This window comes from Rhodobacter flavimaris (assembly GCF_021378075.1).
Classification (GTDB): Bacteria; Pseudomonadota; Alphaproteobacteria; order Rhodobacterales; family Rhodobacteraceae; genus Rhodobacter; species Rhodobacter flavimaris.
Map to the genome: position 1 here is coordinate 1 of NZ_JAJUOS010000010.1, position 54,729 is coordinate 54,729.

The 54,729-nt window shown below is 65.2% G+C and carries 59 protein-coding genes, 4 tRNA genes, 1 other RNA gene and 1 pseudogene (1 of these 65 only partly in view); 17 read left to right on the plus strand and 48 right to left on the minus strand.

Annotated elements, in window-relative coordinates; translation table 11 throughout:
• From LZA78_RS12745 to LZA78_RS12770, 6 genes and pseudogenes are all read right to left on the minus strand, one after another.
• Window positions 1-471: pseudogene (locus tag LZA78_RS12745) on the minus strand (IS5 family transposase); the annotation flags it as partial.
• A gap of 677 nt (window positions 472-1,148) precedes the next feature.
• Entirely contained in the window at window positions 1,149-2,789 is a 1,641-nt protein-coding gene (locus LZA78_RS12750) for a BCCT family transporter (RefSeq protein ID WP_233677323.1), read from the minus strand.
• 51 nt (window positions 2,790-2,840) lie between these two features.
• The gene (locus LZA78_RS12755; RefSeq protein WP_233677324.1) at window positions 2,841-3,257 is read right to left on the minus strand and encodes a universal stress protein; all 417 of its coding nucleotides are present in this window, start codon (window positions 3,255-3,257) and stop codon (window positions 2,841-2,843) included.
• A gap of 59 nt (window positions 3,258-3,316) precedes the next feature.
• A complete protein-coding gene (locus tag LZA78_RS12760) occupies window positions 3,317-3,463 on the minus strand; it encodes a hypothetical protein (protein WP_233677325.1) in 147 nt (48 codons plus the stop codon).
• A gap of 788 nt (window positions 3,464-4,251) precedes the next feature.
• Entirely contained in the window at window positions 4,252-4,653 is a 402-nt protein-coding gene (locus LZA78_RS12765) for a c-type cytochrome (protein ID WP_233677326.1), read from the minus strand.
• Window positions 4,654-4,994: 341 nt separating this feature from the next.
• A tRNA-Gln gene (locus LZA78_RS12770) sits at window positions 4,995-5,069 on the minus strand.
• 98 nt (window positions 5,070-5,167) lie between these two features.
• Between LZA78_RS12770 and LZA78_RS12775 the strand changes: the two genes are divergently transcribed.
• Window positions 5,168-6,358, plus strand: coding sequence for a BaiN/RdsA family NAD(P)/FAD-dependent oxidoreductase (locus tag LZA78_RS12775; protein ID WP_233677327.1), 1,191 nt, complete (start codon window positions 5,168-5,170; stop codon window positions 6,356-6,358).
• A gap of 12 nt (window positions 6,359-6,370) precedes the next feature.
• Here LZA78_RS12775 and LZA78_RS12780 read toward each other — a convergent pair whose 3' ends face one another.
• The gene (locus tag LZA78_RS12780) at window positions 6,371-8,041 is read right to left on the minus strand and encodes a KpsE/RkpR family capsule polysaccharide export protein (RefSeq protein ID WP_233677328.1); all 1,671 of its coding nucleotides are present in this window, start codon (window positions 8,039-8,041) and stop codon (window positions 6,371-6,373) included.
• Window positions 8,025-8,678, minus strand: a complete 654-nt coding sequence (locus LZA78_RS12785) for an ABC transporter ATP-binding protein (protein ID WP_233677329.1) — start codon at window positions 8,676-8,678, stop codon at window positions 8,025-8,027. Before LZA78_RS12785 ends, LZA78_RS12780 begins: the two co-directional genes overlap by 17 nt.
• 158 nt (window positions 8,679-8,836) lie before the next feature.
• Here LZA78_RS12785 and LZA78_RS12790 point away from each other — a divergent pair, with 158 nt between their 5' ends.
• Window positions 8,837-9,412, plus strand: a complete 576-nt coding sequence (locus LZA78_RS12790; protein WP_438811078.1) for a uracil-DNA glycosylase family protein — start codon at window positions 8,837-8,839, stop codon at window positions 9,410-9,412.
• On the plus strand, window positions 9,409-10,206 hold the full coding sequence (locus tag LZA78_RS12795; RefSeq protein WP_233677331.1) for an SseB family protein: 798 nt from the start codon (window positions 9,409-9,411) through the stop codon (window positions 10,204-10,206). Before LZA78_RS12790 ends, LZA78_RS12795 begins: the two co-directional genes overlap by 4 nt.
• A 161-nt stretch (window positions 10,207-10,367) precedes the next feature.
• Here LZA78_RS12795 and LZA78_RS12800 read toward each other — a convergent pair whose 3' ends face one another.
• Window positions 10,368-10,790 (minus strand): DUF1489 family protein, encoded by a 423-nt coding sequence (locus LZA78_RS12800; protein ID WP_233677332.1) that lies wholly within the window; start codon window positions 10,788-10,790, stop codon window positions 10,368-10,370.
• 124 nt (window positions 10,791-10,914) lie between these two features.
• Between LZA78_RS12800 and LZA78_RS12805 the strand changes: the two genes are divergently transcribed.
• Window positions 10,915-13,179: an adenosylcobalamin-dependent ribonucleoside-diphosphate reductase gene (locus tag LZA78_RS12805; RefSeq protein ID WP_233677333.1), complete on the plus strand. Its 2,265-nt coding sequence runs from the start codon at window positions 10,915-10,917 to the stop codon at window positions 13,177-13,179.
• 208 nt (window positions 13,180-13,387) lie between these two features.
• On the opposite strand, the gene LZA78_RS12810 is transcribed toward LZA78_RS12805, so the two are convergent.
• From LZA78_RS12810 to LZA78_RS12880, 15 genes are all read right to left on the minus strand, one after another.
• A tRNA-Phe gene (locus tag LZA78_RS12810) sits at window positions 13,388-13,463 on the minus strand.
• Between the two features lie 172 nt (window positions 13,464-13,635).
• The gene (yacG, locus tag LZA78_RS12815) at window positions 13,636-13,821 is read right to left on the minus strand and encodes a DNA gyrase inhibitor YacG (RefSeq protein WP_233677334.1); all 186 of its coding nucleotides are present in this window, start codon (window positions 13,819-13,821) and stop codon (window positions 13,636-13,638) included.
• Window positions 13,818-14,858 (minus strand): ribonuclease E/G, encoded by a 1,041-nt coding sequence (locus LZA78_RS12820; protein WP_233677335.1) that lies wholly within the window; start codon window positions 14,856-14,858, stop codon window positions 13,818-13,820. Before LZA78_RS12820 ends, yacG begins: the two co-directional genes overlap by 4 nt.
• The gene (locus tag LZA78_RS12825) at window positions 14,858-15,430 is read right to left on the minus strand and encodes a Maf family protein (protein ID WP_233677336.1); all 573 of its coding nucleotides are present in this window, start codon (window positions 15,428-15,430) and stop codon (window positions 14,858-14,860) included. Before LZA78_RS12825 ends, LZA78_RS12820 begins: the two co-directional genes overlap by 1 nt.
• Window positions 15,427-15,645 (minus strand): translation initiation factor IF-1, encoded by a 219-nt coding sequence (gene infA, locus LZA78_RS12830; RefSeq protein WP_036636451.1) that lies wholly within the window; start codon window positions 15,643-15,645, stop codon window positions 15,427-15,429. Before infA ends, LZA78_RS12825 begins: the two co-directional genes overlap by 4 nt.
• Window positions 15,646-15,727: 82 nt before the next feature.
• A complete protein-coding gene (locus LZA78_RS12835; protein ID WP_233677484.1) occupies window positions 15,728-16,621 on the minus strand; it encodes a carbon-nitrogen hydrolase family protein in 894 nt (297 codons plus the stop codon).
• 5 nt (window positions 16,622-16,626) lie between these two features.
• The gene (locus tag LZA78_RS12840; RefSeq protein ID WP_233677337.1) at window positions 16,627-17,208 is read right to left on the minus strand and encodes a GNAT family N-acetyltransferase; all 582 of its coding nucleotides are present in this window, start codon (window positions 17,206-17,208) and stop codon (window positions 16,627-16,629) included.
• Window positions 17,208-17,615 (minus strand): ketosteroid isomerase-related protein, encoded by a 408-nt coding sequence (locus LZA78_RS12845; RefSeq protein ID WP_233677338.1) that lies wholly within the window; start codon window positions 17,613-17,615, stop codon window positions 17,208-17,210. The genes LZA78_RS12840 and LZA78_RS12845 overlap by 1 nt, the downstream gene beginning before the upstream one ends.
• Before the next feature lie 16 nt (window positions 17,616-17,631).
• Entirely contained in the window at window positions 17,632-18,087 is a 456-nt protein-coding gene (locus LZA78_RS12850) for an arsenate-mycothiol transferase ArsC (protein ID WP_233677339.1), read from the minus strand.
• Complete coding sequence (locus tag LZA78_RS12855; protein ID WP_233677340.1) at window positions 18,084-18,563, minus strand: UPF0262 family protein; 480 nt, start codon at window positions 18,561-18,563, stop codon at window positions 18,084-18,086. The genes LZA78_RS12850 and LZA78_RS12855 overlap by 4 nt, the downstream gene beginning before the upstream one ends.
• Window positions 18,563-19,873: a histidinol dehydrogenase gene (gene hisD / locus LZA78_RS12860; RefSeq protein ID WP_233677341.1), complete on the minus strand. Its 1,311-nt coding sequence runs from the start codon at window positions 19,871-19,873 to the stop codon at window positions 18,563-18,565. Before hisD ends, LZA78_RS12855 begins: the two co-directional genes overlap by 1 nt.
• Before the next feature lie 76 nt (window positions 19,874-19,949).
• Window positions 19,950-20,426 (minus strand): GNAT family N-acetyltransferase, encoded by a 477-nt coding sequence (locus tag LZA78_RS12865; protein WP_233677342.1) that lies wholly within the window; start codon window positions 20,424-20,426, stop codon window positions 19,950-19,952.
• A complete protein-coding gene (locus LZA78_RS12870) occupies window positions 20,423-20,899 on the minus strand; it encodes a DUF2948 family protein (RefSeq protein WP_233677343.1) in 477 nt (158 codons plus the stop codon). Before LZA78_RS12870 ends, LZA78_RS12865 begins: the two co-directional genes overlap by 4 nt.
• Complete coding sequence (murA, locus tag LZA78_RS12875; protein WP_233677344.1) at window positions 20,899-22,167, minus strand: UDP-N-acetylglucosamine 1-carboxyvinyltransferase; 1,269 nt, start codon at window positions 22,165-22,167, stop codon at window positions 20,899-20,901. The genes LZA78_RS12870 and murA overlap by 1 nt, the downstream gene beginning before the upstream one ends.
• Window positions 22,168-22,341, minus strand: coding sequence for a hypothetical protein (locus LZA78_RS12880; protein WP_233677345.1), 174 nt, complete (start codon window positions 22,339-22,341; stop codon window positions 22,168-22,170).
• A 115-nt stretch (window positions 22,342-22,456) separates the two neighbouring features.
• Here LZA78_RS12880 and LZA78_RS12885 point away from each other — a divergent pair.
• Window positions 22,457-22,531: transfer RNA gene (locus tag LZA78_RS12885), tRNA-Thr, on the plus strand.
• Between the two features lie 100 nt (window positions 22,532-22,631).
• On the opposite strand, the gene LZA78_RS12890 is transcribed toward LZA78_RS12885, so the two are convergent.
• The 11 genes from LZA78_RS12890 to gatC all read right to left on the minus strand — a co-directional run bounded on the left by LZA78_RS12890 (window position 22,632) and on the right by gatC (window position 32,361).
• Window positions 22,632-23,702, minus strand: a complete 1,071-nt coding sequence (locus LZA78_RS12890) for a DUF1513 domain-containing protein (RefSeq protein WP_233677346.1) — start codon at window positions 23,700-23,702, stop codon at window positions 22,632-22,634.
• 18 nt (window positions 23,703-23,720) lie between these two features.
• Window positions 23,721-24,710, minus strand: a complete 990-nt coding sequence (locus LZA78_RS12895; RefSeq protein WP_233677347.1) for an imelysin family protein — start codon at window positions 24,708-24,710, stop codon at window positions 23,721-23,723.
• Complete coding sequence (locus tag LZA78_RS12900) at window positions 24,710-26,194, minus strand: di-heme oxidoreductase family protein (protein WP_233677348.1); 1,485 nt, start codon at window positions 26,192-26,194, stop codon at window positions 24,710-24,712. The genes LZA78_RS12895 and LZA78_RS12900 overlap by 1 nt, the downstream gene beginning before the upstream one ends.
• 55 nt (window positions 26,195-26,249) lie before the next feature.
• On the minus strand, window positions 26,250-27,512 hold the full coding sequence (locus tag LZA78_RS12905) for an imelysin family protein (RefSeq protein WP_233677349.1): 1,263 nt from the start codon (window positions 27,510-27,512) through the stop codon (window positions 26,250-26,252).
• 175 nt (window positions 27,513-27,687) lie between these two features.
• The gene (gene rpmG, locus LZA78_RS12910; protein WP_011750518.1) at window positions 27,688-27,855 is read right to left on the minus strand and encodes a 50S ribosomal protein L33; all 168 of its coding nucleotides are present in this window, start codon (window positions 27,853-27,855) and stop codon (window positions 27,688-27,690) included.
• Window positions 27,856-27,972: 117 nt separating this feature from the next.
• Window positions 27,973-28,683, minus strand: coding sequence for a DUF533 domain-containing protein (locus tag LZA78_RS12915; protein WP_233677350.1), 711 nt, complete (start codon window positions 28,681-28,683; stop codon window positions 27,973-27,975).
• Window positions 28,684-28,792: 109 nt separating this feature from the next.
• An RNA gene (gene rnpB / locus LZA78_RS12920) (RNase P RNA component class A) lies at window positions 28,793-29,188 on the minus strand.
• 40 nt (window positions 29,189-29,228) lie between these two features.
• On the minus strand, window positions 29,229-29,942 hold the full coding sequence (locus LZA78_RS12925) for an N-acetylmuramoyl-L-alanine amidase (protein ID WP_233677351.1): 714 nt from the start codon (window positions 29,940-29,942) through the stop codon (window positions 29,229-29,231).
• On the minus strand, window positions 29,906-30,586 hold the full coding sequence (locus LZA78_RS12930; protein ID WP_233677352.1) for a hypothetical protein: 681 nt from the start codon (window positions 30,584-30,586) through the stop codon (window positions 29,906-29,908). The genes LZA78_RS12925 and LZA78_RS12930 overlap by 37 nt, the downstream gene beginning before the upstream one ends.
• A 12-nt stretch (window positions 30,587-30,598) precedes the next feature.
• On the minus strand, window positions 30,599-32,077 hold the full coding sequence (gene gatA / locus LZA78_RS12935) for an Asp-tRNA(Asn)/Glu-tRNA(Gln) amidotransferase subunit GatA (protein WP_233677353.1): 1,479 nt from the start codon (window positions 32,075-32,077) through the stop codon (window positions 30,599-30,601).
• Window positions 32,074-32,361 carry an Asp-tRNA(Asn)/Glu-tRNA(Gln) amidotransferase subunit GatC gene (gene gatC, locus LZA78_RS12940; protein WP_218628552.1) on the minus strand — a complete coding sequence of 96 codons (288 nt, stop codon included), beginning with the start codon at window positions 32,359-32,361 and terminating at the stop codon, window positions 32,074-32,076. Before gatC ends, gatA begins: the two co-directional genes overlap by 4 nt.
• A gap of 111 nt (window positions 32,362-32,472) precedes the next feature.
• Between gatC and LZA78_RS12945 the strand changes: the two genes are divergently transcribed.
• Window positions 32,473-33,165: a metal-dependent hydrolase gene (locus LZA78_RS12945; protein ID WP_233677354.1), complete on the plus strand. Its 693-nt coding sequence runs from the start codon at window positions 32,473-32,475 to the stop codon at window positions 33,163-33,165.
• Between the two features lie 29 nt (window positions 33,166-33,194).
• Here the strand turns inward: LZA78_RS12945 and LZA78_RS12950 are convergent, their stop codons facing one another.
• Together LZA78_RS12950 and LZA78_RS12955 are read right to left on the minus strand one after the other, a co-directional pair.
• The gene (locus LZA78_RS12950; protein ID WP_233677355.1) at window positions 33,195-33,635 is read right to left on the minus strand and encodes a DsrE family protein; all 441 of its coding nucleotides are present in this window, start codon (window positions 33,633-33,635) and stop codon (window positions 33,195-33,197) included.
• 77 nt (window positions 33,636-33,712) lie between these two features.
• Window positions 33,713-34,162 carry a nucleoside deaminase gene (locus LZA78_RS12955; RefSeq protein WP_233677356.1) on the minus strand — a complete coding sequence of 150 codons (450 nt, stop codon included), beginning with the start codon at window positions 34,160-34,162 and terminating at the stop codon, window positions 33,713-33,715.
• A 123-nt stretch (window positions 34,163-34,285) separates the two neighbouring features.
• Here LZA78_RS12955 and LZA78_RS12960 point away from each other — a divergent pair, with 123 nt between their 5' ends.
• From LZA78_RS12960 to LZA78_RS13005, 10 genes are all read left to right on the plus strand, one after another.
• A complete protein-coding gene (locus LZA78_RS12960) occupies window positions 34,286-36,043 on the plus strand; it encodes a pseudouridine synthase (RefSeq protein ID WP_233677357.1) in 1,758 nt (585 codons plus the stop codon).
• A gap of 202 nt (window positions 36,044-36,245) precedes the next feature.
• Entirely contained in the window at window positions 36,246-37,139 is an 894-nt protein-coding gene (locus LZA78_RS12965; protein ID WP_233677358.1) for a 5-bromo-4-chloroindolyl phosphate hydrolysis family protein, read from the plus strand.
• A gap of 84 nt (window positions 37,140-37,223) precedes the next feature.
• Window positions 37,224-37,544: a hypothetical protein gene (locus tag LZA78_RS12970; RefSeq protein ID WP_233677359.1), complete on the plus strand. Its 321-nt coding sequence runs from the start codon at window positions 37,224-37,226 to the stop codon at window positions 37,542-37,544.
• Window positions 37,541-38,461, plus strand: a complete 921-nt coding sequence (locus LZA78_RS12975) for a hypothetical protein (RefSeq protein ID WP_233677360.1) — start codon at window positions 37,541-37,543, stop codon at window positions 38,459-38,461. The genes LZA78_RS12970 and LZA78_RS12975 overlap by 4 nt, the downstream gene beginning before the upstream one ends.
• Window positions 38,462-38,488: 27 nt before the next feature.
• Window positions 38,489-39,649: a toxic anion resistance protein gene (locus LZA78_RS12980; RefSeq protein WP_233677361.1), complete on the plus strand. Its 1,161-nt coding sequence runs from the start codon at window positions 38,489-38,491 to the stop codon at window positions 39,647-39,649.
• Between the two features lie 2 nt (window positions 39,650-39,651).
• Window positions 39,652-40,638 (plus strand): DUF2927 domain-containing protein, encoded by a 987-nt coding sequence (locus LZA78_RS12985; RefSeq protein WP_233677362.1) that lies wholly within the window; start codon window positions 39,652-39,654, stop codon window positions 40,636-40,638.
• A gap of 9 nt (window positions 40,639-40,647) precedes the next feature.
• Window positions 40,648-41,802, plus strand: coding sequence for an SPFH domain-containing protein (locus LZA78_RS12990; RefSeq protein WP_233677363.1), 1,155 nt, complete (start codon window positions 40,648-40,650; stop codon window positions 41,800-41,802).
• A 3-nt stretch (window positions 41,803-41,805) separates the two neighbouring features.
• Window positions 41,806-42,927, plus strand: coding sequence for a TFIIB-type zinc ribbon-containing protein (locus LZA78_RS12995; protein WP_233677364.1), 1,122 nt, complete (start codon window positions 41,806-41,808; stop codon window positions 42,925-42,927).
• 27 nt (window positions 42,928-42,954) lie between these two features.
• Window positions 42,955-43,404, plus strand: coding sequence for a D-aminoacyl-tRNA deacylase (gene dtd / locus LZA78_RS13000; protein WP_233677365.1), 450 nt, complete (start codon window positions 42,955-42,957; stop codon window positions 43,402-43,404).
• Window positions 43,405-43,645: 241 nt separating this feature from the next.
• Entirely contained in the window at window positions 43,646-44,950 is a 1,305-nt protein-coding gene (locus LZA78_RS13005; RefSeq protein ID WP_498054424.1) for a DEAD/DEAH box helicase, read from the plus strand.
• Here the strand turns inward: LZA78_RS13005 and LZA78_RS13010 are convergent.
• Complete coding sequence (locus LZA78_RS13010) at window positions 44,947-45,408, minus strand: phage regulatory CII family protein (protein WP_233677367.1); 462 nt, start codon at window positions 45,406-45,408, stop codon at window positions 44,947-44,949. The two genes, LZA78_RS13005 and LZA78_RS13010, sit on opposite strands and share 4 nt — an antisense overlap.
• 255 nt (window positions 45,409-45,663) lie before the next feature.
• On the opposite strand from LZA78_RS13010, the gene LZA78_RS13015 reads away from it, so the two are divergent.
• Window positions 45,664-46,284, plus strand: a complete 621-nt coding sequence (locus LZA78_RS13015) for a thymidine kinase (RefSeq protein WP_233677368.1) — start codon at window positions 45,664-45,666, stop codon at window positions 46,282-46,284.
• On the opposite strand, the gene LZA78_RS13020 is transcribed toward LZA78_RS13015, so the two are convergent.
• The 10 genes from LZA78_RS13020 to gcvP form a co-directional block, all read right to left on the minus strand.
• Window positions 46,248-47,366, minus strand: coding sequence for a beta-ketoacyl-ACP synthase III (locus LZA78_RS13020; protein WP_233677369.1), 1,119 nt, complete (start codon window positions 47,364-47,366; stop codon window positions 46,248-46,250). The genes LZA78_RS13015 and LZA78_RS13020 overlap by 37 nt on opposite strands.
• A 56-nt stretch (window positions 47,367-47,422) precedes the next feature.
• The gene (locus tag LZA78_RS13025) at window positions 47,423-48,367 is read right to left on the minus strand and encodes a 2-hydroxyacid dehydrogenase (protein WP_233677370.1); all 945 of its coding nucleotides are present in this window, start codon (window positions 48,365-48,367) and stop codon (window positions 47,423-47,425) included.
• Window positions 48,367-48,702, minus strand: coding sequence for a tRNA-binding protein (locus tag LZA78_RS13030; RefSeq protein WP_233677371.1), 336 nt, complete (start codon window positions 48,700-48,702; stop codon window positions 48,367-48,369). Before LZA78_RS13030 ends, LZA78_RS13025 begins: the two co-directional genes overlap by 1 nt.
• Window positions 48,699-49,511, minus strand: a complete 813-nt coding sequence (gene proC / locus LZA78_RS13035; RefSeq protein WP_233677372.1) for a pyrroline-5-carboxylate reductase — start codon at window positions 49,509-49,511, stop codon at window positions 48,699-48,701. Before proC ends, LZA78_RS13030 begins: the two co-directional genes overlap by 4 nt.
• Window positions 49,512-49,539: 28 nt before the next feature.
• Window positions 49,540-50,043: a type III secretion system chaperone family protein gene (locus LZA78_RS13040; RefSeq protein WP_218628571.1), complete on the minus strand. Its 504-nt coding sequence runs from the start codon at window positions 50,041-50,043 to the stop codon at window positions 49,540-49,542.
• A 256-nt stretch (window positions 50,044-50,299) separates the two neighbouring features.
• Window positions 50,300-51,064: an enoyl-ACP reductase FabI gene (gene fabI, locus LZA78_RS13045; RefSeq protein WP_233677373.1), complete on the minus strand. Its 765-nt coding sequence runs from the start codon at window positions 51,062-51,064 to the stop codon at window positions 50,300-50,302.
• Between the two features lie 166 nt (window positions 51,065-51,230).
• Entirely contained in the window at window positions 51,231-51,926 is a 696-nt protein-coding gene (locus LZA78_RS13050) for a Crp/Fnr family transcriptional regulator (RefSeq protein WP_233677374.1), read from the minus strand.
• Window positions 51,927-52,192: 266 nt separating this feature from the next.
• A tRNA-Ala gene (locus LZA78_RS13055) sits at window positions 52,193-52,268 on the minus strand.
• Between the two features lie 84 nt (window positions 52,269-52,352).
• On the minus strand, window positions 52,353-52,796 hold the full coding sequence (trxC, locus tag LZA78_RS13060) for a thioredoxin TrxC (protein WP_233677375.1): 444 nt from the start codon (window positions 52,794-52,796) through the stop codon (window positions 52,353-52,355).
• Window positions 52,797-52,925: 129 nt separating this feature from the next.
• Window positions 52,926-54,729: the 3' portion of an aminomethyl-transferring glycine dehydrogenase gene (gene gcvP, locus LZA78_RS13065; protein WP_233677485.1), read on the minus strand. It continues 1,031 nt past the right edge of the window; only the last 1,804 of its 2,835 coding nucleotides appear in the window; its start codon lies off the right edge, out of view; the stop codon is at window positions 52,926-52,928.

Genomic DNA, 54,729 nt, shown 5'->3' on the forward strand with positions numbered 1-54,729 from the left:
GAAGGGCCGCCGCGCCGGTGTAGTCACTGACCTGGCCCGCAGACATGAAGAACCTGATCGGACGACCAAGTGTGTCGGTCACCGCGTGCAGCTTGGTGTTCATTCCGCCCTTGGTTCGACCTATCAGCCGCCCGCATCCCCCTTTTTCGCCCGCAGGCTCGAGGCCGTGCGGTGGGCTTTGAGATAGGTCGTGTCGATCATGATCGTTGCCGGTTCCGCCGCTTCGGCTGTCAGCCCCTCGAAGATCCGCGCGAACACGCCCATCTCGCTCCAGCGCACTCAGCGGTTGTAGAGTGTCTTGGCAGGGCCATATTCTTTCGGCGCATCACACCAGCGCAACCCATTGCGATTGATGAAGATTATTCCGCTCAGAACGCGCCGATCATCGACACGAGGCCGGCCATGGCTCTTCGGAAAGTATGTCTGGAGGCGCGCCATTTGCGCGTCAGTCAGCCAGAAAAGATTGCTCATCATGCCCCCATAGTTGGAGAGCGTGAGTCACGCCGCCATCGGCGGCGCAAGCCGATTAATGGGTCCTGAGCCTAGGTGGCGACGCTCGAACCGTATCCAAGGACTGCCAGAAGTTCGTAGCTCGGCTCTAATTATTTTCATTGGTCGCGGTTACTGCGGCAAGAGGGATGGCCTAAAGCGTTGCGATCTGAGCGAACACCCTCGCGGCGAACAGTGTCGACTACGATTGGCTCTAAGCCTAGGGCTACTGGCCCTTCACGACCTGGATTTTGATCACCCGCCCCCCGCAACCCATTGATTACAGGAGGGATTGGCGAGGACGTGTCAACCACTGTCCCGACATCCAAGCATGGGTAGAGCCAATCTATCTGGCCTGCCTTGCACTTAATAGTCGTCCGATCGGGCCGAAGGATCAAAGACCCGCTGAGGCACGGTCTTCCACATCATGGGCGAACGACTTTCTGATTGAACGGCGAAGCGCTCCGTCCGGGCCAATATTTCCGCCCCTATTGGACGCGCATCACCGAAACGACCCGACCTGTGTCGCCTATGCGGAATACATCTGGCGCAACGGGATGTTTCGCTCCCTGAACAGGGCGCGAAGGTGAGGCTCGTCGCCGCCGCACCGAACTGATGCCGGTACGGCGGCCGATTATACCTCTGGAACCAAAGCCCGTTTATCGCGCCTCGGTCTGTAGGCCGCGAAACACCGCCCAGCACATGAGCAGCAGCACCAGGGTGAATGGCAGGCCCGTCGAGATCACCATAGCCTGCAATGCACTGAGGCCGCCGCCGACCAGAAGCACAATCGCGACCGCACCTTCGAACGTACACCAGAAGACACGCTGAGGCACCGGTGCGTCGACCTTGCCGCCCGCCGTGATCGTGTCGATCACGAGAGAACCGGAATCCGACGAGGTGACGAAGAACACGATCACCAGGACGATCCCGATCACCGAAGTGATGGAGGCCAGCGGCAGCCCCTCGAGCATCGCAAAGAGCGACAGCGGCGGGTTATAGCTGTCAATGACCTGCGCTTTCACGGCACTCGCGCCTGGGTCAGTAATGACCTGGTCGATTGCCACGCCACCGAAGACCGCCATCCAGAGGACACAGACGATCGATGGAATGATGAGCACGCAGGTGATGAACTCCCGCACCGAGCGGCCACGGCTCACGCGGGCGATGAACATCCCCACGAACGGTGACCAACTGATCCACCACGCCCAGTAGAAGGCCGTCCAGCCCTGCATGTATCCCGTATCGTCTCGCCCGATCGGGTTGGAAAGCGGGATGATTTCCACGGCATAGGCAAGCAAGCCACTGCCGAAATCGGACATGATCACCGCAGTCGGCCCGGCCAGAAGGACGAAGAGCAAAAGCAGCGCGGCAATGCCCATATTGATCTCGGATAGCAGCTTCACGCCGCCGTCCAGGCCGCGCAGGACCGAGAAGAGGGCAACGGCGGTAATCACGGTGATCAGGATGACTTGCACGCTGGTGTTGGACGGTATCCCGAACACATGCTCAAGCCCCGCATTGGCCTGCTGAGCACCGAAGCCGAGCGACGTGGCCAAGCCGAACAGCGTCGCAAACACGGCAAGAATATCAATGATGTGGCCGACCCAACCCCAGATCTTTTCGCCGAAGATCGGGTAGAATGCCGAACGGATCGTCAGCGGCAGCCCCTTGTTGAAAGAGAAAAGCGCCAGCGAAAGGGCGACAACCGCGTAGATTGCCCAGGGATGCAGCGCCCAGTGGTAGATCGTGGCGGCAAGCCCCATCCGTTTGGCCGCGTCCACGTTGGCGGCGATGATCGAACCATCTTCCGCGATGGGCGACGGCACACCGAGCGGCTCTGAGATCGCCATGTGGTAGACCGGCTCTAGGACACCGAAGAACATCAGCCCGATGCCCATCCCGGCAGCGAACAGCATCGAGAACCAGCCTAGATATGTGTAGTCGGGTGTCGCATCCTTTCCGCCGAGACGCACCGAACCCCATGGGCTCACGATCAAGAACAGACAAAAGATGACAAAGATGTTCGCCGCGCCAAGGAAGAACCAGTCGAACGTCGAGGTCAGCCAAGGTCGAAGCCAGCCGAAGAACGCACTGGCCTGCTCGGGCAACGCGAGCGCATAAAACACGAAGGCCATGATCGTCAGGGCCGAAACCATGAAGACCGGATTATGGATATCAAATCCGATCGGACCAAGACTGCCTTCCACATTGTCCTGACCAATCGTGTAATCGGTGTCGATGATATCTGCCTCGCCTTCGGGCAGCGGTATTCCTTGCGTCTTGTCGGCATCCGTCATTAGGCAGCCTCCTTTCGCGTAACTGATGTTTTCTAGAACTCTTGTCGTCCGTTACCCACGAACCAGCATCACCGAGGCGTCGGCGCGCTTGGCGATCGTTCCGCCATGCGAAGCCCAGATGTAATCCGTGACATTTGGGATGTGACTGGCCATCACCACGAGGTCCGCCTGAGCATCGTCGATAGCCGCGAGCAGCTTCTTGTCGAGATCAATCGCGGGATCGTTGCTGACGATCAGATGCGTGGTGGTCTTGTGACCGCTGAGACGAGCCATATCCGCCCCGAACGCTTTCAGGCGCTGTTCTACTTCGCTTGGTGTGTGGCCAAGTTCGCTTGGTTCCGGGCTGGTTACCGCTACATAGCAAACTTCAACGCCGTAGTGATTTGCCAGGTCCGCCGCGACGTCAAGCGCATGTCGAATCCGTTCGACGTGACGCAAGTCGACCGGAACCATGATCTTCTTAAACACGTTGTCTCCTCCGTTCTCCGGCACGGCCGTCCGCGCGTGGTCGCGTTCAACCGCCAGCTTCAGTGAGCGTGTCCGCCGATCTTAAAGGACGACATCCGTTCGACCGTCAGATGACCGAACAACAAATGCCTGTTTACGACATTGCATGCCGCATTTGAACCATTTTCGTATTCAAAGCCCCCGTCGCCGCGCGCGAACTCGGCCATCGCCCGCCATCCGCACCGCCCTGCGACCTCGGCGCCAGCCTGGAAAAATCGTCGCTCCCCACTCGTCCGCCCATAAGATCCACCCACAACCGATCCCGATGGCGCTTCGCGCAAAATCGGAAACTCGGACAGGTTCATGCCTTGTTGAGAAGAGCCCGCAGGCCAACCCCGCTCAACCGGCGGGAACAGAACCGCGAATGCGCCTCGCAGGGGCAAAAGGGCTAATCACGCTCAAACGCCAAAAAGCCAGAACAATCCCGATACGGCGCGCCGACGGCCGTCGGGGGGACACTTTGCTTTTCTCATCGTGTAGGGGGGCTACCAGGATTTTCCCTGAACCTGGGCTACTGACCCTTCTCGACCTGGATTTTGTTCACCCGGGCCTCACGCAACTCATAGATTGCATTGTGGCGCTGCAGACCAACCAAACCGCGACTGCCCCGAAGAGCATGTACGAGCAGATCCAACCTTTCTCGATGCTATGGGGCAGCCAGCCGGCACTCGCGTCGCCCCAACGTTGAGGTCTCAATTGGGGACGGGGCCTGCCTCTAAGCAGAATAGATTATTGAGGTTCCCGAGCGAGACGGTGTCGGTGCAGCTTTGAGTGCGCGCACCCAAGATGAAGCTGCCCTGCAAGCGGATCTCATCGGAGCAAACCGAGTAGATCTCACCCCAGTTCACGTCGCCGAGGGCATCGGCACATTCCAGTTTATGGCCCCGCTGTCGGCGCAGGCGAGCTACAGGCGCATGCATCTTTTGGTATCCTGCACGGGCCGGATACCCCCGGGCTACTTCTGGATTGATTGGAGATAGTAGACTAGCGACAGTATCCGCCCTCGCGCCACCATGTCCGCCGTTTCCCCGCGCTCGCTCGTCGCAGAGGACTTGAAGCGCTCTCCCCAAATCGGCATCGCACTTCCATGTGCCCGGACACCGTCCCGGCCGTCGATCGTGGCCAAGATCGCATCGAACGGAAAACTCCCGCCATTTGCTTGAGAAAGTTCTAAGAGGCTTGGCGTGGAGATGTTCAGCAGACCCGCGAAGGGCCCGTCGCCCATCGCACTTTCTCCGTGGCAACCCGCGCAAGCGACCAAGTACTCTTGCTCGCCCGCGGTCTCTGCAAGAGCCGGTGCCGAAAGAACTGCGAGTGCAGTTAATGCTGTCTTCATGGTTTCGAAATATGTGCGCATTTGACTCCTCCCCAAAGAGTAATTCGCGCGCGTCCTTATCAATAACACAGATGCCCATCGGTTCATAGAATGCTGAAGGTTAGGGGACCTACCGCGTCCATCATCGCGTGTGCACAATGTTTGGCAAAGGGGGGCAATTACGATGCGATTTGACTTGGCGCCTCCGGCCACCTGCCCTGCTTGACCGCGAGTGGTTGCACCGTTGGCTCCGATCTGGGGCACCAGTTGGGGCACTTGCTTTTCCGACGGTCGCGCGTTCGGCGGCTACAGCAACAAATGCTGCCAGAACGGCTTCGAAATCGCGCCGAGGAGACGACCAGCGAGAATGAGAAGGGAGGCGATGGCTGGGGCGGTAGGATTCGAACCTACGGTGCGCGGTACCAAAAACCGGTGCCTTACCACTTGGCTACGCCCCAACGTGGGGCGGTGTTTAGCCAAGGCCGTCGGAGGCCGCAAGAGGAAAAATCGACAAATCCGATTGCAGCGGGGAACCGTGCAGAGATATGGGCAGGACATGGAAAACTGGGATGTCATCATATTGGGCGCGGGCGCTGCGGGTTTGTTCTGCGCAGGCGAGGCGGTGCGGCGTGGCCGGCGGGTTCTGGTGCTCGATCATGCGGCCAATCCGGGCGAAAAGATTCGGATCTCGGGCGGCGGGCGGTGCAACTTCACCAACCGCGAGCTGACCCGCCAGAGCGCGCCCGAACGCTTCCTGTCCGAGAATCAACGCTTTGCGCTGTCCGCGCTGAGCCGCTTCACCGCTGCCGATTTCATCGCCCGGATCGACCGCGCCGGAATCGCCTGGCACGAAAAGCACCGCGGCCAGCTGTTTTGCGACGGCAAGGCCACGCAGGTTATCCGGATGTTGCTGTCCGACCTTGGCGCCGGAGCGGGCGAACTGCGCCTGGATTGCGCCGTCGAAGCCGTTCGGCGCGAGGGCGATGGCTTCGAGGTTGCGACCTCGCTCGGCCATGTGCGGGCGCCGCATGTCGTGGTGGCAACGGGCGGCAAATCCATCCCGAAGATGGGGGCCACGGGCATCGGCTACCGCATTGCGGAAAGCTTCGGCCTGCGCCTGACCGAGACGCGCCCGGCCCTTGTGCCGCTCACCTTCGCCGAGCAGGACCTCGCGCGCACCGCGCCCATGGCCGGCATCGCCCTGCCCGCCCGCGTCCGCCACGGGCGCACCAGCTTTGACGAGGATCTGCTTTTCACCCATCGCGGCCTCTCCGGCCCCGCGATCCTGCAAATCTCCAGCTACTGGCGTGAAGGCGATATGCTGAACCTCGATCTGTTCCCGGGTCGCAACCTTGCGCAGGAACTGGCGGAGATACGCTCCACCGCAGGTCGCGTGGCGCTGCACAACGCGCTGGCGCGGCTGATCCCGGAAAAGCTTGCGGCCTATGCCGTTGCCGAAACGGGCCTGTCCGGGCGGCTCGCGGATCAGAACAACCGCGCGCTCGAACGTCTTGCCGACCAACTGCACAAATGGGAGGTGCGGCCCGTCGGTTCGGAAGGCTACCGCACCGCCGAGGTCACCCTGGGCGGGGTTTCCACCGCCGATCTGGACGCGAAGACCATGGAGGCCCGCGCGGTGCCGGGGCTCTACTTCATTGGCGAGGTCGTGGACGTGACCGGCTGGCTTGGCGGCTACAACTTCCAGTGGGCCTGGTCGTCGGGTTGGGCGGCCGGACAGGTTGTCTGACCGCCCGGCGCATCAGCTCGACACCTGCTCGCGCAGCACGGCCACCGTCAGCGACAGCATCAGGTAGATGCCCGAGAAGATCAGGAAGGCCACGAGCGTATTCTCGAAGGCGCGCGGATAGGTGGGTTCATCGGGCGCGACGGGGCGCACGCCCATCTCGAGGTAGCGCACCTGCTTGTTGGCCGCGGTCCGTGCGCTTTCCATCTGCTGCGCAGCCGTCGAGAGCATGAGCTGGCGCGTCTGCAACTCGGCCTCGGCGATGCGCAGCTGCCCGGTCACAACGGCAAGCGACTCGACCCCTCCGGTGGTTTCGGTCAACTGGGCGCGCAACTCGATGATTCGCCGCTCAAGCCGGTCTATATCGCCTTTCACACCCTCGACGCGGGCCTGGTTCGGGCTGGGGTTGTCCTGTAGCTGATCCAGTTCCAGCCGCTTGGCCTGCAACTGCCCCTCGAAGGTCGCCACCTGCCCCATGACACGACCGGCCTCGGAGACCGGGTCCAGAATGCCGACCCGCTCCTGCAGGGTCAGCACCTTTTCCTGCGCGGCCAGAACCTTGGCCTCGGCATCGGCATAGCCGTCCAGCGCGCCCTTCATCTGGTCGTCGCGCAGGCGCGAGGTCAGCGCGTCCACCTGCTCTTCGGCGAAGGAAATCAGCGCCTCCGAGAACTGCCGCGACACTTCGGGATCGGCGGCGATGACCTCGAGGTTCACGATCCCCTCGGTCGGGTCGTAGCCGATCTTCACGTTGCGCTTGTAGGCCTTGTAGGCCTGTTCATTCGTCGCATCAGGGTCAAGTCGTTGCAGCGCATCGATCGAAGGCTGCGAGAAATGCTGCTTGAAGCCGAACTCTTCATCAAGCCGCAACATCGCGTCGCGCGATTGCAGATAGGCCTGCACCGTCACCGAGTCCTGGCTGGAGCCGATCGACATCCCCGACAACAGCCCGCCAAAGCCCGATCCACCCGCAACCCCATCGGCCTTCTGGATGATGAAGGCGCTTTTCGTGGCATAGAGCGGGGTCGCGACACGGAAGTAATACCAGCCCGCCAGCAGGGTCGGCAGCAGCACGAAGAAGGCCAGCCGGACCGCCAGCAGCACAAGACGGCGCTGACGGCGGCGGGCGATATCGCGCTGAAGCCGCATGATCGCACGGGCGCGCTGCGCCTCGCCCAGAACCTCGTTCGAGGGGGGCGGCGGCGGTTTTGGCGCCACGCTTGGCACCGACATGCGGCCCAGAACCATTTTCGCCAGGCTCCGCCCGCCGCCCGAAGGCACGTCATCCCCCTTGGCCTCGGCAGGCTTGCCGGGCAACATCCGCTCCATCAGGCCCGAGCGATCGAACGGGTCGATGCCACGGCGGCGCAACTGGCGCACCGCATCGAAATCCGAGCCCGCCGCGACACCGTGCTTTTGCGCCGTGCGGCGCGCAAGGCGTAGCTGGCGCCCGGTCAGCCCCTCGGCCTCGATGGCGGCGATCTCATCGGCGGGCGAGATATCGGAGGGCGCCGCAGCGACGGGTTTGGCCGGGGCAACACCCATGTCACCAAAACCGTCATCCTGCGGCTCGAACAGTTTGGCCGGGTCGGCACCGGGTTGCAGCCCTGGCGGCGGGGCCGCCTCGGCCTGCGGCTGTGGTTTGCGGCGAATGCGGTATTTCTCGGCCTTAGGATTGGTAGTCATACATCCGCTTCGCTTCTTCCAGGGTATCGAACATGTAAAGCTGCCCGTCGCGCAGCACCGCCGCCGAGCGGCAGAATTTCTCAAGCGTCGCAGGCTGGTGCGAGACGATGATCACCGTCGCCTCTTTCAGCCGGTCCTTCAGGATCGAGCCCGCCTTGCGATTGAACTCGACATCGGTGGTGCCGGGCATCCCCTCGTCGATAAGGTAAATGTCGAACTCAAGCGCCAGAAGCAGCGCGAAGGTAAAGCGCGAGCGCATCCCCGCGCTGTAGGTGTTCATCGGCCGGTCGAAATATTCCTCAAGCCCGCAGACCCAGCGACAGAAGGCCTCGACGTAATCGGGATCAAGGCCATAGAGCCGCGCGATGAACCGCGCGTTCTCGCGCGCGGAATGCTTGGCGTTCACGCCCCCCATGAACCCCAGCGGGAACGAGACCCGGCAGGTCTTGCGGATCGTGCCCTCGTCGGGCTTTTCCAGCCCCGCCATCATGTTGATGATCGTCGTCTTGCCAGTCCCGTTGGGGGCAAGGATGCCAAGGCTGTTGCCCAGCTCCACGCGAAAGCTGGCGCGATCAAGGATCACCTTGCGCTGTTTGCCCGTCCAGAAGGACTTGCTGACGCTGTCGAACTCGATCATCGCTTCCAGTCTCGTGCCGCCATCGGCCACTCTGCACGGTCATAGCGCAAGGCCTTTAACTAATTCACCACCTGACACGACCGGCGTCGCCATGTCGGCTGGCGAAAGCTATATACATCGGACGATCCTGTTTTGCCTCACGAAACGAAGAGGTCAACCTGAGCCTTACGGAAGACATCCGCGCCTGCCGCCTCTGTGCCACAGATTTCGCGGCAACAGCCACCGCGCATATGCCGCGCCCGGTCGTGTGGTTTCGCCCCGGCGCGCGCATCCTGATCGCGGGGCAAGCCCCCGGCGCGCGGGTCCATGCCTCGGGGCGGCCCTTCACCGATCCCTCGGGCGACCGGCTGCGCGACTGGATGGGCGTGGATGCGGCGACGTTTTACGATCTCGACCGTATCGCCATCGTGCCGATGGCCTTCTGCTTTCCCGGCTATGACGCGAAAGGCGCCGACCTGCCGCCACCGCCACGCTGCGCCCGGACCTGGCGCGAGCAGATCATCGCCCAGCTTGGCACCCCCGCGCTGACGCTTCTGGTCGGCGGAGCGGCACAACGCTGGCACCTGGGCGCGCGCAATGTCACCCAGACCGTCGCGGACTGGCAAAACCACGCGCCGCGCGTCTTTCCCTTGCCTCATCCGTCCTGGCGCAATACGGCATGGCTCAAACGCAATCCCTGGTTCGAGGCCGAGCTTGTCCCGGCCCTGCGCGACCGGGTGAAGGAGGCCCTATGACACCCTATGATCGCGCCCATGCCGCCATGGAAGCCGACCCCGAGAACGAGGCTCTGCGCCTTGCCGTCTATGACCGTCTGGCCGATGCCGAGCTCTTCCTGCTGCTCGAATCCGAACCCGAGGACGAAGACATCACCCCCCAGGTCTTCGAGACCGAGGATGGCGATTTCGTGCTGGCCTTCGACCTCGAGGAACGTCTGGCCGAGTTCACCGGCGAGCCCGTGCCCTATGCCGCGCTCCCGGGCCGCGTGATTGCGCAACACCTTGTCGGCGAGGGGATCGGCCTCGGCATCAACCTTGGCGTCGCGGAATCGGCCATGCTGCTGCCCCCCGAGGCGCTCGAGTGGCTGACCGATACGCTGACCCACACCCCCGTGCAGACCGACGCGCATCCGGCTTCCTTCGAGGCCCCCGCCCTGCCCCCTGCAATCCTCGGCCTGCTTCTGCCGGCCTTCGAGGCCAAGTTCGCGCAACTCGCTGGCCTTGCCTCGCACGCACTTCTGGGGGGCGTGCAATATGATGACGGCCGCCGCGGGCATGTGCTGGCCTTCCTCGGCGCGCCCGAGCCTGCACGGCCCGGGATCGCGAAGGCAATGGCCGAAGCGCTTGCCTTCTCGGGCCTCGATGCAGGCGAGCTGGACGTGACCTTCCTCGACGAAGCCGATCCCGCAGCCCAAGTCCTGCTTGAAAAGGCGCTTGTCCTGCATCTTCCCGAACCCGCGCAGGAAGAGGTTCAGGAGCTCAAACCCGTCGCACCAGGCATGGACCCGAACAAGCCGCCCATCCTGCGCTGATCCCGTTCAACGTGGCGGAAATATCCCACGGGGGTCTGGGGGTGTGAAACCCCCAGCCTGACCGCAACGCGTCAGCCGGGTAATGGGGGCGCTGCCCCCGCCGAGGCCTTGCCTCGGCTCCCCCGGGATATTTATTGCCACATTGAAAAGGCTGTGAGCGATTAGCGTAGGCCGATTTCGGCCAGCGCAGCCTGCAACTCGCGCGGCAGGACATCTTCGCGCGCTCGGCCCTTGGCCAGATCGCGCGGCGCATCCTCGGCCTTCAGGTAGCGCCAGCCCTGGAAGGGACGCCGGGGCAAGGCTTCGGTTCGGACAATCTCGCGGTCAAGGATGATCGCGCAACGCGTGATACCGTCGTCACCGAGCCGTTCGTCGAGCCCGATGATGCGCTGACGGGCAAGAACTACACCCTTGAAAACCCAGTAGAGCGAGCCACCACTCAGGATCTCATTGGCGCGTTTGGGCCACATGCGCGTGACATGGCAGGCGGGGCCGTCGCCATAGCGGCTTTGCTGCCACTCGATCAGGTCCTCGACCTTCTCGGCGCCAACGCAAAGTTTGATCAGATGTACAAGATCGGCCATGCGAACCCCCAACCTGTCCCAATATAGAGGGCATCGAGGTGTCGTCAAAGCGTTGACCCGCAGAAATGCTCACCGTATGGTGAACGCCCTTTTTCCTGCCATGACCGACCCAGAGGACCTCCGGATGAGCCGTTTTGCCGCCCCTATCGCCGAACAGATCTGGGATATGAAATACCGCCTGAAAGATGCAGACGGTGCACCCGTGGATCAGACGGTGGAGGACACCTGGCGGCGGATCGCCCGCGCCCTGGCCGAGGTCGAGAAAGACCCCGCCCTTTGGGAAGAGCGGTTCTACGGCGCGCTTGAGGACTTCAAATACCTGCCCGCCGGGCGGATCACTGCGGGCGCTGGCACGGGCCGCGCGGTGACGCTGTTCAACTGCTTCGTCATGGGCACGATCCCGGATTCGATGGCTGGCATCTTTGACATGCTCAAGGAAGCCGCGCTGACGATGCAGCAAGGCGGCGGCATCGGCTATGACTTCTCGACGATCCGTCCGCGCGGTGCTGCGGTCAAGGGCGTGGCAGCGGATGCTTCGGGGCCGCTCTCGTTCATGGACGTGTGGGACGCGATGTGCCGCACCATCATGTCGGCCGGCTCGCGCCGTGGCGCGATGATGGCCACGATGCGCTGCGACCACCCTGACATCGAGCAGTTCATCACCGCCAAGCAGGATTCGGCCAGGCTGCGGATGTTCAACCTCTCGGTTCTAGTGACCGATGCCTTCATGGAGGCCGTGAAGGCCGATGGCTCGTGGGATCTGACCTTCGACGGCCGCGTCTATCACACGGTGAAGGCGCGCGACCTGTGGAACAAGATCATGCGCGCGACCTATGATTTCGCCGAACCGGGCGTGATCTTCATCGACCGCATCAACCAGATGAACAACCTCAACTACGTCGAGGCGATCGCGGCCACCAACCCCTGTGGCGAGCAGCCGCTGCCGCCCTATGGCGCCTGCCTGCTCGGCTCGATCAACCTTGCCACGCTGGTCACCAACCCCTTCGAGGCCAACGCCGAGATGGACCCGGCCAAGCTCGACAACCTCGTGCGCCTTGCCGTGCGGATGATGGACAACGTGGTGGATGCCTCGCGCTTCCCGCTGCCGCAGCAGGCCGAAGAGGCGGCAAACAAACGCCGCATCGGCCTTGGCGTCACCGGCTTGGCCGATGCGCTGCTGATGCTCGGGCTGCGCTATGGTTCGGACGAGGCCGCCGCGCAGACCGAAGCATGGATGAAGCTGATCGCGCGGGCGTCGTATCTGGCCTCGGTCGATCTGGCCAAGGAAAAGGGCCCCTTCCCGCTCTTCGATGCCGAGAAATACCTGGCCTCGGGCAACATGATGCAGATGGATGACGATGTGCGCGCGGCGATCCGCAAGCATGGCATCCGTAACGCGCTGCTCACCTCGATCGCGCCGACCGGGACGATCTCGCTTTACGCCGGCAACGTGTCGTCGGGGATCGAACCGGTCTTCGCCTATGCCTACAAGCGCAAGGTTCTGCAAAAGGACGGCTCGCGCACCGAGGAAGAGGTGGTCGATTACGCCGTGCAGATGTGGCGCGACAAGTTCGGCGACAAGCCGCTGCCCGAGTATTTCGTGAACGCGCAGACGCTGGCTCCGCTGGCCCATGTCAAGATGCAGGCCGCCGCGCAGAAATGGATCGACTCGTCGATCTCGAAGACGATCAACTGCCCCGAGGATATCTCGTTCGACGCCTTCAAGGACGTCTACATGGCGGCCTGGGATCAGGGCTGCAAGGGCTGCACCACCTACCGCCCGAACGATGTCACCGGCTCGGTGCTGAGCGTGTCGGAAAGCTCGGAGAAGGCACCCGAGGCCGACAAGGGCGCCGAGGTCGTCTACCTGACCGAGCCGCTCGACCGCCCCGCAGCGCTTGAGGGGGCCACCTACAAGCTCAAGTGGCCGGGGTCCGAGCACGCGATCTACATCACCGTCAACGACATCATCCAAGCTGGCCACCGCCGCCCGTTCGAAGTGTTCATCAACTCCAAGAACATGGAGCACTACGCCTGGACCGTGGCGCTGACCCGCATGGTCTCGGCCGTGTTCCGCCGTGGTGGTGATGTGAGCTTCGTGGTCGAAGAGCTGAAGGCCGTGTTCGATCCGCGCGGCGGCGCCTGGATCCAGGGGCAGTACATCCCCTCGATCCTCGCCGCCATCGGCGGCGTGATCGAGCGCCACCTGATCTCGATCGGATTCATCGAAGGCGAGGGCATGGGTCTCAAAGCGGACCCCAAGGCCGAGGCGATGGTGGTGGGCGAGGCCCCGCGCGGCGCCGCCTGCCCCAGCTGCGGCTCCTACGCGATGCGCAAGGTCGAAGGCTGCATGACCTGCGCCGACTGCGGCCATTCCAAGTGCGGCTGATCGGCGATCTTGCTGACCAGTGACACAGCATGAAACCACCGGGGCTCCCCTCGGTGGTTTTTCATTGCGAAGGTTGCCGCGACGAGATTCGAGTTAATCGTAGGGCTGCGCGCCAAGAACGAGCCATCACATTCAGCGGCCAAAGTTCGAGCGATCGGAAATATCTACCAGACTAAACTGGTATGACACCTATCTTCAGGAAGAAAAATGGTGCCCGGAGGCGGATTCGAACCACCGACACGCGGATTTTCAATCCGCTGCTCTACCAACTGAGCTATCCGGGCACCGGGCCATCGGCTAGGCCGATCCGGCGTTGGTGGAGGGTTACTAGACGCTGGCGCGGGGGCTGTCCAGAGGGTTTTTCGGTTTTTTTGCGGATACTTGCGCCGCGAATACCAGAACCACAACACACACAGGAAAATCGCTGCGCAATCAAGGCAATAGGCACGAATATGATCAGTGCAGCGCGCCTTCCGGGCCGCCCGGAGCGCCGTCTTGCGGGCGTTCCTCTTCCTCGGCCAGATCGCCGGGAATCACGTAGGAACCGTTCAGCCAGCGCGCCAGATCGACATCGGCGCAGCGCTTCGAACAGAAGGGGCGATACTTGTCGTCCGCAGGTTTGCCGCAGATCGGGCAGCTCATTTCGCGGGCTCCAAAAGCTGCGTCAGGGCTACCCGGTCGCGTTTGCGCTGAAGCTCGAAATTTCCCAGTGGCGTCCACCCGGCAAGGCTGGTTTCGGCGGCTTCGCCCTTGAAGGCCACGCGCAACTGCTGCTCCAGCGTGGCACGATCCTTCTTGGGCATCGGCGCGAAATCGACCGTCACCTGCCCGCCCAGCCCCCGCAGGCGCAGCTGACGCGGCAGGTCGCGCGCGGCCGCGATATTGGCCTTGAGGCTTGCGGCGGGCGAGGTATCCGCGCCCGTATTCACATCGACTGCGATCAGCGCACGGGTCGGCTCGATCATCATGTGGCCGCCGCCGGTCAGGGCGACGCGCGGGCGGAGAACCGCGTCGATCGCCTCCAGCACGCCATGTTCCTCGAAGCCCTCGACGATCTCATCGGGCGCGGGCTCGGCCCATTCGCGCCACGCCTCTTCATGCGGAGCGGGGGCATCGACCAGCAGCTCGGGCTCACCCTCGGTATCGGCGGTCACGGCCTCGGCCAGCTCGCGCATCGCAGCGATGTCCTCGACGATCTCGCCATCCTCGGCGCCTTCACAGGCCGAGCGCAGGATCAGCCCCATCTCGGACCCTTCCATGACCACCTTCGCCAGCGCGCCCAGATCCTCGCGCAGGTCCTCGTCGCGGATGCGGCGCGAGACATTCAGCCCTGGCGCGCCCGGCGTGACGATGGCGTAGCGCGACTTGAACAGCAGACGCAGCGACACCGGCAGGGCCTTGCCCGCCTCGGTCCCGCCGGTCACCTGGCAAATCACGGTCTGGCCCGGCGCCAAGCCCTTGGCATCGCGCAAAAACCCCTTCTCGCCACCCGGAAGGCGCACGAAAACGCCGCCCTGGCCCTTCATCTGGCGCTCGATCAGACCACGACAGATCGCGCCCGGCACCAGCGCCACGGCGTCCGAGCTATCGACCAGCAGATCCTCAAGCTGTCCGTCAACCATGAGCGCTGCGGCCTCAAGCCCGCGCAACTGACCCAGAACGACGACGCGTCCCTTCATCATGCCCCCTTGGCAGCGATCCCGGCTGCCCGCAACAGAACCGCGGCTTCGGCCAGCGGCAGCCCGACCACGCCAGTGAACGAGCCCTGAATCCACGGAATGAACGCCCCGGCCAAACCTTGGATGGCATAGCCGCCCGCCTTGCCGCGCCACTCGCCCGAGACGAGATAGCCGTTCACGTCCTCGTTCGACAGCGGGCGAAACCGCACGACCGTATCTACAAGACGCTCATGCATGCCGGTTGCCGTGCGCACCGCGACGGCGGTCAGCACGTGGTGGCGCCGCCCGGACAGAAGCCACAGGAACTCGGCCGCCTCTTTCTCGTCTTCCGGTTTTCCAAGAATACGCCGCCCGCAGGTCACCGTCGTATCGGCGCACAGGACAACCTCGTCCGCGCCGCACTCGACCGCAGCGGCCTTTTCCCGCGCCATGCGCGCCACGTAATCGCGCGCGCGCTCGGCCTTCAGCGGGGTTTCGTCGATATCGGCGGGGCGCACCGCATCGGGGGACAGACCAAGCTGCCCCAGAAGTTCGAGCCTGCGCGGGCTCGCCGATCCGAGAACAAGCTTCACTTGAAGCGGTAGTTGATACGACCCTTCGAGAGGTCGTAGGTGTTCATTTCCACCTGAACCTTGTCGCCGGCCAGAACGCGGATGCGGTTCTTACGCATCTTTCCTGCCATATGCGCGATGATCTCATGGCCGTTTTCCAGCTCGACCCTGAACGTCGCATTCGGCAGGAGTTCCTTCACGACGCCGGGGAATTCGAGCATTTCTTCCTTGGCCATGGTCACTCCTGATAAGATTACCCACGCGATTTCGCGGGCGCGCGATACATGCGCCCGGTAGCGGCAAAATTCAAGGCCAATGTCAAGTTTCGGCGGGGGTTTCGCGGGTAATCGTGACGTCTTTGACCTGCGAAAGCTGCTCGGGCCAATGCGCGAAAGGCAAAACGCGGCCATCGGCGCGGCTTTGCGCGACCAGATCGAGATCAACGCAACCGATCACCCAGCCGGGTGTATCAAGCTCGCCCTGCGCGATCACGCCGGTCTCGGGCCAGCCGGCGTCGGGCGGGCCGAAGATCGCGGCGGCGCCCCGGTTTTCATCGATGGCGGGGCACCAATGGGCATCACCAACCGTGGGCGCCTGCACCACGACGCACTGGTTTTCGAGCGCCCGCGCCATGGACCCCACGCGTACCCGCGACCAGCCCGCGACGGCGTCGGTGCAAGACGGCACCAGAAGGGTCTCGGCGCCCGCTTCACACAGCGCGCGTGCAAGCAGCGGGAATTCGCTGTCATAGCAGATCACGACGCCGATCTTGCCAAGCGCAGTGTCGAACAGTTGCAAGCCCTGCCCGGCCGAGACGTCCCAGACCTCGCGCTCGAAGCGCGTCATCATCACCTTGTCCTGATGCCCGATCCGACCCGCGGGGCCAAAGAAGGCCGCGCGGTTGAGGCGTTTGTCACCCTCAATCACGGGGCCGGAGGGCGCTAGGATATAGACCTCGTATTGTTGCGCGAAGCCCGCGAACATCTGCTCCATGGCCGGGCGGTGCCGCGCGACCTCGTGCAGCGCGGTCTCGATATCGCCCGCAACCACTGGCCCGCCAAGCGAGGCCAGTTCCATCGCCGCGTATTCGGGGAACACCAGGATGACCGCACCCTGCCCCACCGCATGTTCGACCCAGGCGCGCGCCTTGGCCTCATAGGCCGACCAATCCTCGAGCCAGTCGAGCGGATAGGCCGCCGCCGCGATCGTCACTTGCCTCATAGCTCTCGTCCCCAGAATTGCAGCGGTTTTTCGGTGCTGCCAGCCTCGCCCAGATCCCGCCACTTGAAGCGCGCGACGACGCCAGGCAGAGGCGCATAGCCGCGCTTGCGCCAGAACGCATCGAGCGGGCGGTAATCGGCGGGCCGTAGCGGGTGATCGAGCGACCGCATCACCGAGCAGAACACCGAATGGCTGCGCCCTAGGCCGCGCGCATGGGCCTCGCGCGCATCGAAAAACGCGTGCCCCAGCCCCTGCCCGCGATAGTCCGGCAGCAGGACCGACTCGGCGCAGTAAAAGACCTGATTCAGCGCCAGACCGGTCTGCGCGAAGGGGGCGGCGAAATCCTCGGCATGGTCTTCCAGCGGCGTGCCTGTTGCGGCACCGACCAGCCGCGCGCCATCAAACGCGCCGACCACCGCCGCCGCCGCCGAGGCGCGGTAGCTTTCCAGATAGCCGCGCTCATAGTCGAGCGATCCGTCATAGAGATAGGGCCAGTCCCGAAAGACCGCGATCCGCAGCCGCGCCACGTCGTCAAGCGCGGCGTCCAGCGCCGCGCCGGTCAGGACGCGGACTTCCATCAGCTGACCTGCCGGATCCAGTCGGCGAGGTTGTAATAGGTCGTCACGCGCTGAATGCGCCCGTCGCGCAGGGTGAAGAAGGTGCCAGCAGGCAGGATGTATTTCTGCCCCTTGGCCTCGGGCAGACCATCGTCGCTTTCCAGATAGACGCCGTTCACCACGAATTCCGCAGCAGCGCGGGTACCCGAGTCATTGGCCATAACCACGACATCGCTCAGATGCTCGCGGTAGCAGCGCGTCATATGGGCGTTGAAGGCGCGGAACGCCTCGATACCGTGGCGGATCTGGCCTTCGTTGACGTGATGCTCGAAATCATCGCTCAGCAGGGCTTCCATCCCCGCCGTGTCGCCTGCGTTGAACGCGTCGTAATAGGCCGAAATCGTGGCAAGGGCGGTTGCGCGGGGCATGGCAGTCTCCGTGTGTTTATTCTTTGGGCGGGCCGAAGCGCGCGATCATGTTGCGGCTGATCTGCTCGCGGGTTGAGCGGTAGGCGGCCAGTCGCGCCTCGCGGTTCTCGCCGGCGCCGGTCGGGTCGGTGATCGGCCAGAACTCGAGCGGTACGTGGTGCAGGCGCGACATTTCCTCGACCAGCGCGCGCGAGGCAGGCGTCAGGGCAATGACCAGATCAAAGGACTCGATACTATCGCCGAAATCCGACAACTCGTTGAAATCGCGCGAGCGATGGCGGGTCAGATCGACGCCGATCTCGTTGCACACGGCGATTGTGAAGCCGTCGATCTCCAGGTCCGACTTCACGCCCGCAGACTGCACATAGACCTCGCGGCCGTAGTATTTCTTCATCATCCCCTCAGCCATCGGCGAGCGCGTGGCATTGTGGTCGCAGCAAAAAAGGACCGAGTGGGGAAGACTGGGCATCATTTCACCGGGGTCAAGGCACAGACGAGGGTGAACAGTCGGCGCGCCGTGTCAATGTCGATCTCGGCCTTGCCTTCGAGACGCTCCTGCAAAATCCGCGCACCCTCGTTGTGGATGCCCCGCCGCGCCATGTCGATCGCCTCGATCTGGCTGGGGGGCAGCCGCTTGACTGCTTCGAAATAGCTCTCACAGATCTGGAAATAGTCCTTCACCGCCTGCCGGAACGGGCCGAAGGACAGGTGGAACTCAGCCACCTTGTCGCCCCCCTCGGTCGAGGTGTCAAAGACCAGACGCCCGTCGCGCACTGCCAGCGTCAGCGCGAAGGGGCCTTCGGGCGCGGCCTCGCCCTCACGGCCGGGAATGGCGAAAGAGTTGTCTTCCAGCAGATCGAAGACGGCAACGCGGCGCTCCTGCTCGATCTCGGGGGTCGGCGCGGGCAGGCCCGAGTCGTCGATTTCCAGCTTGGCAATACGCGCCATCACTCGTCTCCTTCATTCAGCGCCGCAAGGCGCGCACGCACCGAAAGGCCATGCGCCTCAAGGCTTTCCGATTTCGCCAGCGTCTCGGCCGAGGGGCCGATTGCCTTGAGCGACTCGGGGGTCATCTTGGCCAAAGTCGTGCGTTTGACAAAGTCGAGGACCGACAGCCCCGAGGAAAAACGCGCCGAGCGTGCGGTGGGCAACACATGGTTGGGGCCGCCGACATAGTCGCCGATGGCCTCGGGCGTATAGGCCCCCAGGAAGATCGCGCCCGCATGGGTGATTTCTTCGGCCAACCCGTCGGGGTCGGCCACGCACAACTCAAGATGCTCGGGCGCCACGCGGTTCGACAGCGCCGCAGCCTCGGACAGATCCTTTGCCACGATCACTGCACCGAAATCGCGCCAGCTGGCACCGGCAATGGCGCGGCGCTCTAGCGTTTCAAGCCGCTTTTCGACCGCGCGTGTGACCGCATCGGCAAAGCCCTGATCGGTGGTGATCAGGATCGACTGGGCGGATTCGTCATGTTCGGCCTGGCTCAGCAGATCCAGCGCGATCCAGTCGGGGTTGTTGTCGCCATCCGCAATCACGAGGATCTCGGACGGGCCCGCGATCATGTCGATGCCGACCTTGCCGAAAACCCGCCGCTTTGCCGCCGCCACGAAGGCGTTGCCCGGGCCGGTGATCTTGTCCACCGGCACGATGGTTTCGGTGCCATAGGCCAGCGCCGCGATCGCCTGTGCGCCGCCGATGCGATAGACCGTATCGACACCTGCCAGTCTGGCCGCCAGCAGCACCAGCGGGTTGACCACGCCGCCCGGCGTCGGGCAGGCGATGACCAGCCGCTGCACCCCGGCGACCTTGGCCGGGATCGCGTTCATCAGAACCGAGGACGGGTAGCTTGCCAGCCCGCCCGGCACATAAAGCCCTGCCGCCGAGACCGGCGTGAAGCGCCAGCCCAGCATCGCGCCCGACATATCGCGCCACATCGCGTCATGCGGCATCTGGCGCAAATGGTAGGCACGGATGCGATCGGCCGCCAGTTCCAGCGCCGCGCGCTCTTCGGCACTGACCTTGGCGATCTCGGCCTCGATCTCGGCCTCGGAAAAGGCCAGCGTCGCGGGCGTCAGGTCGAGACGGTCGAATTTCGAGGTCAGTTCGATCACCGCCGCATCGCCGCGCGCGCGCACATCCGCGATGATCCCCGCCACCGCCGCATCGACATCGGGGCTGTCCTCGCGCTTCATCCCCAGAAGCGCGGTGAAACGGGCCTCGAAATCGGCATCGCGGGTGTTGAGGAAATGCGGCATGACGGTCTCCTTATCCGTTCAACGGGATAGAGAGTTGCGCGCCCCTCGGCAAGCGCGCGCGTTCAAAAACAAGGCCTCAGGACAGATCCTTGCGCATCGGGCGGCCCAGAATCCAGCGCCCCTCGCGCGCAGGGCCATCGGCATGCCACCCGTGATGACGGTAGAAGGCAAAAGCCGTTGCGGTCGAGGTCAATAGCCCCCGGCTGCGGCCCATGCCCACCAGCTCGGCCTCCATCGCCGCGAGTAGCGCCGAGGAGTAACCTTGACGTCGCGCCTCGGGGTGGACGTATAAGAGCGTGATCTTGCCGGTGTCGTCCGGCTGGCCCGCCCATTCGATGGCGCCCACCGCCTCGATCCGCTCATGCCCGGCGACGTAAAGCCGCCCGCCGGGTGCCGCGATCATTGCGGCCACGCTTTCGGGTGTCTTGTTGGCCAGCCAGTTTGCAATCTTCGGCGGATCGTCCTGATGATCGGCGCTGCACAGATCGCGGATCGACGCGCAGAGCACTTCCGAGATGCGCACAGCATCCTCGGGGCGCGCCGCGCGGATCATTCCGGATGCACCGGCGCCGCGCCCGACACCGCGCGGTAAGGCCGCGTGACATCGCGCAGATCGACCGAAAGACATTCGGCCGATGCCGCAATGGCGCCATCGCCCGCCAGCGTCAGCACGAGTTGCCCTGCCCCGTCCACACCCGCGTCCCACGCGATGTCGAGAATCGACAAAACCAGATCGCGATCGGCCCGGTCGATCCCGCTCGAGGCCACGCGGGTCACGTCCGAGATCACCAGCAAAGACTGAACCCGTTCGTAATCCCGCCCCTCGGCCTCGGCCCGTGCCTTGTCTTCCCAGCGAAAGCGATTGACGAGCAAGGCCAGACGGCGGGCCTTGGCCTCCCACACGATTTCGGTGATCGGCAGAACGGCATCCTGCACCAGCGTGGCAATCACGCCCAGATCCTCGGGCGTCTCTGCCCGCAGGCTCAGCGCCCCTTCCGCCGCGTCCTCGAATCGTGCGTCCGCCATCAGTCCCCCTTCACCCGCTCGATCTTGGCGCCGACGGCGCTGAGCTTTTCCTCGACCCGTTCGTAGCCGCGATCGAGGTGATAGACGCGGCTGACCATGGTTTCGCCCTCGGCCGCAAGCGCCGCCAGAATCAGCGACACCGAGGCCCGCAGGTCGGTCGCCATGACGCGCGCGCCTTTCAGCTTGTCCACACCATGCACGGTTGCATGACCGCCGTGAACCTCGATCTTGGCGCCCATGCGCACCAGTTCGGGCGCGTGCATGAAGCGGTTCTCGAAGATCTTCTCTTCCAGCACCGAGGTTCCCTCGGCCGTGCACAACAGCGCCATCATCTGCGCCTGAAGGTCGGTGGGGAAGCCCGGGAAAGGCTCGGTCACCACATCAACCGCGCGCACGCGGCCATTCTTGCGGCTGACCTTGATGCCGGTGTGGGTCTGTTCGACCGAAATCCCCGCCGCGTCGAGCTTTTCGCAGAAGCTCTCGATCAGGTCGATGCGGCCGCCCAGGCACTCGACCTCGCCGCCGCAAATCGCGGGGGCCAGCATATAGGTGCCCAGCTCGATACGGTCGGTGACAACGGGGTGAGTCGCGCCGTGCAGCCGGTCAACGCCCTGAATGGTGATGTCCGAGGTGCCCTCGCCCTCGATCTGCGCCCCCATGGCGCGCAGGCATTTCGCCAGATCGACGATTTCAGGCTCGCGCGCGGCGTTCTTGAGAACCGAGGTTCCCTTCGCCAGTACCGCCGCCATCAGGAAGTTCTCGGTCGCGCCGACCGAGGCAAAGCGCATCTCATGTACCGCGCCCTTGAGGCCGCCGCGCGCATTGGCGTGCAGATAGCCGTCCTTCAGCTCGATCTCGGCACCAAGCGCGGCCAGCGCGTCGATGTGAATATCCATCGGGCGCGCGCCGATTGCACAGCCGCCGGGCAGCGACACGACCGCATGGCCCAGACGCGCCAACAGCGGCCCCAGCACCAGATTCGACGCGCGCATCTTGCGCACGATGTCATAATCCGCGACCGGCTTGATCTCGCCATGGCACGAGGTCGCCAGAACCTTGCCATCTTGCAACGCCGTCACCTCGGCCCCAAGCGAGGCCAGAAGCTGCGTCATGGTGCGAATGTCCGACAGGCGCGGCGCATTGGTCAGCGTCAGCGGCTCTTCGCTCAGCAGCGTTGCCGGCATCAGCGCAAGACACGCGTTCTTGGCCCCGGCAATCGGGATCTGGCCCTTCAGCGGCCCGTTGCCGCGCACGATGATCGAATCCATCTACTCGTTCCCTTCCGCCTCATCCCCGGTCTCGGCCGCCCGCGCGCGCGTCTGCGCCTTGCGGCGCTGAAGATTGGCACGCAACGCCGCCGCCAGCCGCTCGTCGCGGCTCAGCTCGGCGGACGGTTTGTCCTTGCCCTGCTGGCTTTTCGATCCGGGGGGTTTGTCATTCATGGCCCCTCTGTAGCCTGCCCGGAAAAATGTGTCGAGAGAGGGTGCGACTTTGCGCTTGCGCACCTCGGCGAATACGTCTAAATCCCCGCCCACGGTCGAAACACACCGGTTCGGCGCTGTGGTAGCTCAGTGGTAGAGCACTCCCTTGGTAAGGGAGAGGTCGAGAGTTCAATCCTCTCTCACAGCACCATCTCCCCCTAGTTTGAGGAACTTGCCCCCCCGGCTGGCGATTCCGTTTGGCTTTTCCCTGCGCCCATTCGGCCAAGAAAAAAGGGGCCAAAGCCCCTTTGTCAGCCCAATGCGACCAAGTGATTGTCCCAGGACACACTTGCACTCGACAGCGGCTCTAGGCGCCCGTCGATAACCCGCGCAACAAGGCCCTGCCCGTCGGTCGCGACGAATCCCCCCTCAGCGCAAGGGCCAAGCCCGCAGACATCGGCCCGCGCCAGCGACCAGAGCGGCACTCCCATGGCCGAGAATGCCTGAATGCGCCCGCCCTTGGGCGAGGTGATCGCCACCTGCTGGCCATCCTGCGTATAGGCAACTGACCCCGCATAGCCCTTCATCGCGAACATCTCCGCATCGAACGGCTCGGCCAGAATCACGTCCTCGCCCCGGCGGTGGAGCCCCAGCAGCGGCACTGGCTCGGCCAGATCGCCCTGCCATTGCATCGCGAAGGCCACCTGCCCGTCCGAGCGCAGCGCGAGATGGCGGATCGAGTTCTGCCAAAGCTCGGGCAGTTCCACGACCTCAAGCACCGCGCCCTCCGGGCTCAGGTAGCTCAGGTTCGGGCGCATCGTGTCCAGGTTCAGCGGTGTGCGGTCCGAGGGATCGGTCTGGATGCCGCCATTGACCACCACCAGATCGTCTGAGCCCGGCAGGCGTCGGATCTCATGCGGGCCGATCCCGTTCGAGGCGAACTCGCCAATCCGTTGATAGCCGCGCGCGGCATCCCAAAGGCCGATCCGCCCCTCGGAGCCTTCGGCCACCACTTCCGAGGTATAAAGCGTCGCGCCATCCGCCGAATAGACGCCGTGGCCGTTGAACTGGCGCCCCTCGGGCGGGGTCAGGCGCGCGGTCGTGGCGCCGGTGGCGCAGTCGATCACCAGCGCAAACGTGCCCGGACGGCGGGCGAAGGCCACGGCCTCGGGGCGCGTCGGATGCGCAGTCGCCGCATGGCCCCGCGACGGCAGGGGCAGCGAAAAGAGCCGCTCGCCCGCGCGCGAAATGCCACTGAGCGAATAGTCTCCGCTCACCTCTTTCGCTGCGGCCAGATAGGCCGGGCTGCCCGCATCCGCCCAGCTTGCGCGCGGCAACGCCGCCGCTGCGGCAAGCGAGGCGAGAAAAGCACGACGTTTCATGAGGGTAGTCCTTTATTGTCAGTCGCCATCGGCCGAGTTGAACCCGGCCGACACGCCCAGAAGCGTGCCGATCTCGGCCTCGGCGGCGGTGCGTGCGGCCTGGATGGCCTGTTGCAAGATCTCGACCTTGAGCCGCCCCGAGGGATCGGAGACGCCCGCGAAGGTCGGATCGTCAAGCTTGCCCGCCAGATCGAGCGCACGGTCGAACGCGGCCTCGGTTTGCGGGATCTCACCCAGCCCCTGCGCAAGCGCCTCGGCCATCGCGCGCAGAGCGGTCAGCGACAGGGTCACGTTGCGCAGGCTGCGGCCGGAGGCCAGCGCCTCGGCCCGTTCCGGGCGGGGCTTGTCGAAGGTGCCAAGCGGGCGCCCAATGCGCGTGTCGGCATCGAACTCAAGCCCTGTAATCAGCTGGGTGAACAGCGCCTGCCGCCCTTCGGAGGCAGTCAGGAAGGTCGCGTTGCCCTCGGCCCCGGCGCTTAGCACCAGATCGGCATAACCGCCCGTCCAGCCTGCCTCGGTGGTCGCGGCCATCGCGGCCAGATCCTGCGCCAGTGCCTTGCGCAGATCGCAAGCATAAGCGTCGCTTATTTGCGCGCTATCGCCATAAATCAGCCGCTCCAACCCGAACAATCCGCGCGCGGCGACCGAGACTTGCGCCATCGCCTCGGACGTCAGCAGGGCGGGGTCGGCCTTGGTCAGCATCGCGTCCAGCTGACGCCCGCCGATATTCTTCGGGTCGGGCCAATAGGCGATGGCCAGGGCGCGGCCCTGCTCCTCCACCGGCCCCATGCGCAGATGCGAAACGCCAAGCCAGGCGTCGAAGGTGGCGTTCCATTCGTCGCGCAGGCCCTCGGCCGCGCAGTCTGTCTGCGCAGCAGCAGCCAGATCGGCGCTTGCCTTGCTGAAGGCGGCATAGCCCGGCAGGACATGCTTGCTGATCACTTCCGGCACATCGGCCATGGCGGGGGACGCAAGGGCCAAAAGGGCGGCAAGGGCAGGCAAACGCATCAGAGACTCTCCAGGTAGCGGATCAGGGCGGCGCGGGTGTCGGGCGCCATCCGCGCGACCCTATCACGGGCGGCTTGGGCTTCGCCACCGTGCCACAGGATGGCCTCCAGTAACGATCGCGCGCGCCCGTCATGCAGGTAGGTCGTGGGTTTGCCGCTGACCTCGGCGTTCAGCGCAATGCCCCAAAGCGGCGCGGTGCGCCATTCCGCACCCGTGGCGACGCCCTCGGGGCGCCCATCGGCCAGTCCCGACCCCATGTCGTGCAGAAGCAGATCGGTATAGGGCCAGATCAGCTGAAAGCTACGCGCGGGGTCATCGGCCAGGCGGGCGGTTACGTATTTCGGGCGATGACAGGCGGGGCAGCCCACTTCGTGGAAGGCGTCCTTGCCCTGCAAGACCTGCGCGTCTTCTGGTGCGCGGCGGGCGGGCACCGAAAGCCCCTGCAAGTAGCGCGCCACCAGATCGAGAGCATCGCCCCCCACCTCGCGCCCGTCGCGCAGCCCGGCATCTTCGCCATTCGGCGCGACGCGGCAAGCGATCTGATCCGCAGTGCAATCCCCCGACGGATCGGGAAAGAGCGGCGAGGAGAGCCCCATATCGGTCGAGAACGCCGCCGCCGCCATTTCGCGCAGTGTCGCTGCCCCGGCCTTGAGGCCAAAGCGACCAAGCATCGCCTGCCCGCGATCCGCCGACCAGACCAGTGAGGCACGGCCCGAGATCCCGTCGCCATCCTTATCCTCGGGGTCGGCGCCCGCCAGAATATCGGCCTCGGGCACAGCCTCAAGCAAGCCAAGCCCGATCAGTTGCGGCCCGACGCGCAGCGAGGTCATCACCTCCGACGCCAGCGCAGGGGTCACGTTCGCAAGCGGGCGACGGAGCGAGACGACCTCGCCCCCGGAAAGGCTCACTTGCGTCTCCTCCCAGTCGATGCTCAGCGCGCCCTCGGGCGCGACACCGGGAATGGCGCGATCCTGCAACTGTGTGCCAAGCTGCGGATCGGGCAGCTTGGCTTGCCAGCCGGGGATCGCGGCAAGATGAGCGGGAATGGCCGAGGCGGGCGCGGCGCGCGACAGTTTCAGCACCATGCCGGAAAGCGCGCCCGGCGCCTCGGGCGGGCCGCCGCGCGCATCGCCGGGGTGGCAATTGGCACAGGCCCGCGCGTTGAACAGCGGCCCGAGCCCGTCCGAGGCGCGCGTGGCCGTAGGCGCGGGCACCCAGAGCTTGTCAAAGATTGCCTCGCCCAGAACGAAATCGAGCGCGGCGCCCTCCCCTAAAGTCACAAGCGGAGCCGAGAAACGCCCATCCATTACCGTCCCGGCTCCGGCGGGACGCGCTTCATAGGGTTCAACCCGGCCCGGATCGGCGGGAAGGGCCGTGACCGCAGCCACCCGCGCGGCATCCGCATTGCTGCGTGGCGCGGCAGGGTCAGCCACCGCGGGCAGGGCCAGCGAGAGGCCAAGCAAAAGGGAAATCGGGCGGATCATCGGCAGTCAGACAATGAAAGGGTGCGTGGCCCGAAGCCTCGGGCCACGCGAAGAGTCACTGAAACACGGCGTTCGGATTATCGAGGCTATCCGAGCCTTCGACCGTCGCCTCGGTGCCGAGGGCCGCCACGGCGCGTTCGATGCTGCGGGTCTGCGCAATCAGCGCATCGACCGCCTTGTTGATGATCGCGGCACCGGCCTCGTTGCCCATTCCAAGCATCTGGTCGAAGGCCATGCCGCCTTCGGCTGCGGCTTTCATCTCACCCAAGGCCGCGACCGAGCCATCCAGATCGGCGCGCAGCTTTTCATCCACCGCCGGATCGGCGGCCTTGACCAAGTCCGACAGCGACGGCCCCGACACGACCGAGCCATCGACGCGGGTATAGCTGCCCAGATAGACGTTCCGAATGCCGAGGCCATCATAGTAATGGCTCAGGTGCGTCATGTCCGAGAAGCAATCATGCTCTTCCTCGGGGTCGTGCAGCATCAGGCCCAGCTTGATCCGCTCGCCCGCCAACTCGCCGTAGGAAAGCGACCCCATCCCGGTCAGGATCGCCGAGACCCCCGCCGCCGGGTCCGCCATCAGCGCGGTGCGGGCGCCGCCGTCCGCCTCCCAGTTCGCGGCCATTTCCGCCAGATCCGCCACCAAGAGATCGGTCGCGGCCTTCAGATAGGCGGCACGGCGATCGCAATTGCCGCCGGTACAGCCCTCGCCTGCCAGGTAGTCGGTGAAGGGGCGCGCGCCGGCACCGGCCTCGGTCCCGTTCAGATCCTGCCCCCAGAGCAGGAATTCGACGGCATGGTAACCGGTGGCCACGTTGGCCTCGATCCCCTCGGCCTCATGCAGGACACCGCCAAGCAGTTCGGGCGTGATCTCGGTCGCGTCGATCTCGGTTGCGCCGATGGTGATCTTCGGGTTCGCGACGACATTGAGCAGCGCCAGTTCGTTTTCCTCGTTCACCGCGGCCGAGGACATATCGACATAGTCGATCAGCCCCTCGTCGAGTGGCCAAGCGTTCACGCGGCCTTCCCAGTCATCGACGATGGCATTGCCGAATCGGAACGCCTCGGTCTGCTGATAGGGCACACGCGCCGCGATCCAGGCCGCGCGGGCGGCTTGCAGCGTGTCCTCTGACGGCGCGGCAATCAGGGCGTCGACTGCGCCTTGCAGCGCCTGAGCGGTGGCGAGGCTGTCGGCATAGCCCGCTTGCGCCAGATCGGCATAGGTATCCAGCACAGCTTCGGTTGAGGGGGCTTCAGCAAAGGCCGGGCCGGTCAGTGCGGTCGAGGCCGCGAGGGCCAGCAGGGTCTTTTTCATCGCGCGTTCCTTCTGAATCAGTTCTGCGCCCCGGTCGCGCGGGACAACGAGCGGAAACCTACTGATTTAGTCAGATATGTAAACCCGATTTTTTCACTCGGATAAATTGACCCCACGCCAAAGAAAAAGGCCGCACCCGAAGGTGCGGCCCTTAAGACCCAAGGTCTGGCAGATCTTACTTGATCTTGCCTTCCTTGTATTCGACGTGCTTGCGAACGACCGGATCGTATTTGTTCACGGTCATTTTTTCGGTCATGGTGCGGGCATTCTTCTTGGTCACGTAGAAGTGCCCGGTGCCCGCCGTCGAGTTCAGACGGATCTTGATCGTCGTCGGCTTCGCCATTGTCGTTCTCCTAGAGCCGGGCACCCCGGCCCGCTGAATTCCTTTGAAGCCCGCCTTTTAGCGAGGCGCGTTTCAGAGTCAACCTCCAAAGCGCGCCTTTGCCGAATTTATCGCGGCTTAGTGCGTGGGCTTGCCCATAGCCTTGTGGATCTCCAGCACCTTGGAGGCCTCAAGCCCCATCGCAGCAGCCAGATTCGCCAGATATTGTTTCTCGGCATCGGTATCGACCGAGATAGCCATCAGCGCGGCCGAATAGACCTGCGCCTTGGCGCTCTCGCCCGCCGCCGTGGCCAGCCCCACGACATCGACCGGCGCATCAAGCTCCGCCGCGACGAAGGCGATCTCTTCGTCCGAGGCATCCGACAGGTGATCCATGATCTTGGCGCGCTCGTCGCGGTCGATCTCGCCGTCGGCCTTGGCGGCCTGGATCATCGCGCGGATCATCAGCTTGGCCTGCTCCTCCATGATCGCGCTGCCCGGCGAGGCCGCCGACACCGCCCCGATCATGTCGCCAAGCCCCTTGGCGCCCGCAGTCGCGGCACCGGTCATGGCCGACATGAGGTTGCCAAGGCCCGCCTCGGTCGCCTCGGTCGCGGCAACCGCCTGCGAACCGAACTTGGCCACCATGTCGCGCACGGCTTCCTTGCCGCCCGGAACGCCCATCTTCTCGGCGAAATCGCCCATCTGGTCAGCCATGCCGCCCGGCTCTCCGGCGCCGCGCATCGCCTCTTTCATGCCTTCCATGCCACCGATCTTGCGGAACTTGTCCACCCCGCGCGCCGCGGCAAACCCAACGGCCAGCGTGGCCAGCGTCTTCACAAAACTCATCCTACACCCCCCGGTTGTTCAGGTTCGCGAATAGTGCGGCCAAAGGGCCATTCCACAAAAGGTTTTTTCGCCGCGAGGGCGATTGGCCGCGATATGCGGAGGGAAGAATTTGCGCGGATGGCCTGTAAGCCGGATTTTGTCCAAGGCCGAAGCCTCTGGATGACCATTCCTCTGGCCCTGCGGTTGCCCGCAGGATCTAGCCGCCAACCCGGACCACTCGGGGCGAAGCTCCCCTGCCGCGAACGGCGCGTGGTCCCTATTCGGCGTTGCTCCCGGTGGGGCTTGCCGTGCCGGTCCGGTTACCCGTCCCGCGGTGGGCTCTTACCCCACCGTTTCACCCTTACCCTGCAAGCAGGGCGGTCTGTTCTCTGTGGCGCTTTCCCTGGGGTTTCCCCCGCCGGGCGTTACCCGGCACCGCCGCTTCATGGAGTCCGGACTTTCCTCGACCCCCCAGCTATCCGCGAAATGCGGAGCTATGGGCAGCCGCGGTCATCCAGCCATCCGCGCGCCGCCCAGATATGCGCGCGCGGCGCCCGCGTCAATCGCTAGCAGGCGCGCCACTGATCGCCGTCATCGCCATAGTGTGCGGCCAGCGCGGCCACCATGGCCATGTCGGCGCCATCGAGCGGCCCGTCATGGCGCGGCCGGAAACGCAGCCGGAACGCCTGCAAAAGCTGCGAGGGCGGCACCTCGGGGTAGCCGAAGGCCTGCGCCAGCGCCGCGAAAACCTGCGGGTCGGGGGGCAGTTGCGGCCCCGCCTCGGGCCAGACCGCCAGCCCCTGCAACGCCAACCTGCGCCAGTCGAAGCGTGGCCCCGGATCGGCCTTGCGGTCGGGCGCCATGTCGGAATGCGCGATCACGCCCTCGGGTCCGATGCCCCAACGCACCATAATCGCGCGCAAGAGCACCTCAAGCGCGGCCATCTGCGGCTCTGGGAAAGGCGCGTCGCCGGTATTGGCGAGTTCGATGCCGATCGAGCGGGAGTTCACATCCCCCTGCCCGCGCCATGCACCTGCGCCCGCGTGCCAGGCGCGTGCTGCCTCGTCCACCAGTTGCTCGGCCCGGCCATCCTCGGCGATCAGCCAATGGGCCGAGACCTCGGCCACCGGGTCGCACAGGCGCGCCCTCGCCTCGGCGCAGCTGCGCATGGCGGTGTAGTGGATCACGATCAGTTCCGGGCGCAAACCGCCCCTGCGCTCGCCGAAATTGGGCGAGGGCAGCGTCACTGGCGCGCGGCCTGGAACGGGCGCGGGTCCCATCCGCAGGCAAAGCCGTCGCCATCGGGGTCGAGGTTGAGCGAATCCTTCTGCGGCCCGCCCTTCTCAAGGAAGGCCATCTGCGCGAGATCCGGCGAGATATACTTGGCGCAGGCCTTGCCGGAATCGGTCAGGTGGAAGCCGCCGCGATCATAGATCTGCTGGCCCATCCCGTTGGTCGCCGACAGCGCATAGGCCGCAAGGTTTGGACCCGCAGAGCCCTGCACCGCTGGCGCGACGACAGGCGCCGGGGCGGCCGGCACCAGGGGCGCCGCCGTGGGGGTCGGAGAGGTCGCGGCCAGCGTCGCCAGCGCCTCTTGCCCGAGGGATTGATCCCCCGCTGCAGGCGTCGCTACAACCGCGGTCGGCACTGCTGCACCGGGCTGGATCGCCGCGGGCGCCAGCGCCGAAAGCGGCGCCGTGCCGTAGCCATTATTCGCCGGAACCGGAGCGGCCGCCGCCACCACCGGCTGCGCGGGGGCGATCTTCGGCGCGGGAATGGCCGCCTGACGCTGCCCCACCAACTCGGCCTCGCGCTGCGCCAAATAGGTCCCGTAATCGCCAAAACCGACCCCGGCAGTGCCGGACCCGGTCGGAGTGCACGCCATCAGCGCCAGCGCAGGAAGGGCAAGAACGAGGATTTTCATCGGTTTACTCCGTTACCACCACTTGTCGGGCTTGGCCGCGAAGCCGACCGCCTTTTCAAGCACATAGGCATGATTGAGCAGATCGCCCTCGGCCCAGGGCCGACCGATCAGTTGCAGCCCCAGCGGCAGGCCCTTGGAATCTAGCCCCGCCGGAACCGAGACGCCCGGCAAACCGGCAAGGTTCACCGTCACGGTGAACACGTCATTGAGATACATCTCGACCGGATCGGCATCCTTCATCTCACCGAGGCCAAAGGCCGACGAGGGCGTCGCCGGCGTCAGGATCGCGTCGATCCCGTCGGCGAAGGCGATGTCGAAGTCGCGCTTGATCAGGGCGCGCACCTTGCGGGCGCGGTTGTAATAGGCGTCGTAGAAGCCCGCCGAGAGGACATAGGTGCCGATCATGATGCGGCGCTGCACCTCGGGGCCGAAGCCCTCGGCGCGGGTCTTTTCATACATCTCGACGATGCCGTCCCCCGCTGCCAGCTTGGCGCGGTGGCCGTAGCGCACCCCGTCATAGCGCGCGAGGTTCGACGAGGCTTCCGCCGGCGCGATCACGTAATAGGCGGGCAGCGCGTATTTCGTATGCGGCAGCGAGATATCGACGATCTCGGCGCCCGCTTCGCGCAGCATGGCGCTGCCGTCTTCCCAGATCTTGGCGATCTCGGCGGGCATGCCGTCCATGCGGTATTCGCGCGGAATGCCGATCTTCTTGCCGCGAATGTCGCCGGTCAGCGCCGCTTCGAAATTCGGCACCGGAATATCGGCCGAGGTCGAATCCTTGGCATCGACCGAGGCCATCGCCTCGAGCATGATCGCCGCGTCGCGCACCGATTTGGTCATCGGACCGGCCTGATCGAGCGAGGACGCAAAGGCCACCACACCCCAACGCGACACGCGCCCGTAGGTCGGCTTGATGCCGACGATGCCGGTGAAGGCCGCAGGCTGGCGGATCGAGCCGCCGGTATCCGTGCCCGTCGCCGCAAGGCAAAGGTCCGCCGCGACCGCCGCCGCCGAGCCACCCGAGGAACCACCGGGCGTCAGCTTGCGATCATCGACCTTCCAGGGGTTCACGACCGGGCCGTAGCAGGCCGTCTCGTTCGACGAACCCATGGCGAACTCGTCCATGCTGAGCTTGCCCAGCATGACTGCACCCGCGTCCCACAGGTTTTGCGTGACGGTCGATTCATACTCGGGCTTGAACCCCTTGAGGATGTTCGAGGCCGCTTGCGAGGCCACGCCCTTGGTGCAGAACAGATCCTTGATCCCCAAAGGGATGCCGCACATCGCGGGCGCGTCACCGGCCTTGAGACGCACATCGGCGGCCTTGGCCTGATCCAGCGCGATCTCGGGGGTCTTGGCGCAATAAGCGTTCAACGCACCCGCACCGTCGATGGCCGCAAGGCAGCTTTCGGTGATCTCGACCGAGGTCACATCGCCCTTGCGCAGCGCGTCGCGGGCATCGGCGATCGTCAGTTTGTTCAGGCTCATTCGACCACCTTCGGCACGGCAAAGAAGCCCTCGCGGGCGTCGGGGGCGTTCTTGAGGATCTTGTCCTGATAGCCGCCGTCGGTCACCACGTCCTCGCGGCGCTTGAGACGCATCGGCGTCACCGAGGTCATCGGTTCGATCCCCTCCACGTCAACTTCGTTAAGTTGCTCCATGAAGGTCAGAATGCCACTCAGCTGCCCGGCGAGTTTGGGCAGATCCTCTTCGGCCACGGCAATGCGCGCCAGATGCGCCACCTTGCGGGCGGTGTCGATGTCAATGGACATAGGGGTCTCCGCTTGTCTTGGGCCGGGTTTAGCGCCCATGGCCCCGGCTTTCAAGCGCGCTTGCCGGGCGCGGCTACGACGCTAATCTGGGACGAAACAGCGGAGGATGCGATGAAACTCACCTGGCTCGGCCATTCCGGCTTCCGGCTTGAAATCGAAAACGCGGTCATCCTGATCGACCCGTGGCTGACCGGGAACCCGGTCTTCCCGGCCGAAAAGCGCGCCGAGGCCATCGCGGGCGCGACCCATGTGCTGCTGACGCATGGCCATGGCGACCATTCGGGCGACACGCTGGCCATCGCGAAAGAGCTGAATATTCCCGTTGTTGGGATCTATGATCTGGTGTCCTGGTGGCAGGAGACGCAGGGCATCGCCGGCGTGGGTTTCAACAAGGGCGGCACCGTCGATCTGGGCGGCGCCAAGGTCACCATGGTGCCGGCGGCGCATTCATCGTCCGTCGGCGGGGCGAACGGGCCGGTCTATGCGGGGGGCGAGGCGGGCTACATGATCGCGGGCGAGGGCCACACGATCTATGTCAGCGGCGACACGACGATCATGGCCGACATGGGATGGATGGGCGATTACCACGCGCCCGACATCGGTATTCTCTGCGCGGGCGGGCATTTCACCATGGACATGAAGGCCGCAGCCTTTGCCGCGAAGAAATACTTCGATTTCAAGACAGTCATTCCCTGCCACTACCGCACCTTCCCGCTGCTGGAACAATCCGCGGATGCGCTGAAAGCGGGCCTGCCGGGCGTGCAGGTGATCGAGCCGCAGGTGATGCAGTCGATCACGCTCTAGGCGGAGGGGCCAAACGGCCCCTCCCCGTTTCACGGACGGATATAGGCGAAGCCCTCGCCCTGCAGCTCCATCAGCCGCACCGCACCCGAGGGCACCACGGTGGCCTCCTCGATAAGCGCGGGCGCGGCGCCCTCCTTGGCGGTCATCCCCTTGAGGGTATTGTTGCAGGCGGCGAAAGTGATCGGCGCCCCCGCCATGGCCATCTGCTCGATCCGGTCCTTCACCGGCGAGGTGTCGGCGCGCAGCATGTGCAGCCCCGGCCCGTAGGTCACGATTTCAATGGCCACCTCCTGGCCCAGCTCGGCGTAATGCGCCGCGATGTTGCTGGCATTGTTAAGCGCCAGGTTCATCACCTGCGGATCATTTTCATCGACCTGAATAGCAACCTTGGCCGTGGCATCGGCCAAGACCGGGCCAGCACCCAGCATAGTGGCCAGCGCAAGCGCGGCCAGTCCTCCCTTACGAATCATGTGAACCTCCCTTTCACATCAGGGGTTCAGCGTCCGCGCATTCGGGCCCAAATCCAAGAAAATTCGAATATGTGAATTCAGCGCCGCGCGGCGAAGAAATCCTTGAGCAGGCGCTCGGCCTCGGAGGCGCCGATGCCGTCATAGACCTCGGGAACATGGTGGCATTGCGGATGGGCAAAAACGCGGGGCCCCTGCGCCACGCCGCCCGACTTGGGATCGGCCGCGCCATAGTAAAGCCGCGCGATCCGAGCCTGCGAGATCGCCGAGGCGCACATCGGGCAGGGCTCAAGCGTGACGTAAAGGTCATGGCCCGGCAAACGCTCCGACCCCACCGCGGTGCAGGCCATGCGCATCGCCAAAATTTCGGCATGCGCGGTTGGGTCCGACAGCTCGCGCGTGCGGTTACCGGCGCGCCCGACGACCTCACCCGAGGGCGAGATCACCACGGCGCCCACAGGCACCTCGCCGCGAGCGGCAGCGGCCCGCGCCTCCTCCAGCGCCAGATGCATATGCGATACGAAATCCATGCCGAACACATGCATATGATCGCGCCGCCGCGCAAGGCGCTTCCCAAGCGCCAAGGGATCGGTTAGAGGGGCGGCTTGCGCCCGAGACCTCCGCGCGCCCATTCCCTTAGAAGGACGACATCGATGACCGACACGCCCGCCACTCCGGCGAATACCCCCGAACGCATTGCCAAGGTGATTGCCCGCTCCGGCGTGGCCTCGCGCCGTGACGCCGAGAAGATGATCCTAGCGGGCCGCGTGACCGTGAACGGCAAGCCCGTGACCTCCCCCGCGCTGGACGTTTCCCCGAAAGACAAGGTGGCCATCGACGGCAAGCCGATCGACGCGCCGCAAGAAACCCGCGTGTGGCTTTACTACAAGCCGCTTGGCCTCGTGACGACCGAGAAGGACGATCAGGGCCGCCGCACCATTTTCGACGAGATGCCCGAGGGCATGCCGCGCGTGCTGAACATCGGCCGTCTGGACCTCAACTCCGAGGGCCTGCTGCTTTTGACCAATGACGGCGGGCTCAAGCGTCGGCTTGAGCTGCCCGAGACCGGCTGGCTGCGCAAATACCGCGTGCGTGTGAACGGCCGCCCGACCGATGACACCTTCCGCCCGCTGCGCGAAGGTATCACCATCGACGGCGAGGACTTCATGCCGATGGAGATCACGCTGGACCGCCAGCAGGGCGCCAACGCCTGGCTGACCGTGGGCCTGCGCGAGGGCAAGAACCGCGAGATCCGCCGCGCCATGACCGAGATCGGCCTGACCGTAAACCGCCTGATCCGCGTCAGCTACGGCCCCTTCCGCCTGAATGAGATGCAGCCTGGCGATGTCGTCGAGATCAAGCGCAAGGTGTTGCGCGACCAGATGGGCGACCGGCTTCTGTTGGGGGTCGAGGATGGCCGCAAGTCGATGACCGAGCGTGAAGAGGCTGGCCGCGCCGCCCGCGAGGCCCGCTTTGCCCGCGCCAACGACGCCAAGGAAGGCCGCGCCGCCCCGCGTTCGCGCCCCGCGCGCGGCGAGGACGACGCCCCCCGCAAGAGCTTTGGCCGCCAGCGCGATTTCTCCGCTTCGGGTGACCGGCCCGAACGCAGCGAGCGCCCGATGGGCGACGGCGCCGAGCGTAAACCGCGCTGGTCCAAGACCGGCGGCAAGCCGCGCGCCGAGGGTTTCCGCTCGCACCGCGACGACGCCGGTTCTGATGGCGCCGAGCGCAGCTACGGCGACCGCCCGCGTTCGGACAAACCTTGGGGCGACAAGCCTCGTGGGGATCGCCCGCAGTCGGACAAACCCTGGGGCGACAAACCCCGTGGGGATCGTCCGCGTTCGGACAAGCCCTGGGGTGACAAGCCCCGTGGCGACCGTCCGCGCTCGGACAAGCCTTGGGGGGACAAGCCCCGTGGCGACCGTCCGCAGTCGGACAAGCCCTGGGGGGACAAACCCCGTGGCGACCGCCCGCGCTCGGACAAGCCCTGGGGCGACAAACCCCGTGGCGACCGTCCGCAGTCGGACAAACCCTGGGGGGACAAGCCCCGTGGTGATCGTCCGCGCTCGGACAAGCCCTGGGGTGACAAGCCCCGTGGAGACCGCCCGCAGTCGGATAAGCCTTGGGGCGACAAGCCCCGTGGGGATCGCCCGCGTTCGGATAAGCCTTGGGGTGACAAGCCGCGTGGCGACCGTCCGCAGTCGGATAAGCCTTGGGGCGACAAACCCCGTGGCGACCGCCCCTTTGCCGCCAAGCGTGACCGCGACGACGGCAAGCCCGGCGGCTTCAAATCGCAGGGCTTCAAGAGCCATGGCGGCGCGGGCAAGCCGCGCGCAGCGGGCTTCAAATCGCATGGCGCCGGTGCTGGCCGTCCGCAATCCAAGGGCCCGCGGGGCCCGAAGCGCGACTAAGACCTGATCGGCGGGGAGAAATCCCCGCCATCATTCCCCTTGCCTCTGGCGAGCCTGCCCGGGAATGCCTATTCTTTGAGGGCGCCGCACCTTGGCGGCCCCTTGGGATCGGGTTCGATGTCACTTAACGCCTTGCGATACATCGCCTATTTTCTGGTTCTCGCGCTGACCTTCTCGGTGGCGCTGACCGGAGGGGTCTAGGATGGCGCAGCGTTACGGCGGCAAATACAGCCCCGATCCGCAGGAAACCTCCGAACAGACCCACGGCACCTTGCCGCCCGAACGGATGCCCCGCGTCCAACACCGGCAAGAGGGCTGGCCGTTCTGGATCGCCGTGGCCGCCCTGCCCTTCGTGCTGGGCGCGATTGGCACGGGCCCCACCAACCTTGTGCGCAGCATCGGCGCCTTTGGCGTGATCGCGCTGTCGGCGTGGCTCTTGCGAGAGGGACTGAAGGCCGAAGCCGCCTATGACGCCCGCCGCGTCGCCCGCCGCCCCGCCCTGCCGCGCAAGATCCTTGGCGCGCTGTTGTTGGGCGCAGGGCTTGCGCTTGGCGCAACCGATGCAAGCCTGCCCGGCGCGGGCGTGATCGGGCTGATCGGCGCAGCGCTGAGCCTTGTCGCCTTCGGCCCTGATCCGATGCGCGACAAGGGCATTGAGGGGATCGACCGGTTCCAGCAAGACCGCGTGGCCCGCGTCGTGGCCGAGGGCGAGAAGCACCTGAACGCCATGCGCGAGGCCATCGCACGGGCGCAGGACAGCCGCCTTTCCGCCCGCGTCGAGGCCTTCGCAGCCACCGCGCGCCAGCTGTTCCGCGCGGTCGAGGAAGACCCCGGCGATCTGGCCGCCGCGCGCCGCTACATGGGGGTTTACCTTGAGGGTGCGCGCGATGCGACGATCCGTTTCGTCGACCTCTGGGGCGCCACGCGCGACCCCGACGCACGTCGCGACTACGAGGCGTTACTGACTGATCTTGAAGAGAATTTCACCGCGCGCACCCGCCGCCTGATCGAGAATGGCCGCGAGGGCCTGGAGGTCGAGATCGAGGTTCTGCGCGAACGCCTCGCCCGCGACAATCTGACCCCTCCGCGGGGCTGACGCCGCCGCAATTTCACCCCATTGCCACAGTTTCGCCTCCTCGGCCGGTCAGAGTGTTCGAAACTCGGACCGGTCACTTCTCGAATGCTCAAGTTCAGCACCATTCTTCTCTCTTGCGCGCTGACACTATGTCTCGCCCTGACGGTGCTGGCCTTCCGGCTGGAGCGATCAGGCGTGTTGTCCAGCACCAAGTCGGCCAGTGCGATCCTGGCGGTGATGGCGATGGTGCTGTGCGTGGTGGCGGTTCTGGTCATCAGCCGCAACGCGCTCGGCAAGGCCTGGCACAAGCTGGTGGCGGCGCTTGAGGACAAGGTCGATTGGGGGCCCGAGGGGCTGGTGCCCGCAGTATCGTTCGGTCTGGCGCTGGTTGTCGCCAGTCTGGTTTTCGTTGGGGTAGGTCTATGAAGACAGTCGTCGTGCCCAAGTTCGTCACCGATGCCCGCAGCGTGCTGCGGCGGATCGTGGCGCGCTTTGACACGACGGGCCTGCGCCACACCCCCGGCAGCCTTCTGCCCGACGGCAAGGCCGATGCGGGCGCGCTAACCCCCTCGCTTTCGCGGCGGCTGATGGTGCTGCGCAGCCTGCCGATGATCGGCATTCCGGGCGCGTTGAGCGCCGGCCTGACGGGCATGGTGCAACTGGTATTCGTGACCACCCTATGGCTGCTGGCGATCTGGGTGCTCAAGCAGGGCCTGCTGGCCGAGCGCGAATGGCGCGCCAACCGCACCGCGCATCGCCCCACCCTGCCCCGCAAGCGCATCGGCATGTTCATGGCGACGCTCTCGCTGTTTGCGGGCGGCAGCTACGAGCTGGGGCCGAACTGGGCGGTGCTGCCTGCTGTCGTACTCTGGGGGTTGCTGTCGATGGCCTTTGGCCGCGATCCGCAACGTGACCGCGAGGGGGCCGCGCACCAGACCGACCATAGCTTTGAGGTGCATCGCCTGAGCGTGCGCGCCAAGGAGCGCTGCCGCCGCATCCATAACCTCCTGCGCCGCACCGTGCCCGAATTGCTGCCCGACTTCGCGCTATACGAGGCCACGCTGAACCGCCTCCTGACCGTGCTGGCCACCCAGCCCGAGCATCACTCTCAGGTCAGCGCCCATCTTGGCCCCGAGCTTGAGGCGCTGGAGCAAGCCGCGGAAAAACTTTCGGTTGTCCTTGCTGCCTCGGCAGGGGATGATGCCGTTGGCAGCTATCGCAGCACGCTTGGCAAGATGACCAGCGAGGCGAAACGCTGCCTCTCGCAGTTGAAGGGCATGGGCAGCCGTGCGCTCGACCTCGAGATGGGTGTTTTGGGCGATGCCTTGGCGCGGAAAGTCTGAGGTCGTCGCCCTCCTTCGGGGGTAATGATGACCGAGACTGTCCGCCAAAAGGCCGCAGAGGCCCTGAGCGAAATCGAAAATCTCAATGCAATCGTGTTGCCCGAACCGGGCGCCGAGGTAACCCCGCTGGCCGAGGCCGCGCCCCCCGTCGCCGAGGATATTCGCACGCGCATGGCGCAGATCGACTTGGGCGATACCGCCTCGATCATCTATTTCGGCTCGCAGGCGCAGGGCGAGTTGCAGACGATCAGCCAGTCGATGCTGGCCGATGTGAAGAACAAGGATGTCGGCCCGGCCGGTGACAGCCTGCGGCAGATCGTCACGACGATCCGCGGCTTTTCGGTGTCGGAACTCGACGTGCGCCGCGAGCGGTCGTGGTGGGAAAAGCTGATGGGCCGCACCGCGCCCTTCGCCAAGTTCCTGTCGCGCTTTGAGGCGGTACAGGGCCAGATCGACCGCATCACCGACGATCTGCTGAGCCACGAGCACAAGCTGCTCAAGGATATCAAGTCGCTCGACATGCTTTATGACAAGACGCTGAGCTTCTATGACGAGCTGGCGCTGTATATCGCCGCGGGTGAAGAGAAGCTGCGCGCGGTCGATGCCGCCGACATTCCCGCCAAAGAGGCCGCAATTGATGCCGCCGACGAGACCGCCAAGGTGCTGCGCGCGCAAGAGCTGCGTGATCTGCGCGCCGCGCGTGATGATCTGGAGCGGCGTGTGCATGACCTGCGGCTGACGCGGCAGGTGACGATGCAAAGCCTGCCCTCGATCCGGCTGGTGCAGGAAAACGACAAGAGCCTGGTCACCAAGATCAACTCGACGTTGGTGAACACCGTGCCGCTGTGGGAAACGCAGCTGGCGCAGGCGGTGACGATCCAGCGCTCGGCCGAGGCCGCGCGGGCTGTGCGCGAGGCCACCGACCTGACCAACGAGCTGCTGCAGGCCAATGCCAAGAACCTGCGCGAGGCCAACGCCGCCGTGCGCACCGAGATGGAGCGGGGCATTTTCGACATCAACGCGGTCAAGGCTGCCAATGCCGAGCTGATCGGCACAATCGAGGATTCGCTGCGCATCGCCGATGAGGGCAAGCGCGCCCGCGCCGCCGCCGAGGCCGAGCTGATCACGCTGGAGGCCAAGCTGCGCGATACCCTCGCTTCGGCGCGCGCTCCGGGGAGTGCCGCCTGATCATGCCGCTTTTCCTGAGCCGGGAAATCAACCCCAGCGGCGCGCGCCTTGCCCTGCGCCGCGTGGCGGGGGCGGTCGCCATTGGCGCGGCCCTTGCGGGCTGCGTGCCCACGCAAAGCGCCGCCCCGCGCACCGCCCCGCGCCCGATGAGCGCGCCCGAGGACCTTGGCGAAGAGAACCGCTCGGGCGAGAGCCTCGCGATGCAGGCCTATTTCGCGCAGGTAGAGACGATGCTGATCGACCAGGGACTGCTGCGGCAGGACGTGGCGCCGCGCGACGCCCCCTTCGGCAGGCGCCAGCTGGTGGATAACTTCGTCCACATCGCGCTTTACGACGAATATGCCAATCGGGGCGGCACTTTCGTGGCCAGCACCACCAAGTCGCGCCTGCGCCGATGGGAGCAGCCCGTAACGCTGAGCGTCGAGTTCGGTGCCACGGTCCCCGCCGCGCAGCAACGCAAGGACAGCGCCGCGATCACCGCCTTCGCCGGACAGATAGGCCGCGCCACGCGCCACCCGGTTCGCATGGTGCCCGAAGGCGGGAATTTCTCGGTCCTCGTGCTGAACGAGGATGAGCGCCGCAACGGCGCAGGACGCCTGCGCGCGCTTGTGCCGGGGATCGACTCAGCCTCGGTCAATGCGATCACCGACCTGCCACCAACAACCTTCTGCGTGGTCTTCGCCTTCTCCGACGGCAGCTCGGCCAGCTACAGCCGGGCGGTGGCGGTGATCCGGGCCGAGCACCCCGACCGGCTGCGCATGTCCTGCTTGCATGAGGAACTGGCGCAGGGCATGGGTCTGGCCAATGACTACCCGCGCGCGCGCCCCTCGATCTTCAACGATGACGAGGAATTCGCGCTGCTGACGCGGCATGACGAGCTTTTGTTGCAGATATTGTACGATCCGCGCCTGCGCCCCGGCATGTCCGAGGCCGAGGCGCGCCCGATCGTGGAGGAGATCGCGTCCGAACTTCTGGGCGCCGACAGCTAGGAGGGCCGCATGGGCATTCTCGATTTTCTGACCGGCGAATTTATTGACGTCATTCACTGGACCGACGACAGCCGCGACACGATGGTCTGGCGCTTTGAGCGCGAGGGGCATGCGATCAAGTACGGCGCCAAGCTGACCGTGCGCGAGGGGCAAGCCGCAGTCTTCGTGCATGAGGGGCAACTGGCCGATGTATTCGGGCCGGGGCTCTACATGCTTGAGACCAACAACCTGCCGATCCTGACGACCTTGCAGCACTGGGACCACGGGTTCCGCTCGCCCTTCAAATCCGAGATCTATTTCCTGAACACGACGCGGTTCAACGACCTCAAATGGGGCACCAAGAATCCGATTATCGCCCGCGACCCCGAGTTCGGGCCGGTGCGGCTGCGCGCCTTCGGCACCTATTCGATGCGCATCTCGGACCCGGGCAAGTTCATGTCCGAGATCGTCGGCACGGATGGCGAGTTCACCGCCGACGAGATCAGCTTTCAGATCCGCAACGTGATCGTGCAGGAATTCAGCCGCGTCGTCGCGGGTTCGGGGATTCCGGTGCTGGATATGGCCGCAAACACGGGCGATCTGGGCAAGCTGGTGGCCAAGGCGATCGAGCCGGTCGTGGGGAATTACGGCCTCTCGACGCCTGAGTTCTACATCGAGAATATCAGCCTGCCCGAGGCGGTGGAGGCGGTGCTGGACAAGCGCACCTCGATGGGGATCGTGGGCGATCTGAACCGTTACATGCAGTTCAACGCGGCCGAGGCGATGGGTCAGCCCGGGTCGGGCGCATCGGCCGGCATGGGCACGGCCATGGGTGCCGGGATGGGCGCGGGCATGGGCATGGCGATGGGCCAGCAGATGGGTTGGGGCCCCTGGGGTGTTGCGCCTGCTGCGCAGGCGCCCCAGGGCGGAGGCGGCACGGCTGGCGCTGCGCCGCCTCCGCCACCCCCGCCTCCGGTCGAGAAGGTCTGGCATGTGGCGGTGAACGGGCAGACGACCGGTCCCTATGGGCGGGGTCATCTGGGCCGCATGGTCAGCGAGGGCGGCTTTACGCGTGACTCGCTTGTCTGGTCGCCCGGGCAGGACGGCTGGATGCGCGCCGAGGATATAATCGAACTCGCGCAGCTCTTCACCATCGCCCCGCCCCCGCCGCCGCCCGCAGGCTGAGCCATGCCGGAACCCTCAGCACGGCCTCTGGCCGAGCATCACTACCCTTGCGAATCCTGTGGCGCCGACTTGCGCTTTGCCCCGGGGCAAGAGCGACTGGTCTGCGACTATTGCGGACATATCCAAGACATCCCTCGCGCCACCGGACGCGGGGCTTCGGGGCTGCGCGAGTTGCCGCTTGAGGCGGTTCTGCGGGCCGATCTGCCGGAACTGGAGATGGAGGAGCACCGGACGCTGTCTTGTCCGAATTGTGGTGCTCTGGTCGAGTTCGAGGGCGCGGAACATGCAGCCGAATGTCCGTTTTGTGCAACCCCCGTGGTGGTCGACACCGGCACGAAACGGCTGATCAAGCCGCAAGGTCTGGTGCCGTTCTCGCTGACCGAGGAGGAAGCGCGGGCGTCACTGGGGCGCTGGCTCGGGCGGCTCTGGTTCGCGCCCTCGGGGCTTGCGCAATACGCGCGCCGGGGCCGCAAACTCAGCGGGATCTACGCGCCCTTCTGGACGTTCGACGCCGCCAGCCGCACCGAATACACCGGGCAGCGCGGCGATTATTATTACGAAACCCGCCAGGTGCGTGTGCAGACCAATGGCCGGTGGGAGACGCGGCAGGAACAGGTCCGCCATGTCCGCTGGAGCCACGCGGCGGGCCGCGTCGCGCGGGTCTTCGACGATGTGCTGATCTACGCCGCGCGCTCGCTGCCGCCGAGCTATATCGATGCGCTGCGGCCCTGGGATCTGAGCGGGCTGACCGGGTATCGCCCCGATTACCTCGCCGGGTTCTCGGCCGAGGGCTACACGGTCGAGTTGCACGAAGGCCACCACCTCGCCCGCGCCGAGATGATGCATGTTATCCAGTCCGACGTGCGGCGCGACATCGGCGGCGACGAGCAGCGCATCACACGCCTTGACCCCGCGTTCAGCGCCGAGACCTTCAAGCATATCCTGCTGCCGGTCTGGACCGCGGCCTACAAGTATCGCGGCCGCAGCTACCGCTTCGTCGTCAATGCGCAGACCGGCAAGGTACAGGGCGACCGGCCCTGGTCGGCGTGGAAAATCGCCTTCGCGGTCGCTCTGGTCGCGATTGTGGTCGGTGTCGCGGTTTACCTTGATCGGACGGGGGGCTAAGCGCGGACCGAAACAAGGAGAACGGGCATGAGAGCACTTATCCAGCGGGTCCGGCACGCCAATGTCGTGGTGGACGGCGAAACCATCGGCGAGATCGGTCAGGGCCTATTGATCCTGATCTGCGCGATGCAGGGCGATGGCGAGGCCGAGGCCGACAAGCTGGCCGGGCGTATCGCCAAGCTGCGTATCTTCAAGGATGAGGCGGGCAAGATGAACCGCTCGGTCACCGACATTGGCGGGGCTTGCCTTGTAGTCAGCCAGTTTACACTCTCGGCCGATACCTCGCGCGGGAACCGGCCCGGGTTTTCCTCGGCCGCTGCACCCGATGAGGGCAACCGGCTTTACCAGTATTTCTCGGGCGCGCTGCGTGGGCTTGGCCTGCCCGTCGAGAACGGCGAGTTCGGCGCCGACATGGCCGTAAGCCTGCTCAACGACGGCCCCGTAACCATCTGGATGGACACTGCCGACCGCAGCTAACGCGGGTTTTTCTTGACTTTCAGGCGTCGGGGGCCCATGTGCCCCTCACCCAACGTCCGCTGCCGCGTGAGCAGCCGCGCCCGGAATAGGCCCATGGCCTCGGGGAGGAGGCGCGAGGACGGGGAAATCGGTCCCACATTCACGCGGGGGGCCAGCGCAGCGATCTGCGCACCCGCCCGCCTGCGCCCCTGACCGGGGCGAACCCCCTTTTGCGCCTATGGCGCCGACGAAAGACATGACTTTGGAAAACTTCGAAAACCTCGGCCTCGCGCCGATCCTGCTGCGCAACCTTCAGGGCCTCGGGCTGATCAAGCCCACCCCGATCCAGTCGCAGGCCATCCCGCACGTGGTCAAGGGCCGTGACATTCTGGGCCTTGCCCAGACCGGCACGGGCAAGACGGCTGCCTTCGGCCTGCCCATGCTGACCCGCATCATCTCCTATGGCAAACGCCCGGCGCCGAAAACCGTGCGCGCCCTTGTTCTGGCCCCCACGCGCGAGCTGGCGACCCAGATCCACGACAACCTCGCCGCCTATGCCGATGGCGCGCCCGTGCGCATCCAGCGCGTGGTCGGCGGCGCCTCGATCAACGTCCAGACCGAGAAGCTCTCGAAAGGCGTTGACGTGCTGATCGCGACGCCCGGCCGCCTGCTTGACCTGCTTGAGCGCCGCGCACTGGTGCTGTCGGAAACCAAATATCTGGTGCTCGACGAGGCCGACCAGATGCTCGACATCGGCTTCATCCATGCGCTGCGCAAGATCGCGCGCCTGATCCCGGCGGACCGCCAGACGCTGCTGTTCTCGGCCACCATGCCCAAGCTGATGGAAGAGCTGGCCGCAAGCTACCTGACCGACCCGGTGCGCGTGCAGGTCGCCGCCCCCGGCAAGGCCGCCGAGAAGATCGAGCAGGGCATCCACTTCACCACCCAAGGCGAGAAGGCCACCCTGCTGGCCGAATACCTGGCCAAGCACCGTGGTGAGCTGGCCGTGGTGTTCAACCGCACCAAGCATGGCTCGGACAAGCTGGCGCGACTGCTCGAAAACTGGGGCTTCCCGGTTCTGGCGATCCACGGCAACAAGAGCCAGAACCAGCGCGAGCGCGCGCTGGCCGCGTTCCGCGCGGGAGAGGTGGACGTGCTGGTGGCGACCGATGTCGCGGCGCGCGGCCTCGATATTCCGCAGGTGGCGCATGTCTATAACTACGACCTGCCGAACGTGCCCGAGAACTACGTCCACCGCATCGGCCGTACTGCGCGGGCGGGCCGTGACGGGCGCGCGGTTGCGTTCTGCGCGCCGCTTGAGATGGGCGACCTGCGCGCGATCGAAAAGGCGATGGGCGATTCCATCCCGGTGATCGGTGGTATGCCGCATGAAGACACCGGCGGCGTCAAACCCGGCGCGCGTCAGCGTCAGGGCCAGCGCCCCGGCGGCAAGCCCGGCCCGCGTGGCCAGCAGCAACAGCGCCCCTCAAAGGCCAAGCCTGCGGGCGGCGGCCAGCAAGCCCCGCGCCGCTCGGCCAAGCCCCGCAAGGCGCAACGGCACGATTAACGAACCGTCTCCTCCTCGAGATGCATCTTCATTTCGAGGAGGACACGCTGCAGCGCCTGCGTCTCGGACAGGAGGCGCTTGGCCTCGTTGATGGTGATCTTCCCATCCTGAATCGACTGGTGATACTCGGCCATCAGCATGGCGAATCGCTGGCTCAGCGCCACCACGTCCGAGTTGATCCCGCCACTTCCTTCATTGCGGCGCTCTTCGTCGAAGGAAATCGTCATCCCGCCCAGTTCCGCCAGCGCCATGGTGACATGGGGCACGGGCGACACGGCCTCAAGCCGGGCCACGACATCGATCGGCATGAAACGGTCGGCATGTTCGACGTCGGCCGAATAATAGCGCCCCAGCGTCGCCTTGGACTTGCCGCAGGTCTCTGCCGCGGCCTCGATGCCCACTTCCTTGACCAGTGCCTCGCTGTGCTTCTTCAGATAGCTGCCGACCGTATCAACCATTCAATCGCCCTCGAACCCATCGGCCTGCCCGCATGGGGAAAACCGGACCTGCTTTCCCATTATCGCGCAAGCCCGCAAATGTCACATCTAAACCGTCCGGGGCAGCCGGACATGTGTGAGTGACCGGCATCCCGGGCCGGTTTGGTTGGGACCCGCATTCCTGCCTTTCGGGAGGGACAGGGCCGTCATTTACGGCAGACGTGCGGGCTCCCTTTTTGTTTGCCTGCTCCGCCTGGCCTGCGCTATTTCCGGCCCATGGCTAAATTGTATTTCCATTATTCGACGATGAACGCGGGCAAGAGCACGATCCTCTTGCAGGCCTCCTACAACTATATCGAGCGCGGGATGCAGACCCTGCTGGTCACCGCGCAGCTCGACAAGCGCGCGGGCGAGGCCCGTATCGCCAGCCGCATCGGCATCGGCGCCGAGGCCGAGACCTTCACCGCCGAAACCGATATGTTCGCGCTGATCCGCGACCGGCTGACGGCAGGGCCCTGCGCGTGCATTTTCGTCGATGAGGCGCAGTTCCTGACCAAGGATCAGGTCTGGCAGCTGGCCCGCGCGGTCGATGACCTGCGCGTGCCGGTGATGTGCTACGGGCTGCGCGTCGATTTCCGGGGCGAGCTGTTCCCCGGCTCGGCCGCCTTGTTGGCGCTCGCCGACGAGATGCGCGAGGTGCGCACCATCTGCCATTGCGGTAAGAAAGCCACGATGGTGGTGCGCAAGGATGCCTCGGGGCAGGCCGCGCGCGATGGCGACCAGGTGCAGATCGGCGGCAACGAGACCTATGTGTCGCTCTGCCGCCGCCACTGGCGCGAGGCGGTGGGCGATATGCCCGCTCAGAACCGCTCGACGATCACCGAACCGACCGAGTAACCCGCTCCGAAGGAACAGATCAGCCCCAGATCGCCCGGCGCCAAATCGTCCGAGAAGCGGTCAAAGGCGATGATCGACCCGGCCGAGGAAGTATTGGCGAATTCCTGCAAGATGTTGGGCTGCTCGTTCCCCTCGGGGTCGCGGCCCAGAACCTTGCGGCCAATAAAGTCGTTCATCGTCTTGTTGGCCTGATGCAGCCAGAGGCGTTTCAGGGCGCCCGCCTCGACCCCGTCATCGCCGAGGTGGTGCAGGATATGCGCCGACACCATCGGCAGCACTTCCTTGAAGACCTTGCGGCCCTCTTGCATGAACTGCATGTCGCGCCGGTCGGCCATGCCATCGGGCCGGTTGCGCCGCAAGAAGCCGTTGTTGTTGCGAATATTGTTGGAAAACTCGGTCGCGCAGCGGGTTGAACGGATCTCGAACCCATGCGCGGCATCCTCGCGCCGCTCGATCAGGGTGGCGGTGGCGACATCGCCGAAGATGAAGTGGCAATCGCGGTCGCGCCATTCCAGATGGCCCGAGGTGATCTCGGGGTTCACCACCAGCGCCCGGCGCACCGAGCCCGCGCGGATCATGTCAGCCGCCGCCTGAATGCCGAAGGTGGCCGAAGAACACGCCACGTTCATGTCGAAGGCAAAGCCCTTGGCGCCGATCAGCTTCTGGATCTCGACCGCGATGGCCGGGTAGGCGCGCTCCATGTTCGAAGCTGCGCAGATCACCAGGTCGACCTCGTCCCCGCGGCGTCCGGCCTTTTCGAGTGCGGTGCGGCAGGCGGCGACGCCCATCTCGGCCATGATGCCCGGCTCATCGTCGCTGCGTTGGTGCAGGCGCGGATACATGCGCGCGGGGTCGAGCACGCCTTCCTTGTCCATCACATAGCGGCTTTCGATGCCCGAGGCCTTGAGGATGAACTCGCTCGAGGAGTGCGGGATCGCCTCCAATGTGCCGGCGGCGATGGCCTCGGCATTCTCGGCATTCACCCGGTCGGCATAGGCGTTGAAGGCAACGACCAGTTCGTCATTGGTGATCGTGTGCGGCGGGACATAGACCCCGGTTGCGGTGATGGCAGGCGTGAACATCTTGACCCCTTTTCAGTCGGCGCAGAGTCCGCCGAAGCCCCGATCAGGTCAAGGGATCAGAGCGCGTTCGGGGGCCGTGTGCCGTTACGGAACGCGATCAGATTGTCGAGCGCCATGAACCCCATCGCATCGCGCACCTCCAGCGCAGCCGTGCCCAGATGCGGCAAGAGCGTGACGTTATCCAGAACGCGCAGCGCCTCGGGGACATAGGGTTCCTGTTCATAGACATCGAGGCCCGCCCCCGCGATCACGCCCGCCTGCATGGCGGTAATCAGCGCAGGCTCGTCGATGATATCGCCGCGCGCGATGTTGATCAGATGGGCGTGCGGCTGCATCCTGGCGATTTCCGCCGCACCAATCAGGTGGCGGGTCTGCGGGGTCGCGGGCACGGCGAGCACCACGAAATCGGCCGTTGCCAGCACCTCGTCCATCGGCAGTTGCCGCGCGGGCAGGCCCGGATCGGCGATGGCCGAGCGGTTGTGGAACACCACCTCCATCCCAAACCCATAATGGCAGCGCCGCGCGATGGCCTTGCCGATGCGCCCCAGACCGATGATGCCTACGCGCTTGCCCGTCACGTGATGGCCGAGGAACTGCGTCGGCGTCCAGCCGGTCCAGGCGCCCGAACGCACATAGCGCTCGCCTGCAGTAGCGCGGCGCGCGCTCATCAAGATCAGCGTGAGCGCAATATCGGCTGTGGCATCGGTCACCGCGCCGGGGGTATTCGAGACGGTCACCCCCGCCGCACGGGCCGCCGAAACGTCGATATGGTTATAGCCCACGCCGAAATTCGCCACCATCCGGGCACGCGGATGGCCCGTAAATGCCTCGGCCGAGAGCTTGTCGCCCAATGTCACCAAAAGCGCATCATAATCCGCCAGCGCGGCGCGGGCTTCGTCGACCGTCATCGGCGCGGCGCCATTGCGGAAGGTCGCCTCGAACTCCTCGGCCACGCGCGCCTCGACCGAAGGCGTCAGCGCCCGCGTCACCAGAAGCCGCATCAGAAAAGCCTCCCGCCAAGCGGCACATCCTGACTAGGCGCGATCAGCACGACCTCGCCCGCTTCATCGGGCACGCCGAGGGTCAGCACCTCGGACATGAAGGGGCCAATCTGGCGCGGCGGGAAGTTTACTACCGCCATGACCTGCCGCCCCACCAGTTCCTCAAGCGTGTAATGCGTGGTGATCTGGGCCGCGCTTTTCTTGATGCCGATCTCGGGGCCGAAGTCGATCACCAGCTTGTAGGCGGGCTTGCGCGCCTTCGGGAAGGGCTGCGCCTCGATGATGCGGCCAACGCGGATATCGACCTTGAGGAATTCGTCAAACGAGATGGTCATTTGCCGAGTTCCCGCCCGCGATCCGCCGCAGCCTTGACAGCGCGCTTGAGCAGTGCCGGAAAGCCGGTTTCCTCATCCATCAGCACGGCCAGCGCGGCGGCGGTGGTGCCGCCGGGGCTGGTGACGTTGATGCGCAGCTGCACGGGGCTGTCGGCGGCGTCCTCGGCCAGTTGCCCTGCCCCGCCAACGGTCGCCTTGGCCAGCTTCATCGCCAGATCGGCCGGCAACCCTTCGGCCTCGCCCGCAGCAGCCAGGGCCTCAATCAGGTGGAAAACATAGGCGGGCCCCGAGCCGGAAACGGCGGTCACCGCGTCCATCTGGTGCTCGCCATCCAGCCGCACGACCTGCCCGACCGCGCTGAGCAACCCCTCGGCCGTCGCCAGATCATCGGCGCTGGCCGCACCATTGCCGGTGATCGCGGTTATGCCGCGACCGATGGCGGCGGGGGTGTTGGGCATAGCGCGCACGATGGGCGTGGCGGCGCCCAGAATAGCCTCATAGGTCGCGATGGTCGTGCCGGCGGCGACAGTCACGAACAGGGTCTTGCCCCCGCCCATCGCCTGCAACTGCGGCAGGGCCGCCGCCATCATCTGCGGCTTGACCGCGATCAGCACCACGGCGGGCGCCTCGGGCAGCTGGCCGTTCACGGCAACGCCCGTCGACTGCAGCCAGTCCGAGGGATGCGGGTCGATCACATGCACGGCGCCCGGCGCAAGTCCGCCCCGCAGCCAGCCCGCCAGCATCGCGGAACCCATCTTGCCACAGCCCAGCAGAACCAGCCCGCGCGTCGAAATCGTCGAAAAGTCCATTTTGCCCCCTTGGTCTCGGGGGCAAAGATTAGGCGCGCCCGTAGGCCTCTGCAATGGCGACCTTGAGCGCCTGTTCGGGCGACTCGTCGCCCCAGCAGGTCAGCTGCATCGCCGGGTAGAACCGCTCGGACGAGACCACGGCGGCGCCGATCAGCCGGTCGATCTGCTCGGGTCCGGCGATCTGACCGCCCGCCAGCACAAGGCCATAGCGCCAAACCATCAGGCGCTGCTCGGGCCACCAGGTGAAGGCGCCGGTCCAGACCTGATCGTTGATGCGGTTCAGCAGGTCATAAAGCGCCCCGTCGCGCGCGCCGGGCGGGTCCATCTCGAAGGTCGAGATCAGGCGCAGCGTTTCATCCTGCGCGGACCAAGCAAGCGTGATCGAGTAGGTGCGCCACTGCCCTTCAACCGTCATCGCGATCTGATCATGCGCGACCCGGTCGAAATCCCATTCATGCGCTTCGGCCAGCGACTCGACCACGTCGATCGGGTGGATCTCGTCGGAATAGAGATAGTCCTCGCTCAGTGCCATGCCCGTGCCCCCTGCCTGCTCTGTGCCCCTTGGGGTGCAGCTCCCCTAGGGTTTGGTAGTTCTACAAGGATCGGCGTCAGTTCCCGTTCCCCCTACAAGATATCGTGAGCCTAACGGGGTAATCTGTAAAGCAATTTGTCGTGGATAACTCGGCCCTCGCCACGAAATCTGGGGAGAACTGCAATGCAAAGGGGCGGCCCGACGGACCGCCCCCTGCGCAATCTCATGAACCGGATCAACAATCTCATGAACCGGATCAAGCAGTTATCGAGTAGCCCCCGTCGATATCATGCACGCCACCGGTCAGGTTGCTCGCCTCGCGCGAGGCAAGGAAGGCCGCCATCGCGCCGATATCGTCGATCGTGGCCAGCATATGCGTCGGCGCGCGGTTCGCGGCCTCGGACAGCAGGTCATCGAAATGGTCGATCCCCGAGGCCGCCCGCGTCGCCAGCGGCCCGGGCGAGAGCGCGTGCACCCGGATGCCCTTCTCACCCAACTCCGCCGCCGCGTAACGGACCGAGCTTTCCAGCGCGGCCTTCACCGGCCCCATGATGTTGTAATGCCGCACGACGCGGGTCGAGCCGAAGAACGACACCGACAGGCAGGTGCCGCCCTCGGGCATCAGCGGCTCGGCCATGCGGATCATGCGCAGGAAGGAATGAACCGAGATATCCATCGCCTGCCCGAACCCCTCGGCCGAGCTGTCGATGACCCGGCCATGCAGATCGGCCTTGGGCGCGAAGGCGATGGAGTGCAGGATCGTGTCGATCCGCCCCCATTTGCGGCCGATCTCTTCGAACACATCCTCCATCTGCCCCGGCGCGGTCACGTCAAGCGGCAGCTTGATCGTGGCACCCAGCTCCTCGGCCAGCGGGCGCACATGCGGCTCAGCCCGCGCGTTTAGCCAGGTCACCGCCAGCTCTGCCCCCTGCGCGCGAAAGGCACGCGCGCAGCCATAGGCGATCGACTGCGCATTCGCGATCCCGACGACGAGAACCTTCTGACCTTCGAGTGAAAACATCGAAAAACCTCCATTGGTTACCGCCATCTGCGCATGGAAAGGTTTCGACTTCACGACAGTTTTGCTGCGGCGCGGCATGAAGCGCGAAAAATCCCGAGCCGCCGTCAGAATTTAGGCAATCCCGCGCGAAAAGAGGCGCAGCGTGAAAGGGTTATCCGCAACGCCCCTAGGCCCAGGCATCCGCCGGGTCACTGCGGATCACGCCTTCCAGAAGATCGCGATTCACCACTTCGATCTCGCTCTGGTTCAAGGCAAGCCCATGCGCCTTCAGGCGGGCCAGCACCCGCGAGAGGCTTTCCGGCTTGATCCCGAGATGCGCCGCGACGAGGCTTTTCTCGAACGGCAGCTCGACCACCGTGCGGCCCTCCACCCGGCGCGCATGCCGCAGCAGGAAGGCCGCGACACGCTGAATCGCGGTCTGGGTCTTGAGCGATTCCACCTGATCGAACATCTGCTCAAGCGCGCTGAGCGTATGCGCAAGCAAGCGGCTGGCGAACTCCTGATCTTCGGCGGCAAGTGCCCGGATCTCGGCGGTTGGCAGTGACAGCAGACGGCAGATTGAGGCCGCCTCGGCCCCGTAGCTGTGCACCTGATCGCGAAGCCCGTCACAGAAGCCCACGGTTTCGAACTGGCTATGCATGCGCACCAGCGCCTCGTTCCCATTCGGCGTGACGCGGTAAAGCTTGACCCAACCCGAGAGGATCACATAGCAGCAGTCCGCCCGGCTCTGGTGCAGAAAAATATTCTCACCACGGCGAAACCGAACGGGGCGGGCAACGCGCATCAGGCGCTCCACGCTTTTCGGAGCCAAGCCGGAAAACATCGGGCTTGCGATCAAGCCTTCTGAAAAATGGATCGTCATTGAAATCCCCCTGCCCGTTCAAAACGCGAGCAGGCTACGGATCGCTTGCTGCGACACTTTGACACAGATCAAGACACGGGCATCCGCGCTGAAACTTTCGTCAAAAAGCTGTGGATAAGTTTTATCAAATGATAAATTTCATATGTAACTATTTGAAAGACATATGACAAAGTTGGATATTGATCGCACAACATGACGCCAGAATGACGGCTGTCGCTCCGAGAGTTGAAGCCACACAGGTTATCGATTTTCAGGGAAGAACGGCTTGGTGGAGCAGAGGGGGATCGAACCCCTGACCTCGTCATTGCGAACGACGCGCTCTCCCAACTGAGCTACTGCCCCTCACCGTGGGCGGGCTTTTCGCGCAGGCGCGGGGCATTGTCAAGCGCCCCAACCCGCGCCGCGCGAAAAATTCTCGCGCCTGCGTCAGGCCGCCACGCCCAGCTTCGAGCGCACGAAAGCCGCAATCTCGGCCGCCGGGCGCGCGCCCGCCGCGCGGGCCACCTCGCGTCCCTTACGGAACAGGATGAACGCCGGAATCCCCTGGATGCGATAGCGTTGCGTCGCAACCGGATTGACCTCGGTATTGATCTTGGCCAGCCTCACCTTGGGCGCCAGCATCCCGGCTGCCGCCTGGAACTGCGGCGCCATCTGACGGCAGGGCCCGCACCACGGCGCCCAGAAATCCACCAGCAGCGGCAGGTCGTCCTTCTCGGCCTTCGCGAGGATCTGGAAATCCACCTCCGCCACCTTGCCCGAGATCAGCGCGCCCCCGCAGACCCCGCATTTCGGCCCCACCCCCAGCTTCTCGGCAGGCACCCGGTTCGCCTGCCCGCACTCAAGACAGGTCACACGCATCGCTTCGGCCATGACAGCCTCCATTCGAATTCCATTCCCGAAATATATCGGAACCCCCACGCTACCGCGCAAGGCCCGCTCTTTCGGCTTTGTCCAAATATCCCGGGGGGTCCGGGGGGCAGCGCCCCCCCGGCCTTAGTCTTACTCGGCGGCGTAGGCCTCAAGCGGCGGGCAGGTGCAAATCAGGTTGCGGTCGCCATAGACGTTGTCCACCCGCCCGACAGGCGGCCAGTACTTGTCCTCGCGGAACGAACCGGGCGGGAAGCAGCCCTGCTCGCGCGAGTAAGGGCGATCCCACTCGGCCACCAGATCCTCGACGGTGTGGGGCGCGCGGCGCAGCGGGCTTTCCTCGGCGCTGATCTTGCCATCGGCCACATCGCGCACCTCCTCGCGAATAGCGAGCATGGCAGTGATGAAACGGTCGATCTCGGCCTTGGTCTCGCTTTCGGTGGGCTCCACCATCAGCGTACCCGCCACCGGCCAGCTCATCGTGGGCGCATGGAACCCGTTGTCGATCAGTCTCTTGGCAATGTCATCGACGGTCACACCCACCTCGGCGAACTCGCGCGTGTCGAGGATGCATTCATGCGCCACACGGCCCCGGTTGCCCATGAACAGGATCGGATAGGCCGCCTTCAACCGCGCCGCGATATAGTTGGCGTTCAGGATCGCCACGCGGGTCGCCTGCGTCAGCCCGGCCCCGCCCATCATCAGGCAATAGGCCCAGGAGATCAGCAGGATCGAGGCAGACCCATAGGGCGCCGCCGAAACCGGCCCCTCGTCGCCGCCCACCTCGGGGTGGCCCGGTAGATAGGGCGCCAGATGCGCCTTGACCCCGATCGGCCCCATGCCGGGGCCGCCACCGCCATGCGGAATGGCGAAGGTCTTGTGCAGGTTCAGGTGGCTCACGTCCGAGCCGATCTCTCCCGGCTTCACCAGCCCCACCAGCGCGTTCATGTTCGCGCCGTCCAGATAGACCTGCCCGCCGTACTCATGCGTGATCTCGCAGATCCGGCGCACGGTTTCCTCGAACACGCCATGGGTCGAAGGATAGGTGATCATGCAGGCTGCAAGATTGCCGCCCGCCTCCGCCGCCTTGGCCTCGAAATCCTCAAGGTCCACGTCGCCGTTCGGGGCGGATTTCACCACCACCACCTTCATCCCCGCCATCTGCGCCGAGGCCGGGTTGGTACCATGCGCCGAAACCGGGATCAGGCAGATGTTGCGGTGCCCCTCGCCGCGCGCGCGGTGATAGGCCGCGATGGTCAAAAGCCCCGCATATTCCCCCTGCGCACCCGAGTTGGGCTGCATCGAAAAGGCATCATAGCCGGTGATCTCGCACAGCTTCCCGGTCAGATCGGCGATGGCCTCGTGATAGCCCTGCGCCTGATCGGCGGGCGCAAAGGGATGCAGCGCGCCGAACTCGGGCCAGGTGATCGGCATCATCTCGGCGGCGGCGTTCAGCTTCATGGTGCAGGAGCCAAGCGGGATCATCGCGCGGTCAAGCGCGAGGTCACGGTCCGACAGGCGGCGCATGTAGCGCATCATCTCGGACTCGGCGCGGTTCATGTGGAATACCGGATGGGTCAGGTAGGCGCTTTGGCGCAGAAGATCCTCGGGGAAGCCAAGGCCGACCGTTTCAGGCACCGGATCGGTGATGCCGAAGGCGTCGAGCACGCGCACCAGCACATCGGTATCCGTCAGCTCATCGACCGAGATGCCCACGCGGTCGCGCCCAACCTTGCGCAGGTTGATCCCGCGATGGCGCGCGGCGGCCATGATGCCCATCTGCCCCACGCCAACCTTGACGGTGATCGTGTCGAAGAAGGCGCCGGGTGCCACCTCGGCCCCCGCGGCAACCAGCGCGTCGCGCAGTCGCACGGCGTTGAAATGCACCATCTCGGCGATGCCACGCAGGCCCATCGGCCCGTGGAACACCGCGTAG

Coding starts and splice junctions, on each gene's coding strand:
- LZA78_RS12750 (WP_233677323.1), bottom strand. CDS start 2,789: ATGACGGATGCCGACAAGACGCAAGGAATACCGCTGCCCGAAGGCGAG.
- LZA78_RS12760 (WP_233677325.1), bottom strand. CDS start 3,463: ATGGCCGAGTTCGCGCGCGGCGACGGGGGCTTTGAATACGAAAATGGT.
- LZA78_RS12765 (WP_233677326.1), bottom strand. CDS start 4,653: ATGCGCACATATTTCGAAACCATGAAGACAGCATTAACTGCACTCGCA.
- LZA78_RS12775 (WP_233677327.1), top strand. CDS start 5,168: ATGGAAAACTGGGATGTCATCATATTGGGCGCGGGCGCTGCGGGTTTG.
- LZA78_RS12780 (WP_233677328.1), bottom strand. CDS start 8,041: ATGACTACCAATCCTAAGGCCGAGAAATACCGCATTCGCCGCAAACCA.
- LZA78_RS12785 (WP_233677329.1), bottom strand. CDS start 8,678: ATGATCGAGTTCGACAGCGTCAGCAAGTCCTTCTGGACGGGCAAACAG.
- LZA78_RS12795 (WP_233677331.1), top strand. CDS start 9,409: ATGACACCCTATGATCGCGCCCATGCCGCCATGGAAGCCGACCCCGAG.
- LZA78_RS12800 (WP_233677332.1), bottom strand. CDS start 10,790: ATGGCCGATCTTGTACATCTGATCAAACTTTGCGTTGGCGCCGAGAAG.
- LZA78_RS12805 (WP_233677333.1), top strand. CDS start 10,915: ATGAGCCGTTTTGCCGCCCCTATCGCCGAACAGATCTGGGATATGAAA.
- yacG (WP_233677334.1), bottom strand. CDS start 13,821: ATGAGCTGCCCGATCTGCGGCAAACCTGCGGACGACAAGTATCGCCCC.
- LZA78_RS12820 (WP_233677335.1), bottom strand. CDS start 14,858: ATGAAGGGACGCGTCGTCGTTCTGGGTCAGTTGCGCGGGCTTGAGGCC.
- infA (WP_036636451.1), bottom strand. CDS start 15,645: ATGGCCAAGGAAGAAATGCTCGAATTCCCCGGCGTCGTGAAGGAACTC.
- LZA78_RS12840 (WP_233677337.1), bottom strand. CDS start 17,208: ATGGAAGTCCGCGTCCTGACCGGCGCGGCGCTGGACGCCGCGCTTGAC.
- LZA78_RS12845 (WP_233677338.1), bottom strand. CDS start 17,615: ATGCCCCGCGCAACCGCCCTTGCCACGATTTCGGCCTATTACGACGCG.
- LZA78_RS12850 (WP_233677339.1), bottom strand. CDS start 18,087: ATGATGCCCAGTCTTCCCCACTCGGTCCTTTTTTGCTGCGACCACAAT.
- LZA78_RS12855 (WP_233677340.1), bottom strand. CDS start 18,563: ATGGCGCGTATTGCCAAGCTGGAAATCGACGACTCGGGCCTGCCCGCG.
- hisD (WP_233677341.1), bottom strand. CDS start 19,873: ATGCCGCATTTCCTCAACACCCGCGATGCCGATTTCGAGGCCCGTTTC.
- LZA78_RS12865 (WP_233677342.1), bottom strand. CDS start 20,426: ATGATCCGCGCGGCGCGCCCCGAGGATGCTGTGCGCATCTCGGAAGTG.
- LZA78_RS12870 (WP_233677343.1), bottom strand. CDS start 20,899: ATGGCGGACGCACGATTCGAGGACGCGGCGGAAGGGGCGCTGAGCCTG.
- murA (WP_233677344.1), bottom strand. CDS start 22,167: ATGGATTCGATCATCGTGCGCGGCAACGGGCCGCTGAAGGGCCAGATC.
- LZA78_RS12880 (WP_233677345.1), bottom strand. CDS start 22,341: ATGAATGACAAACCCCCCGGATCGAAAAGCCAGCAGGGCAAGGACAAA.
- LZA78_RS12890 (WP_233677346.1), bottom strand. CDS start 23,702: ATGAAACGTCGTGCTTTTCTCGCCTCGCTTGCCGCAGCGGCGGCGTTG.
- LZA78_RS12895 (WP_233677347.1), bottom strand. CDS start 24,710: ATGCGTTTGCCTGCCCTTGCCGCCCTTTTGGCCCTTGCGTCCCCCGCC.
- LZA78_RS12900 (WP_233677348.1), bottom strand. CDS start 26,194: ATGATCCGCCCGATTTCCCTTTTGCTTGGCCTCTCGCTGGCCCTGCCC.
- LZA78_RS12905 (WP_233677349.1), bottom strand. CDS start 27,512: ATGAAAAAGACCCTGCTGGCCCTCGCGGCCTCGACCGCACTGACCGGC.
- rpmG (WP_011750518.1), bottom strand. CDS start 27,855: ATGGCGAAGCCGACGACGATCAAGATCCGTCTGAACTCGACGGCGGGC.
- LZA78_RS12915 (WP_233677350.1), bottom strand. CDS start 28,683: ATGAGTTTTGTGAAGACGCTGGCCACGCTGGCCGTTGGGTTTGCCGCG.
- LZA78_RS12925 (WP_233677351.1), bottom strand. CDS start 29,942: ATGGGACCCGCGCCCGTTCCAGGCCGCGCGCCAGTGACGCTGCCCTCG.
- LZA78_RS12930 (WP_233677352.1), bottom strand. CDS start 30,586: ATGAAAATCCTCGTTCTTGCCCTTCCTGCGCTGGCGCTGATGGCGTGC.
- gatA (WP_233677353.1), bottom strand. CDS start 32,077: ATGAGCCTGAACAAACTGACGATCGCCGATGCCCGCGACGCGCTGCGC.
- gatC (WP_218628552.1), bottom strand. CDS start 32,361: ATGTCCATTGACATCGACACCGCCCGCAAGGTGGCGCATCTGGCGCGC.
- LZA78_RS12945 (WP_233677354.1), top strand. CDS start 32,473: ATGAAACTCACCTGGCTCGGCCATTCCGGCTTCCGGCTTGAAATCGAA.
- LZA78_RS12950 (WP_233677355.1), bottom strand. CDS start 33,635: ATGATTCGTAAGGGAGGACTGGCCGCGCTTGCGCTGGCCACTATGCTG.
- LZA78_RS12955 (WP_233677356.1), bottom strand. CDS start 34,162: ATGGATTTCGTATCGCATATGCATCTGGCGCTGGAGGAGGCGCGGGCC.
- LZA78_RS12960 (WP_233677357.1), top strand. CDS start 34,286: ATGACCGACACGCCCGCCACTCCGGCGAATACCCCCGAACGCATTGCC.
- LZA78_RS12965 (WP_233677358.1), top strand. CDS start 36,246: ATGGCGCAGCGTTACGGCGGCAAATACAGCCCCGATCCGCAGGAAACC.
- LZA78_RS12970 (WP_233677359.1), top strand. CDS start 37,224: ATGCTCAAGTTCAGCACCATTCTTCTCTCTTGCGCGCTGACACTATGT.
- LZA78_RS12975 (WP_233677360.1), top strand. CDS start 37,541: ATGAAGACAGTCGTCGTGCCCAAGTTCGTCACCGATGCCCGCAGCGTG.
- LZA78_RS12980 (WP_233677361.1), top strand. CDS start 38,489: ATGACCGAGACTGTCCGCCAAAAGGCCGCAGAGGCCCTGAGCGAAATC.
- LZA78_RS12985 (WP_233677362.1), top strand. CDS start 39,652: ATGCCGCTTTTCCTGAGCCGGGAAATCAACCCCAGCGGCGCGCGCCTT.
- LZA78_RS12990 (WP_233677363.1), top strand. CDS start 40,648: ATGGGCATTCTCGATTTTCTGACCGGCGAATTTATTGACGTCATTCAC.
- LZA78_RS12995 (WP_233677364.1), top strand. CDS start 41,806: ATGCCGGAACCCTCAGCACGGCCTCTGGCCGAGCATCACTACCCTTGC.
- dtd (WP_233677365.1), top strand. CDS start 42,955: ATGAGAGCACTTATCCAGCGGGTCCGGCACGCCAATGTCGTGGTGGAC.
- LZA78_RS13010 (WP_233677367.1), bottom strand. CDS start 45,408: ATGGTTGATACGGTCGGCAGCTATCTGAAGAAGCACAGCGAGGCACTG.
- LZA78_RS13015 (WP_233677368.1), top strand. CDS start 45,664: ATGGCTAAATTGTATTTCCATTATTCGACGATGAACGCGGGCAAGAGC.
- LZA78_RS13020 (WP_233677369.1), bottom strand. CDS start 47,366: ATGTTCACGCCTGCCATCACCGCAACCGGGGTCTATGTCCCGCCGCAC.
- LZA78_RS13025 (WP_233677370.1), bottom strand. CDS start 48,367: ATGCGGCTTCTGGTGACGCGGGCGCTGACGCCTTCGGTCGAGGCGCGC.
- LZA78_RS13030 (WP_233677371.1), bottom strand. CDS start 48,702: ATGACCATCTCGTTTGACGAATTCCTCAAGGTCGATATCCGCGTTGGC.
- proC (WP_233677372.1), bottom strand. CDS start 49,511: ATGGACTTTTCGACGATTTCGACGCGCGGGCTGGTTCTGCTGGGCTGT.
- LZA78_RS13040 (WP_218628571.1), bottom strand. CDS start 50,043: ATGGCACTGAGCGAGGACTATCTCTATTCCGACGAGATCCACCCGATC.
- fabI (WP_233677373.1), bottom strand. CDS start 51,064: ATGTTTTCACTCGAAGGTCAGAAGGTTCTCGTCGTCGGGATCGCGAAT.
- LZA78_RS13050 (WP_233677374.1), bottom strand. CDS start 51,926: ATGACGATCCATTTTTCAGAAGGCTTGATCGCAAGCCCGATGTTTTCC.
- trxC (WP_233677375.1), bottom strand. CDS start 52,796: ATGGCCGAAGCGATGCGTGTGACCTGTCTTGAGTGCGGGCAGGCGAAC.